We start from the raw sequence: 56756 nt of genomic DNA on the forward strand, positions 1-56756 counted from the left end.
CTTGAGCGGTGGCGATAGTGGACTTGTACGTTCTAGGAATTGGTCACAAATCCATGAAGATTCAGTGCTTTCGCTAGTTCCACTCGATCATCCAGTTCCACGTCAATTCCCGCGACGTCTTGGCTGACTTCATGTCCCCGCCCGGCCACGAGAATCGCGTCGTTGGCTTCGGCCAAACTCACAGCGAACTCTACGGCTTTGGCGCGTGGCGCGATGTTGTGAAGCTGCACCTGCGGACGCTCGGAATCGAGAACTTGCTGTGCTCCGGCGGCAACCTGGGCGCGGATCGGAGCCGGGTCTTCGCTGTGCGGGTCGTCGTCGGTCACAATGACGATATCCGCGTGGCGGGCTGCCACCGCTCCCATATCCGGGCGCTTGGTCTTATCGCGCTCTCCGGTGGCGCCGAAGACGACGATCCGGCGTCCCTGCTCCCCCGGACGGATGGAATCCAAAGCCTTTGCCAGTGCATCCGAATTATGGGCGAAATCGACTACGGCTACCGGAGATTCGGCTACGACCTGCATCCGCCCTGGAACGGCGACCGACAGCGGATCCTTGGAGTCCAAGGCCTGCTGCAGGGCTTCGAGGTCCGCACCGCCGGCCAGCACCATCAAGGCCGCCAGTGCTCCGTTGGCGACGTTGAACATGCCTGGAAGCAGGGTCCGGGTCCGCAGCTGGCGTCCATCCCGGTGCACCAGGGTGAAACTGTGGCCCAATCCGCAGTGCGCCAGTTCGGCAACCCTCCAGTGCGCCGAAGGGTGTTCGCCGTCGAGGCTCAGGGTCTCGGTAGGCACCAGGGCGCGCTCGGCCAGGCGCTGGCCGTATTCATCGTCTACCATGACCACTGCGCGCTCGGAGCGTTCCGCGGTGAATAGTTCGGCCTTGGTTTCGAAGTACTCGTCCATCGTGCCGTGCAGGTCCAAGTGGTCCTGGGTCAGGTTGGTGTAACCGGAAACGGCAAAGCGCAGGGCATCAACGCGGCCATAGCTCAGCGAGTGGCTGGATACCTCCATGGCCACCGACGTGACTTCCTGCTGCGCCATGCGCGAGAGCACGCCGTGCAGCTGGGTGGACTCCGGGGTGGTCAGCACGCTGGGGATGATCTGCCCGCGGGCGGACATCTCAATCGTGCCGATCAGGCCGGTTTCTTCACCCAGCGCATCCAGGATCGCGCGGATCATGAAGGTTGTGGTGGTCTTGCCGTTGGTGCCGGTGACAGCGAACAGCTTCGGGCTGCGCTGGTCGGTTCCGTAGACGCTCTGCGCGATCACGGCTGCGGATTTGCGTACATCTGCAACGACGGCCACCGGGATCGAGAGGTCATCGCTGAGGAATTCGAGTCCTGCAGTATCGGTGATCAGTGCGACAGCACCGTTGCCGATGGCGGTTTCCACGAATTCGGCACCGTGGCGCTTGGCGCCGGAAATACCCAGGAAGACGTCACCGCTCTGTACGATCTGCGGGTTGAGGCTGACGCCGAGGATTTGCGGAGCGGCATTGAGCAGCGCTCCAGTTCGCACCGCGCCAGCTGTGCCGCAGAGCTGGTCGAAGCCAAGACCGGCGATGCTCTCTGGGCGTAGGTACCGTTCTAGCTCACGCGGAGTGTCGGGGTTCTGGACTACCAAGATTTCTTCTGATCCTCACCTACAAAGACGTCATACGCCTCTGACTTTGTCGTGCTCGGTGGCACATTGAATGTGTTGAGAGTATGGCTCATAACATCGGTAAACGTGTCAGCTACCGAGAAGTCTTTCCAGTTGCCCTTTGGCCTGTACATGGTTGCCACGACGACGAACTGCGGATCTTCCAAGGGAGCGACACCTGCAAAGGAATAAGTATATCCGTCATAGCCCTTGGCGCTTGCCGCCTGGCCTGTACCGGTCTTGCCGCCCACGCGGTACCCGGGAATGCGCTCCTTGTAGCCGGTACCGTCGTCAACGACCGATTCCATGAGCTTGAGCATTTCGTCAGCGGTGCTTTTCTTGACCACGCGCTTCTTTTCCGGTGCGGGGATCTTGGTGATGGTACCGTCTTCGTTGCGGTAGCCCTCAATCAGGCTTGGCGAAAGGCGAACGCCGCCGTTGGCCAAGGACTGGAAAATTGAAGCGGTGTGCAGCACGGTCTGCGAATAGCCCTGGCCGAACATGGTGGTGTACTGCTGGCGGCGGTCCCAATTATCGGGATGCGCCAATTGGCCAGCGCTAGCGCCATTCAAGCCGACGCGGATGGGCGAACCCAATCCGAAGGCACGCATGTAGTCGTAACGGGTCTGCTTGCTCATGGTATTTCCGACCATCACGGTGCCGGTGTTGTAGGAACGGGCGAAGATGCCCGAGACCGTCATGTCGTACGTTGGGTGTTCCAACGAGTCATTGATGGTTTCCTTGGTGAACGTCTTCTTATTCGGCACACGCATCTCGGTCAGCGGATCCACTCCGCCCTGGTCGATGGCCGCCGCGAAGATCGCGGCCTTGCCGGTGGAACCTGGCTCGAAAGCACGGGTGATGGAGGTGGAGCGGCGGAACTCCGGCTTGGTAGCGCCTGGATCATTCGGGTCCAATTCAGCGGAGTCGCCGATGGCGAGGATCTTGCCGGTATCCGCTTTCATGACGACCACGGAAACCCACTCAGCGTTGAACTGAGCTTGCTTCTTTTCTGCTGCACGCTGGGCAACGTAGTTGATGTCGGAGTCGATGGTCAGGATGACGTCCTGGCCATCGACTGCAGGGGTTTCTTCGACCTCGGTGACGGGAATGCGCACGCCATCGGCGCTGATCTCGAACTTGCGGCTGCCGGCCGTGCCGGCCAGGTGTTCCTCCTGGCTCAGTTCCAGGCCTTCGGCTCCCACCACGGCTGTTTGGTCTTCGGAGTTGCGCACGAACCCCAGCAGTGGTCCTGCAATTACGCCTTGCGGGTACTGGCGTTCGCTGCGCAGCAATGAGGCAAGTCGCGGAATACCGATTTCGAGGACTTCGTTGCGTACTTCCGGGGTCACGCTCTTGGCGAGCATGACGTACCCTTTGGGCTTGGCATCGCCCTGCGGGCGAACCTTCGTGGCAAGTTCCTCACGGTCCTGGTCAAGGGTATCGGCTAGTTCGTCAATGGCTTGGTCCCACGTGATGCGTTCCTGGCCATTGGTTCCATCCCGCTTCGCACGGCGAATGTTCTCACCCTGCTCGCGCTGGTCGATGACCAGATCATAGCGGTCTACTGAGACGGCGAGGGTGGTGCCATTGCGGTCTTCGATGGATCCTCGATTTGGCGCAATGTTTTCAACGCGTTCGCGGTTTTCCTGTGCAGCGTTGGCAATGGTTGCCGAGTTGATGCCCTGGACCCAGACCAGCCTGCCCAGGATCACCAGCAGCAAAACCACGGAGAGGAGCAGCACAAAGCGCATTCGCTTTTTCGCAGTGTCGATTGCCGTCGAGCTCACAAAAGAACCTAACTTTCCCTCAGCGTGGTTTTCCAGCAGCGTAGGCCACCTGTATCTAGCTTAGAAAGGGCTAACTACTCTGCTGGGGATTTGATGCTTGGTGCAGGGATCGTGCCCCCGTTAAGCTCAGCGTCATTGAACACTGGGCGGCCATCACTGGCAACTTCACGTTCAGCTTTCTCCGGCTTCACCTCTGGTTCCTTGGAACCTTCAGTGGCACCGGACTCCTTCTGTGAATCTGCTGAGGCTTTACCCACAGTGGTCTTCGGCGTGTTTGATGCGTTGGCTTCAGTTTTGCTTTCACCCTTGCGGATGCTGTCGCCCGGCAGCGGAATAGTTCCGTATTCCTGCTTGCTGTTCTTTGCCTTGACCGCCTTCTCAGCGTCTTGGGCAACCTTGCCCTCAGACAGGCTGATCAGCCCTGGAGCACCTGGCGAAACCAAACCGAGGTCCTTTGCCTTGGCGGCCAGTGCCTGTGGCGCCGCCAACGACTGGGCCTCCTTCAGCAGTGCCTGATTCTCTTGGGAAAGCGCACGCTCTTGCGAACGCAAGTTCACGATGTCGTACTGCCGCTGAGCTACAGAAGTATTGAGCAGCACCAGCGTAACAATCACGCTGAATGCCAAGACAACGAGCACCGCAGACATGGTGAACATGGAGCGCTTGCTGGTTTCGTTCATCTTAGGAACCAACGAAAGAGTTACGCGCTGACGCGAATCGCCTTTAGGCAGGTTGCTAGCTGGGACGGGCTCGGGTCGCATTGCACGCGCAGTATTACCGTCGACAACAGGCTGGTTGTTCACGGCTGCGGTCTTCTGCACGCGGCGCTGGGCTCGTTGGCTCATGCTAGCTCCTCTTCAACACTCGTTCCACAGCTCGCAAGCGGGCTGAGGCTGCACGTGAATTTTCTGCTATTTCGTGGTCGCTTGGCTTCTCGGTGCCCTTGGTGAGCACCTTGTATTCAGCTTTGTGTTCGTCCAGCTCCACCGGGAATCCCGGAGGGGCCGACGAGGTAGATCCATGGACGAAGTGCCGCTTGGTGATTTTGTCTTCCAAGGAGTGGTAACTCATCACGACGACTCTTCCGCCGACGTTCAAAGCTCCCATTGCCGCCGGGATCGCACGTTCCAAGACGTCAAGTTCCTCATTCACTGCAATACGCAATGCTTGGAAGGTCCTCTTGGCCGGGTGTCCATGGTTTCGAGCAGCCGCCGCGGGCACAACGCTGCGGATCACTTCAACTAGTTCAGCAGTGGTAGTGATGCGGCTCTTGGCGCGTGCCTCGACGATTGCCGTCGAGATGCGTCCAGCAAACTTCTCTTCGCCCCACTGTCGAATAATTCGAAGCAGTTCGTCGCGTTCCAAGTCGTTGACCAGGTCCTCGGCAGTTGGGCCAACAGAGGTGTCCATGCGCATATCCAGCGGTGCATCATACGAATAGGCGAAACCCCGTTCACGCTCATCGAGCTGCAGCGAGGAAACGCCAAGGTCGAACAGAACGCCGTCGACCCCCGGGAACCCAAGATCTTCCACGACATCCGCAATTTCGTCATACACCGCGTGCACGAGGTCGATGCGGTCCTGGAACGGGGCGAGTCGTGCACCGGCAAGTTCGTGAGCCTGCTCGTCACGGTCTAGACCGATCAGGTGCAAGTTGTCGAACCGCTTGAGGATGGCTTCGGAGTGCCCACCCATCCCGAGGGTGCAGTCAACCACAATTGCCCGACGGCCTTCAGCATTGGCTCGCTCAATACCTGGAGCTAGCAAATTAACGCATCGGTCCAGAAGTACTGGAACGTGGCGTTCGGATGCTGGTCGCTGGGAATCCTGATTTGGCACTGCGCCCCCTTTCGCTTTCGATCTGCTGTTGAGATCAGATCCCCCTCCAACCAAGTGGCGATCCAACCTTCTGGCTCCGGGGAAGTGAAGCCAGACGATTTTCTACCCCAAGGTGGCTGGAGATCTCATCTCAACAAACGTGGTGTTTTGTCGGTGTAGGGCACAAAGCCCTAATCTTCGTCAGTATCGGAGAACACGTCTTCTTGTTCATCCAAGTACTGCTGCCATGCGGTCGAATCCCAGATTTCAATACGGTTGCCCGCACCGATAACTGTGACCTCCCGATCAAGGCCTCCATAAGTGCGCAGCACTTGCGGAATCGTTACGCGCCCCTGCTTATCTGGAACTTCATCCGAGGCCCCTGAGAGGAACACACGCGCATAGTCGCGTGCTCGCCGGGAGGTCAAGGATGCCTGCGCCAGCTGCTCGTGCTGCTTCTCAAATTCCCGCTGGCTGAAAACGTATATGCAACGCTCTTGGCCGCGAGTGAGAACCAGCCCATAGGACAGCTCATCTCGATATTTAGCTGGAAGAATCAACCGACCTTTTTCATCAAGACGCGGTGTGTAAGTTCCAAGGAACATGCACACCACCTTTCCCGTGAAGTGGCCAGAAGCCCCATTCTTCTCTACTTGCCTCCACTTTACTCCACAACCCTCCACTGTCAATGCAATTTCAGTGGTTTCGCGAGGGTCTGGACTTAAAAAACACCTGAATCTAGCGGATGCTCAGCCTATGTTCAGGTGGAGGGATGGGAATCGTCCAGCTGCATGATCCAGTATTTTTCAGAGATTCCACACGCAAATCCGCGGAATATTGCTATTTTTAGGCGCGGTGGTGGGAAGTGGAGGAACCTGGGGAGGGAAGTGGGGGCCTGCCTGACCGGCGAGATGGACGTGAACCTTGGAATCTGCAGAGAATTCAAGATCACTTGTAAAGTCGCGCGGCCTTCAGATAGGCGCACCGAATATCCAGGACATCCAACTTCCCGAATTGAATGAAACCCATGCGCCCCGGCATGAGGTGCACGGTGACCGTAGGGATGTGAGAAGCGGGGCTTAAACAGAAAAGAGGTGCAACCCTAGGGGTCACACCTCAATATCAATGCAGATCAGCTATCGGACTGATCACGCTTTCGCTGGTTCCATTTTTCTTCCAGGCCGGAAAGGAACTGCGAATTGTTCTTGGCTGCAGATTTTGATCCCGTTCCGTTGGACGGACCAATTTTTCCAGTAGCCGATTTAGTCAGGGCAAGCAGTACACCCGCGAACATCACCGCAAAGCCGAGAACGCCTACGATGATGATGTGCTGCGAGATTCCAAAGATGAGTCCCGCTAGGCCGACGATTACCAGCAAGATACCCAGAGCAATATTGCGGGTCGACAAACGTCCCGTGCCCGATGGGCCTTTCATGCTCGAAGCGAAGCGACGGTCTTCATGCAGCTGCTTTTCCAACTGCTCCAACAAACGCTGCTCGTGTTCCGATAGCGGCATCGTCTTCTCCTTCCAAAGGCAATCTCGACGGTCGTCCACCGTCTTCAAGTTCAACGTCGGGTCGAAGGGAAAAGTTCCCTGGATTCGATCGAACTTAATTCAAGGATAGTCTCTTTTGCACCCGCCCTGCTAGTTGATCTTCCCCACTGTCCAGATATCCATACGTTCTACACAGAATGTGTTTATTCCTTGGGGCGCAGAAAACGTGCTGGGGTCACGATGGACTGCGGGAATCTCTGTCCGATCTGGTCAGCGATGCGTTCCGCTTCTCGGGCTTTCTCTTCGCGGGGGTCCAAGCTAAATTGCAGACCCAACTCGTAATCTTGCAACCGTTCAGCTTTCACCCCGATCAGCCGGACCGGTTGCGGCATAGGGGTCAATTTTCGCAGAAGGGCCAGCGCGGACTCGCTAATTTTCGTTGAAGAATCTGTCGCAGCTGCGAGCGCCTTCGAACGCGTAATTCCAGAAAAGTCCTTGTACTTGATCTTGAGCCCAACACCGTTGGCTGATTTGCCGTGCTGCCGCAGCCGTTGACCGACCTTATGGCTCAGCCGCAAAAGTTCGCCCTCAAGCACCTGGGGATCGGTGATATCCACCGCAAAGGTATGTTCCGATGAAATGCTCTTCTCATCCCGGCTAACCTCCACCGGACGGTTATCGATCCCCCGCGAGAGCAAATAAAGGGCGCGGCCGTGTTCCCCCAACCGGCTAATCAATCTTGCTTCTGGCTCGCCAGCGAGTTGCCCCACGGTCTCAATCCCCAAGGAGTGAAGCTGACTAGCGGTTCGTTTTCCCACGCCCCACATTTTCGACACGGGTAATTCGTGCAGGAATTCTTCGGTTCGCTCGGGCGCAACTACCGCCATGCCGTCAGGCTTGGCGTACGTCGAAGCGAGTTTCGCAACGAATTTATTCCTTGCAATGCCCACGCTGGCCGGCAGTCCCATTTCTTTGCGTATATATTCGCGGATCTGCTGAGCGATCTGCACTGGCCCGCCAAGCATGCGCATGCTTCCAGTAACGTCTAGGAACGCTTCGTCGACACTGACTTGCTCAACCAGAGGCGTCAATGTGCGGAAGTACGCCATGATCTGGGCCGAGGCTTGCGTGTACTTGTGATGGCTCGGCTCGATCACGGTAGCTTGCGGTAGCAGCGGGATGGCTTGGCTCATCGGCATGGCCGAATGGATCCCGCGAGCTCGGCAGTCATAAGACGCAGAGAGCACCACGCTCCGGCCTGAACGGTGGCCTACAATAACTGGCTTGCCTACTAGGTCAGGGCGGTCCCGCAGTTCCACTGAAACAAAGAAGGCGTCCATATCGACATGGAGGATTGCACGATCCACCATTTCAATTCCTCTCCCCTCGTTCGGCTGCACCACCAGCTTACTCGAATGTATATTCGGATTCCGTTCCCACCCCGCGTACTTTGGGTGCCTTCTTCGCCGGGCGGGAATCACCGGTAGAGTTGTTGCTAACCACTAGTTGTTTACCCGTAGAAATGATTTTGCATGTCGATGCCTGATTCTGTGCCGGACCTCAACACTGAAGCCCAGAGCTTGAGCCGTACCTACACTTCTGACGTTGCTCAGTTATTGGAAGAATTCCTGGCTGCGAAAAGCGTTGAAGTTGGTCAGATTACTAGCAGCGCCGTCGAAATCGTCAATGCGATCACGTCACTGACCCGTGGCGGCAAGCGGCTTCGCGCCCTGTTCGCTTTCTGGGGTTACCTCGGTGCAGGTGGTCGGCCCGATGAACGCGACATCGTCCAACTCGGGGTGGCCTTGGAACTCTTCCAAGGAGCCGCGCTGATTCATGACGACATCATCGACAATTCCGATACACGACGCGGTCAGCCGAGCGTTCACAAGCGCTTCGAGGCCCAGCACCGAGAACTTGGGCTTGCGGGGAGCGCAACGAGCTACGGCATGGCCAGCGCAATCCTTACCGGCGACCTATGCCTGTCGTTGAGCGAGGAAGTCTTCTCAGGTATTGCTTCCCTCAACGCTCGGGCGCGTACCATCTTCAATCAGATGCGCACCCAGGTGATGGCCGGGCAGTATCTTGATGTTCTAGAAGAGTCTGCGGGCCCCGCCTACGATCCGAAGGAAGCGGTCAAGCGAGCTCGCACTATCGTGCGCTTCAAGTCAGCCAAATACTCCACTGAAAACCCATTCTTGCTTGGCGGCGCGTTGGCCGGCGCCAGCGAGGCTCTTATGGAGCGCTACTCCGCATTCGCGCTTCCGCTGGGTGAGGCATTCCAGCTACGTGACGATGTTCTGGGCGTGTTTGGCGATCCAGCAGTCACAGGGAAGCCGACCGGCGGCGATTTGCAAGAAGGCAAGCGCACGGAATTGATTGCCCACGCCCTCTTGCTATCAACTTCTGACGAACAGGACTTCATTCAGAGTCGCCTCGGCGCAGTGGATCTCAGCGAAGAAGAAGTGTTGAGACTAAGCGGTATTCTGCGCGATAGCGGCGCCCTGGCGGCCACCGAGCAGAGCATTAGTGAGTTGACCACCCAATCAGATCTCGCCCTGAACGCATTGCACGTCACGCCCCTCGCCTTAGCGGGAATGCAGCAGCTCAGTGATGCAGTGACAAAGAGAAGTAAATAGCGATTCGTTACTAAGACATAACGAAAGGTCTCAACCATCCATGCGATATGGAATACGGTTGAGACCTTTTGTTATTACTGAGGCTAGTTCGTCCGGGCCATTACCAGCCCATGGCCTGCGCCCGCCGACGGATTTCAGTTTTACGTCCGGTGCGCAGAGCATTCATTGGAGTGCCGGGCAGCGATTCATCCTCGGTGAACAGCCAAATAACCGATTCCTCATCGGAGAAGCCGGCATCCAAGAGTACCGAAAGAGTGCCCTTCAGGCTTTCCACCACTACTCCGTCTTGGAGAAAATCTGCAGGGATCGAACGGACATTGCGAGCGCCAATTCTCAACGAAACAATGGCACGCTCATCCAGCAGTCGGTGCACGCGGCGAATATCTACATCTAATTCTTCAGCCACATCGGGCAGGGTCAGCCACTGGCCGACGAGATCTACGGTTTCCTTCACCCCTTAAGGTTCCCACAAATTCCTGATCCGCGCAGAAATTTGGATGAAACTCACCTCAGCAGTTCCCATGAGTCACAGGAGTAGTGTAAATTTTCTTGTATCACTTTGATAACAATTGCATCACAGTCAACATGGGGTACCACTTCCCCTCTGTTACCTGCGGAGCAAAGCCCGTTATTTTCACCGTATAAATGAGGATTGACTCCATGCCCCACGAATCCAAACATGCTTCCAAGCATGCGTTAGGCGTTGTAGCAGGCGCGGCCATTCCCGCTGCGGTCATTGGCAGCCTCGCCTTAGCTCCCGCAGCGCAGGCAGCACCGATGACTGTTCCCAACACCTCAGGAAGCTTTGCCAAGTCGGTAACTCCGGAGACCATCAAGGTCGCTGAAGACCAGATCAAGGCCCACCTGATCGCTTCGCGAGTATCTACGCTGGGATTACCAGCTAAACGAGATGTTTCCGAAATCAAGATCCCGGCAGGTGCGTCCCTATGGAGCATCGCTCGGGAATATGACACAACCGTGTCAGAGCTGAAGAAGCTCAATAATCTTAAGAATGATTCAATCGTCGCCGGCAAGACACTCAAGGTCTCCGGTCATGCTTCGAAAAACAGCCCCAAGGGCAAGTCTTCGAGCTCGTCATCTTCAAGTACCGCCACTTACACCGTCAAGAACGGTGACACCCTCAGCGGCATTGCGAGCAAGCACGACATGAGCTTGTCTGATCTGTTGAAGAAGAATGACATCTCTGCAAGCAAGGTAATCTTCCCCGGCAATAAGCTGAAGGTCAAGGGTTCGGCGTCGAGCTCCAGCAATACGACGCAGACGAAGAAAACTTCTTCTTCGTCGGGTTCTTCAACCTACACTGTGAAGAACGGTGACACCCTCGGAAGCATCGCCATCAAGCACAATATGAGCTTGTCTTCGCTCCTTAGCAAGAACGATATCTCGGCCAGCAAGGTGATCTTCCCTGGCGACAAGATCAAGGTCAAGGGTTCTTCGTCCTCTGGCTCTTCGTCGAAGTCCTCCCAGAAGAAGTCCTCCTCCTCCGGTTCTTCAAGCTACACCGTCAAGTCCGGTGACACGCTCAGCGGCATTGCGGCCAAGCACGGCATGAGCTTGTCCGATCTGTTGAAGACCAATGACATCTCTGCCAGCAAGCCGATCTTCCCAGGCAGCAAGATCAAGGTCTCGGGTGGCACGTCGTCTTCGAGCTCCTCGCCGAAGAGCACTGCTGCGCCCAAGGCCAAGGCCAAGACGTCGACCTACTCCGTGAAGTCCGGCGATACTCTCAGTGGCATCGCGACCAGCCACGACATGAAGCTGGCCACCTTGCTGGATTTGAACCCCGAGTACAGCTCGAGCACGCCATTGAAGATCGGCGCCAAGCTGAAGGTTTCGGGCTCCTCGGTTGCACCGTCGGGTCAGGTCAAGAAGCAGAAGATCGGCAATAGCTTCGCTGGTCGTACCTACGCAGATCACGTTGTGCGAGATGCTAACTCGAACAAGGACTACCTTGACTCGATCAGTGTCCCGAGCCGCGGCGAGATGCAGGACCTGATCCGTTCCACTGCAAAGAGCATGGGCGTTGACCCGGCTCTGGCGTTGGCTCACGCGTACCAGGAGTCTGGCTTCAACATGCGTGCGGTCTCCCCTGCTAACGCCGTTGGCGCCATGCAGGTACTGCCAAGCACCGGTGACTGGATCGCATCGGTCATTGGCCAGGACCTGAACGTCCTGAACCCACGGGATAACGTTGTCGCTGGTGTCGCAGTAATTGCCTACAATTTGGACAACACCGACAACCTGGACAACGCAATCGCATCGTACTACCAGGGCCTGGCCGGTGTTCGTAACAACGGCATGTACGAAGACACCAAGCATTATGTAGCCAGCATCAAGGCTCACATGAAGAATTACCGCTAAATAGCCAAAAGGAGAGGCGCTTCCAACACGGTGTGTTGGAAGTGCCTCTTTTTTTGTTGCAGCTGATCAGGCTGCTCCTAGCCTGTACGGTGGTCAAGATCCAATGGCATGTCGATTACCACCTTGGTCCCGCCCTTCTCGCTCTGTACCCAACGGATTTCACCCGATAGTTCGCTGGTAACCAGAGTGCGGACAATTTGCAGCCCAAGTCCCTCGCGGCGTGGCTCTTCTGGCAACCCGTGGCCGTCATCTTCAATGACAACCCGTAGCCAATCCTTGCTATCGGCACCCTTGTAGCGTTCGGCAACCAGCGCGACTTCACCGTTGCGATGCGCTAGTCCATGTTCCACGGCATTAGTCACCAGCTCATTGATCACCAGTGACAACGGTGTCGCCAAATCAGCGTCAAGCATGCCGAATTCGCCTTCACGACGCGTGGATACCCTTTGCTCCGGAGAAGCGATTTCCACGATCAGACGGAACTGGCGATCCATCAGATCATCAAATTTGACGGTTTCGTTCAGGCCCTTGGACAGGAAGTCGTGGACCGAAGCGATAGTGGAGACTCGTCGCATTGCCTGCTCCAGGCCCTGCTTGCCGTCCTCTGAGCTCATCCTGCGCGATTGCATGCGCAACAGCGCCGCGACAGTCTGCAAGTTGTTCTTCACGCGATGATGGATTTCACGGATCGTAGCGTCCTTGGTGACCAGTTCTTTTTCGCGACGGCGCAGTTCGGACACATCGCGGCACAGCACCAGTGCGCCCCAGCGCTTTGATTCGTTGCGCAGCGGAATGGCACGCAGGGAGAGGGTGACTCCGCGATGTTCCACCTCGGTACGCCATGGCATCTTGCCCTGGAGCACCAGCGGAAGAGTTTCGTCGACTACACGACGGTCGCTGACCAGTGCCATCGTCAGATCAGCCAGTGGCTGGCCCTGGAGGACATCAGCTGCGCCTAATCGGCGGAAAGCTGAAACAGCGTTCGGGCTGGCGAATTCGACGGCTCCATCAACGTTGAGCCGGATGAAACCATCACCGACGCGCGGCGCGCCACGGCGGGAGCCGGTAGGGCTGGCGAAGTCCGGCCACAGCCCTTGGGTACCCATCTGCAACAGGTCATCAGCGCTTTGCCGGTAGACCAATTCCAGATTGCTGGGTGTGCGGGACTGGTTCGGATCGAAGTGGGAAGTGATGACCGCAACCGGTTGGTTCTGGCGCACTAGCGGAATCGCCTGCACCGTGGTCAACCCCATGATGATATCTTTGCCGGCTTGTTCGGCCGAGCGTTGCACTTGCTTGGTTTCCCAAGCGCGGTCCACCATGATGCGCAGATCCTTGCGGATCCGTTCTCCCACGAAGTCGCTATGGAAGGCGGTATGCGAGGTGGAAGGGCGCACGTGTGCCAAAGCCGTATAGGAACCGTCCCCGGTGGGGAACCAGAGCACCAGGTCTGCGAATGCTAGATCCGAGACCAGTTGCCAGTCCCCCACCAGGAGGTGGAGCCAATCCTCATCACCGGGCGCTAGTGCAGCACGTTGACGTAATTCTTCGGTGATGAGGGCCATTGGCGGTATTTACCTTCGGACGATGGAACGCAAGAGGCGAAGTGCCACGGAAAGTGAAGCCATGTCGTCTCGTTCCAGGCTGTTCACTTCCGCGAACATAGTCTTCGCACGATCAAGGTTAGCCGCGTTTGCCTCTTCCCATGCAGCAACACGCTCTGCCGGGTCAGCAATATCGCCGTGGGCATCCAGGATGTTGCCGGTCAGGTCGATGATCGTGGTGTACAGGTCATCGCGCATTGCGGCACGAGCCAGCGCCTGCCAACGATCCGAGCGAGGAAGGTTGGTGATGCGATTCAGCAGGCTGTCCACATCGAACAAGTCGTAGAGCACGTAGTATGTTTCTGCAACCTTGACCGGAGCGGTCCCGGTGCGGTGCACATATTCTGCCACGTCCAGCAGCGCGTAGGATTCGAACTGAGTCGCCCACATGCTGGCACGACGCTCCGGGATCCCCTGGTCCATGGCCTCTTCACGCCACTCCTGGAATCTCTGGAGGTCAGTGCCCCGAACCAAGGTTGGCAGGGCCTCACGCAGTTCGGTAACCGTCGCTTCGTAGCGTTTGACCGCTTCGGTGACCAGCAGTTCCTGATCGACGCGGTTGATGAACCAGCGGGTGGCACGGTCCAGCAGGCGGCGCATGTCGTGGTGCTGGCGGCCCCAGTGTTCCAGATCGGTTCCGGCAGGCTGTGCATTGATCGCATCGAACTGGCGGTCGAATCCGTAGATCTCACGCAGCGCGCAGAAGACCTTGGCAATCTGGACTTCGCTGGCACTGGTTTCTTCCATGGCACGGAAGACGTAGGTGATGCCGCCCATGTTCACGATGTCGTTGGCGATCACGGTCGCGATGATTTCTCGGCGCAACGGATGGCTTTCGAGCTGATCCCCGAAACGCTCTACCAACTTGGTTGGGAAGTAGCGGCGCAGGGTCCGGGTGAAGTACGGATCATCGGCGAGATCGGATTCGGTCAGCGCGTTCGCCAGCTGGATCTTCGCGTATGCGGCCAGCACCGAGAGCTCTGGGGTGGTCATCGCCTCGCCAGCGGCGCGGCGCTCTTCCAGCTGATCCGCGTTTGGCAAGAACTCCAAGCCACGGTTCAAGTCAGCATGGGCTTCCAGCCACTGCATCAGGCGCTCGTACGCTGGTGTCCAGGTCAGTGCCGCATGCTTCTCATTGAGCAACAACACGTTCTGTTCGAAGTTGGTCGTCAGCACCAGATCACCGATGTTATCGGTCATCGAGAGCAGGAACTCCGTGCGTTCAGCCTCGGTGAGATTGCCCGCCTTGATCTGGCGGTCCACGAAGATCTTGATGTTCACTTCGCGGTCAGAAGTGTCCACGCCAGCAGAGTTGTCAATGGCATCGGTGTTCAGCAGGACGCCCTTGCGGGCTGCCTCAATACGGCCCAGCTGGGTCATGCCCAAGTTGCCGCCTTCGCCAACAACTTTCACGCGCAGATCTGCGCCGTCGACGCGGATGGCGTCGTTGGCTCGGTCGCCGACCTGGCCGTGGGTTTCAGCCGCTGACTTCACGTAGGTACCAATACCGCCGTTGTAGAGCAGGTCCACTGGCGCTGAGAGGATGGCCTTGAGCAGTTCGTTAGGGCTCAGCTTGGTGGTGCCGGCGTCCAATCCCAGGACCTCGCGGACCTCGGCGCTAACCGGCACGGACTTGAGGCTGCGCGAGTACACGCCGCCTCCGGCCGAGAGCAGCTCCTTGTTGTAGTCTGCCCAGCTGGAGCGTGGCAGATCATACAGGCGCTGGCGCTCGTCAAAGGCGACCTGGGGATTCGGGTTCGGATCCAGGAAGATATCACGGTGGTCGAAGGCCGCCACCAGCTTCACGGTGGGGGTACGGCGCAAACCGTTGCCGAACACGTCTCCGGACATATCGCCCACGCCGACGGCGGTGAATTCGTCCTTCTGGGTGTCGATGCCCAACTCGAAGAAGTGGCGCTTCACCGATTCCCAGGCGCCGCGTGCGGTGATGCCCATGCCCTTGTGGTCGTAGCCCACCGAGCCGCCCGAAGCAAAGGCATCGCCCAGCCAGTGGCCCTTGTCGGCCGAGATCGAGTTGGCGATATCGGAGAAGCTCGCGGTGCCCTTGTCGGCAGCGACCACCAGGTAGGAATCATCGCCATCGCGACGAACCACGTTGGCAGGGGCTTCGATGTGCTCACCGTTTTCGTCGGTAACCATGTTGTCGGTCAGCTCCAGCAGGGTGCGGATGAAGACCTTGTACGCGCCCTTGCCTTCTTCCATCCATGCACCGCGGTCGAGAGCTGGATTGGGAAGCTGCTTGGCGTAGAAACCGCCCTTGGCACCAGTTGGCACGATGACGGAGTTCTTGACCATCTGGGCCTTGACCAGACCTAGCACTTCCGTACGGAAATCTTCTCGGCGATCGGACCAGCGCAGGCCACCGCGGGCCACGGCGCCGAAGCGGAAGTGGGTACCCTCAACACGCGGCGAGTAGACCCACAGTTCGTGCTTCGGACGCGGGAATGGCGCGAAATCGATCTCTTCCGGGGCCAGCTTGAATGCCAGTGCCTTGTGGGTGGTGAAGTAGTTGGTGCGTTTGGTCGCTTCGATCACCTTCACGAAACGGCGCAGCAAGGTGTCGGCATCCAACGTTGGCACGGATTCCAGCGCTTCGGCGACCTTTGCGTGCGCCTTCTGCCGAGCAGCTTCCGAAGCCACGGAGCTCAGCTGCGGGTCGAAGGTGGCCTGGAACAGCTCCACAATGGCGTGGGTGACTGACGGGTTGCCAACCAGGGTGCTGGCGATGAAGCCAGTGGAGTTCGGAACCCCGAGCTGCAGCAGGTAGTGGGCGTAGGCACGAAGCATCGAGACTTCCTCCCACGTGAGTCCCTCGTGCAGCACCAGTGCGTTAAGGCTGTCGGATTCGGCGAGGTTGCGGACCACTGCGCAGTAGGCCTCAGCCAGCTTGGCTTCCACGGCCTGGAAGTTGATCTCCTCATCGATCTTCAGGCCCATGTCGTAGATGTAGCGTTCGCCGATTCCTTCTGGATTCAGCTCGTAGGGGCGTTCATCGACGACTTCCAGACCCAGATGCTGCAGAACTGGCAGTATGCGCGAGAGCAGCAGCGGCTTGGTCACATAGATCTTCATGCGCTTGGAAACAGCAGAATCCTCATCCTGCTTCTCGTCATCGTAGAAGGAGACAACCGGGCCATCGACTTCCGGACTGCTCAACTCGGTGAGCAGGTCAATATCCTTCAGCGCATCTTCGATTTCGAACTGCACCTTGTAGGAAGCCGGGAAAGCTTCGGCCCAAGCATTGGACAGCGTGTTGGCATCGCCCAGTTCCAGGCGCGCGCGGGCGGTGTCAACGATGGCGTCAGACCAGGAGCGCACGGCCTTGGCAATACGATCCTCCAGTGCCTTGCGGTCAACCACGGGGGCCAGTCCGTGGCGTTGCAGGCGCAGCCGGTAGAACAAGCGAACGAGCGCGCCGGCACCCAGCTGCGCTTCATATTCAACGGATTCTGCGTTGAAGCTGCGCTGCAGCTCCTGCTCCACCCGCAGGCGCACTGCGGTGGAGAAACGATCACGTGGCAGGAACACCATGGCAGTGACGAAGCGGCCGTAGTCGTCCTTGCGAAGGAAGACCGAGGTGCGGCGGCGTTCCTGCAGGCGCAGGATACCGAGGGCAATCTTGGTCAACTCGTCGACAGAGATCTGGAACATATCATCGCGTGGGTAGCTTTCCAGAATGGTGGTGATGTCCTTGCCCGAGTGGGAATCAGGCGCGAAGCCGGTGCGCTTCAGCACCGCTTCAACCTTTTCGCGTACCAGCGGGACGGTCTTCACGCTCGAGGTGTAAACACTGGAGGAGAAGAGGCCGATGAAACGGCGTTCGCCGTTGACTTCGCCATTGGCATCGAAGCTCTTGACTCCGACATAGTCCAGGTACACGCCACGGTGAACGGTGGAACGGGAGTTCGCCTTGGTCACGATCAGCGCACGCTTGTCGCGAGCGGTGATGCGGCCGCGCTTGGTCAGGTGCTGTGGACCTTGGTCCGCCAGATCGCGCATCAGTCCCAAGCCGCTGCCTGGGCGGGCGACCAGGACGTCTTCGCCGTTGATGGTTTCCAGCGAGTAGTCGCGGTAGCCCAGGAACGTGAACTTTCCGTCAGCTAACCAGTCCAGCAGCTCCGATGCCTGCTGCACCTCGGCGATTTCCTCAGCCTTCGGAGTCTGCGGAAGGCTCTGCGCAATATCCTTGGCCCGGTCCAGCATGGCCGGCCAGTCCTTCACTGCAACACGCACATCTGCCAGAACGCTATAGAGGCGCTCAACAAATTCCTTGGCCTGCTCATCGCTGAGCTCGCGAGCGAGCTCGACTGAAATCCACGATTCGATGCGGGTTTCTGCACCGGCCGAAATCAGGGTGCTCAAATCCGAGAGCGCAGCGGTGTCACCGCTGGCAACATGCTGCAGACCAGCATGGCTGATCTTTGAAATTTCGCCGGTCTCGGTCTTGCGGGAGACAACGAACGTCGGATGCACTACCAGCTGAATTGGTGAATTCAGCTGCACTAGTGCGGCAGTTACCGAATCAACAAGGAATGGCATGTCATCGGTGACGATGTGGACCACTGAAATTCCGTTGTTGCGGGTAATGGCGACATTAGCGTTTTCAGCATCACGCTGATACCCGATTTCCAGATGTGCTGCCACGCGAGCTTCGAGTTCGTCTGGCCGGTAGGCCGCCACGTCTTCGGTCGCAATTTGGCCATAGTACTCGCTCACCAATTTCGAGGTGAGTGTCTCATCCATGAATGATTCTGACATGCTGGATTCCGACGAGTTCAAAAGAACGCCTCCAAGAACAAAGTTCGATCAACCCGCGCCTTTGCGGATCTCTAGTTTTACCCACATTACTCGGTTTTCACCTCTGGGGTTCAAGCTTCGGAGTGAAATCGACGACTATTCCATTTCTTGGGTGAATCCGTGGAATTTATGCCGGCCAAAGACCGTATTTCCATACGCAATAGGCACCGAGGTGCGATTTCGAGCAATGGGCTTCCTCCCAGCACTGCCGCGTTGCACGCGGCGCTGTCCTCGGGCAGATACCCTGCGATTTGGTGCGTCGGCCCAAACCGGTCCCACGCTTCAATCAACCTGCGCTTCGGGCTGCGCCCGGTACTGCTGGCTCCCACGCGGTTGAAGACGATTTTCGGATTCAGCCCGGGCAGTGCATCCTCCAATTCGTCGATGGCGCGAAGTGCACGCGGAATTCCCAAGCTGTCGGCACGCACGATCATGAAAAGCTCATCGGAGCACTGGAGCATCTCGACGGTGACAGCGTTTCGCTGTGGTGCTTGGGTATCGAAACTGAGCTGTTCGTCCAATTCAATGTACGGAGCCAAATCCAATACGACCAGGTCGTAGTGAACTTTGAGCAGCATGGCCGCTCGCCGCAGCGCCGAGGCCCGGACCTCGGGCCACCGGCTAGCACGCGGGATTCCGGTCGCCACGCGCATGGTCGCCTCCCCGACCTGGACCAAGGAACATGCAGCGTTGAGTCGGGCAACATCCATCGAGCCGGCGCCGATGGCACGGCACAACTGCGCGATGGATGCCGATTCGTCCATGAGCCCCAATTGAATGGCGATGCTGGCGGCGTAGGTATCTGCGTCCAGAAGCACCACGGTTTTTCCTGCTGCCGCCGTTTCCACCGCATAATTCAGCGCGACGGTACTGCGCCCGGGAGATCCAGGGGCGCTCCAGAAGCTGACGATTCTTCCGTTCCGGCCCGTAGAGTCGTCCTCCGGTTCGGGAACCGCGAGCGTTCCGTCGGTTCCAGAATGATTCAATGACTGAACTACGCCCCTGATGCGTCCTTCCAGCTCGGCCATGCCGGAATCCGCAGGCAGATGAAGGACATCAGGCAATGGCTTCCAGTCTTCGGGCCGGTCAAAGAACAGGACAACCGCTGTCTGGCGCATCAGCAACGCATCAAGTTGTTCCATGGGCGGCACCAGCTGGGCGTCGGCAACGATCAGCACATCAGCCATTCCGGTATCGCAAGCGGCAATGGCTTCGGCTATGCCGGAGCAGACGCGGGTGACCATCAGTTCCCCGCGGTACCCTTCGATTTGCCGGACGATTTTCTCCTGGTCGCCGAGCACTACGACCGAAATACTCATTGTTCGGTCCCGGCCGGGTTGTAGACGACGATAATTCTCGATTCGTTTGCCAGCGCTTGAAGCAGCGGTTCAAGCTGATTCGGTTCCACCAGCAGTTCCAGGTTGGTGCCTTGGGTTCCCACCAGTCCCCCGCCGCTTTCAACGCGTGCGGCGACTTCGACCATGGAGGAGAGCTTTTCCGGGACTCCGTAGGTGCTGCCGCTGGTTTCGCGTTTGGCAATCCATACGTCAACAAAGCTACCGGGGGTAATCGACGAAGAAAGGTCTGCCGGAAGATCGACATTGACCGGCCTGCGCGATCCCACTTCACTGTGCATTATCGAGGTGACTGGAATCAGCTGCCCTTCGCTGATAAAGGTGTTCGCTCGGGCGTCCTGGCCGAGCTGCGCATCTGTGTGCAGGTAGTTCTCGAGAGTTTCGCCAAGCTGGACTTCTTGAGTTTTCATGTTCTCGCTGGTCAGCTTTTCTCCGAGGGTGATATTGGTGCTGGCGACATACACCGTGGACGTCTGATGCAATTCGCCGACCAGGTACACGGTTCCCGCGACCGAAGCGACTACGAGCACCGCGCCGAGAGCCAGGCGTGGGTCCTTCCAACTAGGCCGTCGCACACGCGAGGCCGAGGTTGTCCGCGCGTCCTGGGCGATCTGTTCTGTGATCAAGGCTTTGACCTTCCGCCAGCATAGGTGCTTATGGATGGTGAGCCTACGACAACTTGGTCCTGCTGGAAAGACCTTGCGTGCACTTGTGGATCACGAAAGAGTGATCGCTTCGACCCATCCGATAGCATCCAGTGGAATCAGCAGTTGCGTTGAGGCCTGCTGGGCTCTGGCGAATTCATCGCGAGGATGCACCAGAATAATCAAAAAATCCTTGGCTACCTGAGTCAGAGTTCCTTCAGCCATGGAGCTGCCCGCACGGCCAAAAACATGGCATCGTGCGCGGTCCCGGAGCAATCCCCGCAGAACCGAGGAAAACTTCACCGAGCGGCCCGGCGCCCGCCGTTCCACCGCAGGTGCGCGCCTCGGCGGAAGGGCAAAGGATTCAATCGCTCCACTGCGGATCACCCATTGGGCCTGCTCTGTTTCCAGGCAGATGTAATCGGTCGCGCAAGGGCCGAGCTTCGCGCGGAGTTCGCTTCCCCCGGCCAGCCGGAGGCTCAATTCGTGTCCGTAGAACCGCATCAGAGTAGGCAGCAGTTCGGCAGTTGCCCGTTCAACCCTGATGTTTTCGGCAATTTCTTCACGCAGCTGCGCCCGGCTCTGTTCTGCTAGCTGAGCCTCCAAGTCGTCGAAGAGTGAATCCCACCGCATGCGCCCACTGTACGAGAATAAACATTTTTGCGTAACCCTATTCACAAAACGATCTCTAAGTGTCACTATGAACATCAAACAACATCAAATGACATCAAAATTCATTCAAGGAAGTGATTCGGGTGTCTCGCCAACGGCAAATATTCGTGCTGCTGCTCTTTTCGGCAGCGTCATTGGTCATTATCTATGTGGGAATCCAGTGGATATCTGATTACTTCCGGCCCCCAGTCGATGGGCTCGCCACAGCGGACCACATAAGGCTTCTCGTCAGCCTTTCGTTCCTGGCGTTACTTACGCTGTACTTGCTGCGCGTGGCCTTGGCCCAGATGATCCGCTGGGCGTTCACCCACCGCAAGCCGAAGCTAGCGCGGTTCTTCGAACGAATCGCCCCCGCACTGAGCAGAAGAATTCTAGGCTCAATGCTTGGAACCTCGATTGCCCTCTCTTCAGTCGCTGCAGCCTACGCGGGTGAACCACTGGCAGTTTCCCTGGCACAGGTCCCGGCGGAAAACGCCAGCCAAGAACTAGCCAGCTATGCAGGCCCGCAGCAAAACTCCGTACCGAGCCCGCAATGGTTCCCCGAATCCATGAGCGTTCCCCTGAGCCCACTGGTATCCCCCGGGGCCAGGAATCCAGGCCAACGTTCGGTGCAACGCACAGAAGTTGTCGTCGCTGAAGGGCAGAATCTGTGGACCATAGCGGCAGAACATCTAGGTGCCCAGGCCACCGTGGAAGAAATTTCTGCCTATTGGCCAAAGATCTATCAACGCAACAAGAAGTCCATCGGCACCGACCCGGACCTGCTGCGAGTTGGAACGGTACTTGAACTACCGCCAGCCGGCTAAGCGCATTCAAGAACTTCCCCACGCCCAACTAGGAGTCATCATGAGCACCATCGCCATCAGCCCCCGTAGCGCCAACACCGGCTACTATCAACCGGACATCTACGCAGCCAACCTCCCAGACCCGAACCCGGCTGGCGCCACCTCGGCCGCCGAGCCTTGCCAGGCTCCGGCTCACCTGCGTCGGGCAATGGACAATATCTTCCATCGCTCTGCTGTCTACCGCAGCGAGCACCGGGCCATCGTTGAGATTTCGCATGCAGTAGCCCGCGCGGTCTTCGAAATCGTGGCTGGGTACCGCACCGTGAATCAGCTGGCATTCGTGATGGAGCCCTCTTGCATTGCCAAGCTCCGGCGCCGGGCCCTCCTGGAGACCCAGTGCTACACGCTCGAGCCGCTGCCGGGCACGGCACACGGGCAGATCATCTCATTGCACCTGGACCGGTGCATATCAGGTTCTTGGGAATGCACCGTCATCTTGGGCTTTAAATACCGCGTCCGTGCCGTGGCTCTGAAAATTGAGCCCTGGCACGGACGGTGGCAGGTGACCGATGTGGAGCTAATCTAGCTGCGCTTGGCCTTCTTGTTCTTCTTCTTGCTCGACGTTGCCTGGGCGCGAGTGGTGCTGGCTTCGCCATCTTCATCCGGGCCGGTGAACTGCAGGTTCTTCGGCTTCGCCGATTCGTCAACCACTGGCGCGGCAGCTGCTTCAGCTCCGGTGGGGATCTCCAAGTTGAAGAGGGTTCCGATGCTTTCCTCGCGGATGCCTTCCATCATGGTCTGGAACATGGTGTAGCCTTCACGCTGATATTCCACCAGCGGGTCGCGCTGGGCCATGGCACGCAGTCCGATTCCTTCCTTGAGGTAATCCATCTCGTACAGGTGCTCCTGCCACTTGCGACCGATGGTCGAGAGCACTACACGGCGCTCCAGATCGCGCATGGTGGAAGAACCAACAAGCTTTTCCCGCTCTTCGTACTGGTACTGGGCATCCGAGAGGATTTCGCGTTCCAGGAACTGCGCGGAGAGGTGCCCCACTCCGCCGGCCTCTTCGAGAACTTCATCGATGGTGATGCCGATCGGGTACAGCTGCTTGAGGTTGGTCCACAACGACTTGAGCTCCCAATCGTCCGGGTCGCCGACCTGGGTCGCTTCCAGGACCATTGCCTTGACGACATCTTCCAGGAAGTGGCCGACCTTTTCTTCGAGGTCGTCGCCTTCCAGGATGGAACGGCGGTCAGCGTAGATCGCTTCACGCTGGCGGTTCATCACGTCATCGTATTTCAGCACATTCTTGCGCTGCTCGGCGTTGACGCCTTCCACCTGTGCCTGGGCGGACTCAATGGCGCGCGAAACCATCTTGGATTCCAGCGCCACGTCATCTGGCATCGACGGGTTGTTCATGATGCGCTCGGCCATCCCGGAGTTGAACCGGCGCATCAGGTCATCGGTCATCGACAGGTAGAAACGCGATTCGCCCGGGTCGCCCTGGCGGCCGGAGCGACCACGCAGCTGGTTATCGATGCGGCGTGATTCGTGCCGTTCGGTGCCCAGCACGTACAGGCCGCCGAGCGCCGCAACTTCCTTCGATTCGTTGGCGACGGTTTCCTTCGCCTTGTCAAAGACTTCGTCCCAGACCGTGTTGTACTCTTCCGGGTTGTTCTCCGCATCCAGGCCACGGCGCTCCATCTCGGCCACGGCCAGGAACTCAGCGTTGCCGCCGAGCATGATGTCGGTACCGCGGCCGGCCATGTTGGTAGAAACGGTCACCGCGTTCTTGCGGCCGGCCATCGCGACCACGGCAGCTTCGCGAGCGTGCTGCTTGGCGTTGAGCACCTCGTGGCGGATGCCCTTCTTGGAGAGCAGCCGGGAGAGGTATTCGCTCTTTTCCACGCTGGTGGTGCCCACCAGGATCGGCTGTCCCGTCGCATGGCGCTCGGCAATGTCCTCAACCACAGCATTGAACTTGGCGACTTCATTCTTGTAGATGTAGTCCGACTGGTCCATGCGGATTGCTGGCTTATTGGTGGGAATCTCCACCACGCCCAGCTTGTAGGTACCCATGAATTCCGCGGCCTCGGTCTGCGCCGTACCGGTCATGCCCGAGATCTTGGCGTACATGCGGAAGTAGTTCTGCAAGGTCACGGTGGCCAGAGTCTGGTTCTCGGCCTTGATCTCAACGTTTTCCTTGGCCTCGATGGCCTGGTGCATGCCCTCGGAGTAGCGGCGGCCAGCCAGTGCACGGCCGGTATGCTCGTCAACGATCATGACTTCGCCGTTGACAACGACGTAGTCCTTGTCCTTCTTGAACAGTTCCTTGGCCTTAATGGCGCTGTTCAGGAAGCCGATCAGCGGGGTGTTGTTCGCTTCGTAGAGGTTATCGATGCCCAGGTAGTCCTCGACCTTTTCGATGCCCGACTCCAGCACGCCGATGGTGCGCTTCTTTTCGTCGACCTCGTAATCGTCTTCACGCTTCAGTCGCGAGACGATCTTGGAGAATTCGGTGTACCAGCGGTTCACATCTCCCGAAGCCTGTCCGGAAATGATCAGCGGGGTACGCGCCTCATCGATCAGGATCGAGTCGACCTCATCGACGATGACGAAGTTGTGTCCGCGCTGGACCAGCTCGTCCTTGCTCCACGCCATGTTGTCGCGCAGGTAGTCGAATCCGAACTCGTTGTTCGTGCCGTAGGTGATATCGGCTTCATACTGCTTGCGCCGCTCGGCAGGCTTCTGGCTGGAGAGAATGCAGCCGCAGGTCAGACCGAGGAAGCGGAAGACGCGACCCATCAGATCCGACTGGTACTGGGCGAGGAAGTCGTTGGTTGTCACCACGTGCACGCCGTCACCGGTCAACGCGTTCAGGTAAGCCGGTGCGGTAGCGACCAGGGTCTTGCCTTCACCGGTACGCATTTCAGCGATGTTTCCCAGATGCAGGGCAGCACCGCCCATGAGCTGGACATCGAAGTGGCGCATGCCAAGGACCCGGTCCGAGGCTTCGCGGACCACCGCAAAAGCTTCTGGGAGCAAGTCATCCAACGTCTCACCGTTAGCCAAACGTTCGCGGAACTTGTCGGTTTCACCCTTGAGCTCTTCGTCCGAAAGTTCGCGAATTTCGACTTCCAACGTATTGATCGTGTCGGCGTACTTACGAAGAGTCTTCAGAATCTTCTTGTCGCCGGTACGCAAAATACGTTCTAGCAATGATGCCACGTGGTAGCTCCCAATATCTCAAGCACAGTAATTTCTGGCGTCTTCAGTCTACGTGAGGAAAACAGCACATCTGGCTATTTCAATCCCATTTGCGCTGTTCTTATAGCGAACAGCGATTTGATCAACAGGCCCTTCACAGCCCGATTTCCACTCGTTCAAGTTCCAGCCAGCGCGCCATGCGATCCAGCTCGGCTCGCAATCCAGCCTCGACACTGGCGTCGACACCCTGCTCGTAATGCACCTGCTTTGCGTGCAGCACCGACCTGGCCCGGTCAGCTTTCAGATCCACTCGGCCCACGAACTCTTCGCCGAAAAGCATCGGGAAAACGTAGTAGCCGTAGCGGCGCTGATTTTCCGGCACGTAGATTTCGATGCGGTATTCGAACCCGAAGAACTTCTCCAGCCGGCGGCGATTGAAAACCATCGAATCAAAAGGTGACAGCAAACGCAGGTCAGGATCGATCCTGCGCGGAATCTCGGTGCCGGCCTGCAAATAGCAAGGCTCGGCAATGCCGGCAACCTGTACTTCTTCGATGAGACCAGCACGTGCCTGCTGGGCGAGCTCTTCTTTCGCCGCGCGCACCGGAAGACGGAAATACTCTGCGACGCAGTGAGCGGTGGCGATGCCAAGGGCATCCATGGCCCGGACAACCAGCCGGGCGAGGGCCTCGTGCCGCTGCGCCGCATCGAGTTCCTGTTGCGTGCCCACCACATCCGCGGCTAGTGCGTAACGGCGTTCAAACTGGGAGTTGCGTCCCAGCGTCAAGATCCTGGCTTGGGCGAAAAGGGACTCGGTGACGAACTTGGTGTCATTCCAATTCCACCCCCAATGCTTTTTCTCCCCGACCGGGGCGACGTCCAAAGCCTGGCTGATTTGCCGGGCGCTGGAGCCTGGATTATTGGACAGGTATTCAAGGACGCGATCCGAGAGGTCATGCTGTTCGGCGGAGAACCCATCTGATTTATCGATCCAGGTTCGGCGCTGCCATACCCGCAGGTCTTGAATGAGTTCGGAGCTGACCACCGAGGCCTCATGGGCCCAATATTCGGTGATAGGGCTGAGCGGTTTGGCCAGAAGCTGGTCCAGCACCTTGGTGTCATAGGCGCCGAGCCGGGCGAACATCGGCATGTAATGGGCCCTGCGAACGACGTTCACCGAGTCAATCTGCAATTGCGCGATACTGCCGATAGCGCTGACGATTCTCCGCGCGGTGACGGGTTGTTCTTTCCTGCCCTTGGACAGGCCTTGGGCGGCCAACGCGATTCTTCGTGCCTGCTTGAGGCTGAGAATGCGTTGGCCGCCCACGCTAGTTGTGGTTCCGATGACTAGCCTTCTGTTGCCAAGGCTTTGTCACGGTAGCCGCGAGTTTCCCTGGTGGCTTCTTCATTGGAGTTCAGTGATGGATCCAAGGAGATGACACCGTACTGGTACTGGGTGCGGCCATAGACCACGGCGTGCTCGCCGGTGGCTTCATCGATGAAAAGGTAGAACGGATGGCCGACCAGTTCCATGCGGTCCACTGCGTCATCAACGCTCATCACTTCTGCAGGGAAGGACTTGCGGCGGATGACCACTGGCGAGTACTCGGCGTTGGCCTCGACTTCGGCAGCTTCCGCGGCTTTCTGGGCTTCGATGGTTTCTTCAACCAACGACTTGCCGCTCGATGCGGTAGGCAGGCCGCCAGTTGCCTGGTGGACAGCCAGCGGGGTGTGGTTGCCGCGATGCACCTTGCGCTTGTCGCGGGCCTTGCGCAGGCGTTCAAGCAGTTTTGCGAACGCGATGTCGAAAGCCGCGAACTTGTCAGCGCCGCGAGCCTCGGCTCGAATTGCTGGGCCACGGCCAACAACGGTCAATTCAACGGACAGTGCAGTGCTCTGATCACGAGCGTGTGCTTCTTTGAGGACCTTGACGTCGATGCGCTGTATTTTGGTGGCCAGCTGGTCAACCTTGGTGATTTTCTCGTCAACATACTCACGGAAACGATCCGAAATGGTGATGTTGCGTCCGCTGTAGTTCAGCTCCATGGTGTCCTCCAATAGGGAGTCGGGTGACACAACAGTCCGAAAGTTCCATCCTTTCGGACTGAAGATGGGCTTTTAGCTGCATCTGTGATGCATCCCATACTTCACCTTATGCCACCGTGGCCAAGATTCAAGTATCCGGGCTCACAATTTCCGATCGCGGTAAGCGTAATTACTGTTCAGGTGCATTATTTGGCGGTCTCGTCAAAGCCAGTACCACCGCGCTGGTGACGTCATATCCTGCCTCATGGCAGGCCATGGCCGCGTGCCGCAACGTCGAACCGGTGGTTAGGACGTCGTCGACCAGGATGACCGGCTGGCCATTAGCGCTGGCACGCTCGGCAACGAAATGGGTTCGGCCGCCGCGCCGGTCTGAACCGCTCTTGGTTTTTTGCGCCCCGCCCAAGGCGGAACCGAGGCGGTAGTGCAGCAGCGTGCGGCACTCTAGATCTGCCGACAGCAGCCCGCGAGCGAAGCCGTGGTCGAGCATCGTCTTCACCGGAGAGTAGCCACGCTGCGCTGTTGCCTTGAGCGAACTGGGCACCGGCACCACCAGGGTAGGAAGATTCGCGCGCTGCGGGATGCATCCGGCGTTCAGCGCGGCAGCAAGATAAGGGGCGAAGAGCGAGACGAGGAAGTAGCGCTGCTTGTTCTTGAATGCCAGCAAAGCCCGAGCCAGCTCCTTGCCGTAAGCGCCGCAGGAACTAACGGCAAGCTGCTGGCCGAGCGCGGGAAGCTCGACATAGAGATGATGCGTGTCCGGCAGGGGCGGCAGGCTCAGTTGGCGTTGGATTTCACTGCGGCATTCGGGGCAAAGCCGAAAATCTGCCCGGGCGCAGACCGCGCAACAGGCCGGAAGCAGGAAGTTCGCGATTTCCCTGGTGCCGAATCCCAGCCAGCGCATGGGCCTGCTGCGGGACAGCTCATCGAAGTACCGCAGCCACTCTTCGGGAATTTCCATACGGCCAGACTGGCCGATGAACCGCGTCGATCGGTCTGGTCGCCAACGAGCTGTGGAGCAAGGTCCTGCTTAGCCGGGATAGGCGACGTCCTGGGCAAAATCCTCAAGCTCGTGCCAGGAATTGCCCACGCGGGTATACAGCTTCTCGTTGGTCTCGGCATACACTTCGCGGCGGCTGCCGACACCGGTAGCGATGCCGACCATGCCCAACAGCAGCTGCAGGTGCTCGCTGCCGCCTTCGAAGGTGATCTGGGCCGCTTCAACAGCTTGGTCATCACCGAGCTCGGCAACAATAATGGATCTGTCCGAATCCCATAGCGCGGTATTCACCGGAACTTCTGGATAGATCTTCATTGGCGAATCCGTGAGTCCGCGGGGCACACCTTCAGCATCGCGGATCACGCCGGCGACGTAAACCGACGTGGTCTTGCCGATGGTTGCCACGATCAGCGCCCGCGCGCCGTCGCGGGAAATCCGCAAGGAATCGATCTGGGCATCTTCCAGCCAGGCCACATCGATTGGACGGGCTTCACCCTTCATTTCGGTGTCGGCAGGGACCGCCCTGATCGGGGTAGCTGCCCCGTTATCCGCGGTCCAGGTCCAGCCGGCCAGATCCATGGACGGCTGGATGAGCTCCTCGCCCTCCAGCGAAAGGCGCAGGCTGCCCTTGTCGTCAATCCCCCACAGCTGGGTGCGGCGGCCGTTGAGGAAGGCATAGCGATTGCCGACCGGAGACATGGCCGGGTCCCGTGGGTTGTATCCGGAAATATCCGGGACGCCGCCCACCGGAATGACCGAGAGTCCCTTGACGTAGACCAAGTACTGGTCCGAAATGCCGATCAGCGTATCCTGCGTGCTGGGGTTGGACGTAGCCGGCTCGAAGTTAGTGTCTTCGGTCGAAAGGTTGACTTCGTTTTCCTCCCGCAGCAGCTTTACCGAGTCCACCGGAGCTAGGCTGGTCAGCGTGGCTTCCATCTGCTGCTTCATCAGCAAGATGCTCCGGTCGGTAGCATCTGCGAAGGTATTGGAGTTCAAATCGATGGTCGCTTCGCCATCGCGCACCGGCACCGCTGAACGCACCAGTCCGCTGGCCGTCGAGAAAGCGGAGACGACAGCATTTTGCAGGTACGGGGCTGGTCCTGCCAACAAGGCTTCCACCATCGACGTGGTGGTGCCCGAACCCGAGGTGAACCACCGTATGTCGGGAACCAAATAGGCGAAGCTCGCATCGTAGAAGTACAGGGTCTGCGCGGCAAAGATCTTGGTGAACGTCGAGGCTTCGAGCATCGTGCCGTCCGGGGCTTTGGTAATGCGCCATTCGTCGTCTACCTTGGCGACTTCGATATCCACTGCACGGGTCGAGTGATCCGGGTAGTCGGTGCGCACGCCATGCGCGTCGACTTCACCGGTGATTTCGAGCTGGATGGTGTACTTGTTCGCATCGGCCCCGTTGACCACATTGAAGGCATCGTAGATCAGCGTCTGCGTATCACCGCGCCAGGTGTTGCTCAGCTGCGCGTCCATGAATTCGCGGGAGACAGCATAATCTTCGGATACCGAACGCCCAGCCTCGACGAACCCCTCGACGATGGCCCTGGCATCAGCACCTGCTGCCGGTCCATCGGCCGCATAGCTGTAGCTTTCAGCCCCGCTAGTGTCGGTTCCGGCTTCAATCTGCTGGACGGTGGAAGTTCTAGGAATCGAGGCGCAGCCAGAGATCGCAAGCGCAGCAGCAAGGATGATCGCGAGGCTGGAAAAGAATTTCTTCCGCATCAGCTCTCCCCTTCCTTCTTCTGCTCGTTGCTGCCGAGGTTCGGATTGGTGACATCGTCATCTGGCGAATCCGCATCCAAATCCGGATCAAGAACCAGCGGCGTGTATCCGATCTTTGGCACTTCACCGGTCAGCGGGAAGCTGTCTCCCAAAATCACCGTAGCCAGGCTTTCAGGAACTGGCGGTTCCAGTGGAAGCGGCGACGAAGCGATCTCCAGGTCCTCGCTGCGTGGCAAGGTCAGGCGGAAGACCGAGCCGACCCCCGGCTTGCCCCACGCTTCCAATCGGCCATCGTGCAACCTGGTGTCCTCCATCGAGATCGACAAGCCCAGGCCGGAACCTCCGGTGGTCCGTGCACGGGCCGGATCAGCGCGCCAGAATCGGTCGAAGACGTGGTTGCACGCCTCTTCGGACATGCCGATGCCGTAGTCGCGCACGGTGATCGCCACCGCGCTCTGGTTGGCGCCGATGGTGATATCGATTGGCTTGCTTTCACCGTGCTCCACCGCGTTGAGCACCAGATTGCGGATCACACGCTCGACGCGGCGCGGATCCACTTCTGCGACGCAACCGTCGCTGGGCGCGTTCAGGCGGATGAGCGAACCGTATTCATCAGCCACCGGGGTGGCGGTATCGATAACCTTGCGGGCTATGACGTTCAAGTCCGTTGACTCACGGTCAAGCACCGCGACGCCGGCATCGAAGCGGGACACTTCCAGCAGGTCATTGAGCAGGTGCTGGAAACGCTCGATCTGGTTGTACATCAGTTCGGCGGACCGCGCGGTAAGCGGATCGAAGTCCTCGCGGGCATCGTGGATCACTTCGGCAGCCATGCGCACGGTGGTCAGCGGGGTGCGCAATTCGTGCGAGACATCGGAAACGAAGCGTTGCTGCATGGCCGAGAGATTATTCAATGCGGTGATCTGCTCTTGCAATGAATGGGCCATGTGGTTGAAGGCCGTCCCCAATCGGGCCACCTCGTCCTTGCCGGCGACCTTCATTCGGCGGTCGAGGTCACCGGAAGCAATCCTCTCCGAAACATACGCGGCATCGGCCACCGGGCGGACCACGGTACGGGCGACCGACCACGCAACGAAGCCAACCACTGCCAGCAGAATCAGCCCGGTGAAAGCCATCGCACGATTGATGAATTCGAGGGTATCCTGCACGCTGGACAGGTCGTAGACCAGATACAGTCCGTACTCGCGTCCAGGCGGAATCAGTACCTTGGTGCCGACAATGAGACCGGGCTTGGTTGCGGTATCGGCACCCAGCTCGATGGAACGCCAATAGATGCCTTGCTCCCCTGCAACCCGCTCCGCGAGATCGCCAGGGATCACGCGGGTGGTCAGGGAACCGGAAGCCATTGGCCCAACATAAAGGCTTTGGTCACCGGCAATGGGCATCAGCACGAAATCGCGGACTACGGTTGCGCCATCGCCTTCCAGGGAAGCCAAGGTCGAATTCACCAGGGCCTGGGTGGAGGCGCGATCGGTGGTGGAAGCCGATTCGAGAATGGAGCGGGCCTGGACCAGGCCGCGTTCCGATTCCTTGGATATCTGGTTCACGCGCTCTTCGAAAAGCGTGGAGGCGATCTGGTTGGAAAGGAAGGCGCCGGCGGCAACCAAAGCCAGCGCAGTGAAAAGCAGCGTCGAAATGACGGTGCGGAACAGCAGGTGGCGTTGCCAACGCAGCTTGGCGGTGTGCCAGGGACGCTTGATCCACTGCTCGATTTTGCTCCACCGGGCGGGTTTGGACTGCGACTGGGCATGCACATCGACCGGAACCAACTCTGCACCGGTCGACGTGTGCGAACTCAACTTGCCGAACCAGCCTTGTATCCGACACCGCGAACGGTCTCGATAATCTGCGGCTTCTCCGGGTCAATTTCAATCTTCGAGCGCAGGCGCTGCACGTGCACGTTGACCAAGCGGGTATCTGCAGCGTGCCGGTAGCCCCAGACGGCTTCCAGCAGCTGCTCGCGGCTGAAGACCTGCCATGGCTTGCGGGCCATGGTGACCAGGAGGTCGAATTCCAGCGGGGTCAGCGACACGACATCGGTTCCGCGGGTCACTCGGTGCCCGGCCACGTCGATGGTCACTTCGCCAACTTGCAAAGTCTCCGCGGCGTGGGTTTCGCTTGGACGCAAACGGGCTCGCACGCGGGCCACCAGCTCGGCTGGCTTGAAAGGCTTGGGCACGTAGTCATCGGCACCGGATTCCAGCCCGCGGACAACGTCGGCAGTGTCCGACTTGGCGGTGAGCATCACGACGGGAACGTCGGATTCCGCGCGGATCTGCTTGCATACCTCGATGCCGTCAATGCCAGGCAGCATCAGGTCAAGGAGCACCAGGTCGGGGTTCGCTTCACGGAATGCTTCCAGAGCACCGGAACCGTCGTAGCAGAATGAGGCATCGAAGCCGTCATTTTGCAGGACAATGCCAATCATTTCCGACAACGCTTCGTCATCGTCAACGACTAAAATCCGTGCCTTCATCCCATGTCCCCCTGAAACCGTAGGTTTGAGGTTTCAGCCAACTGGCCAAACCGGGTAGATCCGCTACCCCACTATTCCTAAGATACATGATCAACCGCCCTTTTCGGGCTGTGACCGGCAGGAATCAGGCAGTTAGCTACGCATCGACGCGTGTCTGCTCCAACGCTTGGGCATAACTGGCCAGCCGTCGCAGGTTCTCGATGGCCTGCGCCGAGCTGCTGCGCGAGAAGTCTCCACGCGGCATCAGGGTTAGTGCACCTAGCTGCCCCAAGCCCAAGCCCAGCTGACGCCAAGGACGAAGAATGGAGTTCACCCCTTCTACAACACCTGGTGCCCGGGTTCCGGGGGCGAGCACCTGCAAGAAGACGCGGCCCCCGCCTTCGACAAGTCCCGCTACCCGCTCCCACTTGCGGTGCGTCAAGCCTCCAGGGTCGATGACCAGCGCGCCGGCACCGGCTTGGTGCAGCAGATCCACCCGTTCAATCCAGTGTTCATCCTGGGTAGGCAGATTCAGCAGCGAGGTGACCCGTTGGCCTTCGGCCTCGCCAGCGAGCACCTTGAAGAACTGCGCATAGGCGCTTCGCACTTCGGCGCGTGGGATCGAGCGCAGGGTCCGGTATCCGCTGGCGGTACTGATTGTGCCGTCGAGCGCGTCGCCCAGCAGCGGCTCATCAATCTGGATAGTGAAGTCCGCCAGCGAGGTAATGCGGGCCAGTCGGTCCAGATGCTCGCGTGCTCCGTGGGCGTAGGACTCGATGATGTCGCGGCGCGCCCCATGATCGCTGATCACCCGCTCCCCGTTCGACAGGTACAGGCTGGCGGCCAAGGTCCACGGACCGAGCAAGGTGAGCTTGAGGCGCTGGGCAGGTTTCGCTTCCGCGCCGAGTACATCAGCTAGCAGATTCTCGTCACTGCGCAGGATGCTGCGGGCACGACGGGCATCGATACCGTCCTTGGCACCGATCCTCCAGCCGTGCGGCTGCAGATCGAAGCCGAGGTCTGCCAGCAAGGTGGCGCTGCGCCCTACCGCATCGGCGCCGACGCCACGATCCGGCAGCTGCGGGAAGACCGCGAGGTTGGGTTCTCCCAATTCCCCGCGCACCACTTCGTGGATGGCCGACGGGTCGCTGCCCGGGAACTGGCAGAAAGCGGTGGCGTGAACATCGCGGCGTTCAGCGGCCTCGTGTTCCTGCTCAGTCATTGTTGTGCGAGTCAGAAATGTTCTGGTGGTGGCGGATGACTTCAGAGATCACGAAATTCAGGAATTTTTCGGCGAATTCTGGATCAAGATGCGCTTCGTGGGCCAGGGCGCGCAGGCGCTCGATCTGCGCCTTCTCGCGGCTAGGGTCGCTCGGCGGCAACTGGTGCTCGGCCTTCAGGACCCCTACGCGCTGGGTCGCCTTGAAGCGTTCAGCCAACAGGAAAACCAGCTGCGCATCGAAGTTGTCGATGCTGCCGCGGATGGCGTACAGCTCTTCGAGGACTTCATTCTGGACCTCGCCCTGCAACGAGCTGGCGTGCGGGTCGAATGACTGGGTGGTCTCAGTGTTCTTCGGCTCGTTCATGATCACCAGTTTACGGGTTCGCATGACGGATTACCCACAAGGTGACATGCCCCGGACACGGTGCCTGACCGTGCCCGGGGCATGCCCGTTGTTCCTTGATTGCCAGCTGCTCAGGAGGCGTTCAGCTGTTCAATCAGTTTGCGTCGCTGCGCCTGTTCGCGCGGGTCCGGAACCGGAAGCGAGGCGATCAGGCGCTGGGTGTATTCATGCTGCGGGTTGGCCAGAACCTTGGAGCCCAAGCCTTCTTCCAGCAAGGTGCCCCGGAACAGGACGCCCACCCAGGTAGCCAGCTGGTCCACCACTGCCAGATCATGCGAGACGAACAGGGCTGCGAAGCCCAGTTCGGTCTGCAATTCGCGGAACAGCTCCAGCACCTTGGCCTGCACCGAAACGTCCAGTGCGCTGGTTGGCTCATCGGCAATCAGCAGCTTCGGCTCCAAGGCCAGTGCGCGGGCCAGCGACGCGCGCTGGCGCTGGCCGCCGGAGAGTTCGTGCGGGTAGCGGTTGGCAAAACCGGCTGGAAGCTGCACGGCCTCAAGCAGTTCGGCCACCTTGTTGCGGGTCTGCAGCGGGTTCAGATCACGGTGCACGGCCAGTGGCTCGGCCACGCATTCGCCTACGGTCAAGTGCGGATTGAAGCTTGCCGCTGGATCCTGGAACACGAAGCCGATCTGCTCACGCAGCGGCTTGAAGGTGCGTTCCTTGAAGTGGGCCATCTCGTAGCCCAGCACCTTCAGCGAGCCACCGGTGATGCGGTTCAATCCCGCGATGCTGCGTCCGATGGTGGTTTTCCCCGAACCGGACTCGCCCACCAGTCCGTAGACCTCGCCGGCGTGGATCTTCAGATCCACCTCATCGACCGCGGTGAAGCCCGGGGCCCCGAGGCGTCCCGGGAAATGCACCTTCAGGCCCTTGGCTTCCACCAGCAATTCAGCATCCTGGTTCGGACGTTCGACTAGTCCCTCCGAGGCGCTTTCGCGCCCCAGGTGCGGCACGGCAGCCAGCAGGGACTTGGTGTAGTCCTCTTGCGGTGCTTCGAAGAGCTGGATCGATGGTGCTTGCTCAACGATCTGCCCCTGGTTCATCACGATCACGCGGTCGGCGATATCGGCCACCACCCCCATATTGTGGGTGATGATGACGATGGCGGTACCCAGCTGATCACGCAGGTCGCGCAGCAGCTGGAGAATTTCAGCCTGCACCGTGACATCCAATGCGGTGGTTGGCTCATCTGCCACAATCAGTTCCGGCTTCAGGGCCAGCGCCGCGGCGATGACCACGCGCTGCTTCTGGCCACCGGAGAACTGGTGCGGGTAGTAGTCCACGCGCTGCTCTGGATCCGGGATGCCGACCTGGCGCATTGCCTCGATGGCGCGCGTCCTGGCCTCCTTCTTGGAAATCCTGTTGTGCGCGCGGATGCCCTCCATGATCTGCCACCCCACGGTGTACACCGGGTTCAGTGCCGTGGATGGTTCCTGGAAGACCATGGCCACATCCCGGCCGCGAGCCGCGCGCAGCTCGCGGCCGCGCAGGGTGAGCATGTTCTTGCCTTTGAGGTAGACCCCGCCGTGCGAGGCACCGTTCTCGGCCAGGATGCCCAGAGCAGTGCGTGCCGTGACGGACTTGCCGGATCCGGATTCGCCCACGATGGCCAGGATCTCGCCGGCCCTGACTTGCAAATCAACGCCGCGCACTGCCGGCACTGCGCCGGCGTCCGTGACGAAATCAATGTTCAGGTCTTCGATGCGCAAGACAGCGGGTGTGCCGACGTTGGCCTCGGAGTCGAGGAGAGGACTGTTGGTCATTTGTTTGCTCCTACCTGTCCGGACTGGGTGATGCGCTTGGCCTTCTTGCGGCTGAAGCGGCGCAGGCGCGGGTCATTGAGGTCATTCATGGACTCGCCAACCAGGGTCAAGCCCATCACGGTGAGCACGATGGCCAAGCCCGGGAACAGGCCGGTCCACCAGATTCCGCTAGTGGCATCTGACATCGCTCGGTTCAGGTCGTAGCCCCATTCCGAAGCACTGGTCGGTTCGATGCCGAAGCCCAGGAAGCCCAGGCCCGCCAGGGTCAGCAATGCCTCGGTGGCATTCAGCGTGAAGATCAGCGGCAAGGTGCGGGTGGCGTTGCGCAGCAGGTGCGCGAACATCACTCGCCATGGGCTGGCGCCGATCACCTGTGCGGATTCTACGAAGGGTTCCGCCTTCAGCCGCATCACTTCGGCGCGGACCACGCGGAAGTACTGCGGGATGAATACCACGGTGATGGAGATGGCCGCTGCCATCACGCCGCCGAAGAGCGAAGACTGGCCCTGGGAAATCACGATGGACATCACGATGGCCAGCAGCAGGGATGGGAACGCGTAGATCGCATCGGCCAACACCACGGCGATGCGGTCGAACCAGCCGCCGAGGTAGCCGGAGATCAAGCCCAGCAATACGCCCAGGAACAGGGACATGACCACGGCCGCCAGGATCACCCAGATGGCCGTCTGCGCACCGAAGAGGGTCCGCGAGAACACGTCATAGCCGGTGGCGGTGGTGCCCCAGATGAATTTGCTGTCCGGAGCCGCCTGGCGCGGGAAGTCCCCGGATGCATCCGAGGACTGCGCGAAATCGAAAGGCGCAATCAGCGGCGCGAACAGGGCGGTAACGATGAACAGGCCGGAGAGCGCCAGACCGGCAACCAGCATGCCCCGCTGCAGGCCCGAGGACATGCGCAGGTGGGAGATGACCGGGAGCCGGTCCAGCCAGGACTTGTTCGAAGCCGGCAAGGTAGCTGTACTCATGATTAGTACCTGACTCTCGGGTCGATCAAGGCGGCCAGCACGTCAACGATGAAGTTGGTGACGGCGACGATAATGGCCAGCAGCACCACGATGCCCTGCACAGCCACGAAGTCGCGGGCGGTGAGGTATTCGGCGAGCTTGAAGCCCAATCCCGACCATTCGAAGGTGGTCTCGGTCAGCACTGCTCCACCGAGCAGCATGGCAATCTGCAGGCCCATGACAGTGATAATCGGAATCAGCGCCGGACGGTAGGCGTGCTTGGTGGTGAGGCGGAATTCGCTGACACCGCGCGAACGGCCGGCTTCCACGTATTCGCGGCCCAGCGTGCCAATTGCGTTGGTGCGCACCAGGCGCAGGAACACGCCGCCGGTGAGCAGGCCCAGTGCCAGGGCTGGCAGGATCGCATGCTCGGTGACATTCCAGAAGGCAGCGCTATTGCCGCTGCGCAGCGCATCGAGCCAGTAGATGCCCGATGGGCTCTGCAGGCCGGTCAGTTCAAGCTCGGTCTGCCAGTCGGCACGGCCGCTGATCGGCAGCCAGCCTAGCCATACGCCGAAGACCAGCTTGAGCAGCAAGCCGGCGAAGAACACCGGGGTGGCGTAGGAGAGGATTGCAAGGATGCGCAACACGGCATCCGGGTAGCGGTCGCGGAACTTCGCGGCAACCAGGCCCAGCGGGATGCCGACCAGCAGTGCGACGAGGACCGCGTTGATGGCCAGTTCCAAAGTTGCTGCGCCGTAGGTGGCCAGCACCTCGGTGACCGCCCGGTTATCGCTCATGGTGCGGCCCAGGTCGCCGGTGAAGATCTGGCCCAGGTACTCGAAGTACTGGATCAGGATCGGCCGGTCGTATCCGGCTTCATGGATGCGCTGGGCCAGCTGGTCCGGGGTGAGCCGTCCGCCCAAGGCTGCGGTGATCGGGTCTCCGGTCACGCGCATCAGGAAGAACACCACTGTGATGAGGATGAAGACAGTGGGAATGATCAGCAAGAATCGGGTAATCAAGTAACGGAGGAATCCTCCGCCTTTTTGCTTTGCTGGTTTGGGTGTTGCTAGCGGGCTTGCTTCTTGGCCCGGTGGCGACGTGATAGTCATCGTCTGTCCTTATGGTTCAGGATGCGTGGCAATGCGCCGCCTTGAGCGGTCAATGACGGCGCATGCCAAGGGGATCCACCGCGCGCGCCAAGGGTTGGCGCGTGGCAGATCCCCTCAGGTTTGGTGTCTGCGAGGCGAGAGCCGAATTACTTGCTCAGCACACCGAGACGGAACTTGAACGATGCGTCCAAGGTCTTGTCAACGTCCTTGACGTCCTTGCCTGCAATGGCCACCTGGGCACCCTGCAGCAGTGGAAGCGTGGACAAGTCCTCAGCCACCATCGTCTGCAGTTCTTCGATGGCCTTGGTGCGCTCCGCAGCGTCGACCATTCCTCGCTGATCGGAGATCAGCTTGTCAACCTCGGGGTTGTCGTAGTTGTTCGAAAGGAAGTTCTCCTTGGCAAAGAACGGCGACAGGTAGTTGTCGGCATCCGAGTAGTCCGGGAACCAGCCCAGCTGGTAGGCCGGGTAATCCGTGACGCGCTGCTTCTGGTAGGTCACCCATTCGGTGGACTTCAAATCCACTTCGAACAGGCCATCGGCCTCCAGCTGCTTTTCAACCAGTGCGTATTCGTCACCGGAGTTCGGGCCATAGTGATCCGGGTTGTACTGCAGCGCGAGCTTGACCGGGGTCTTCACTCCGGCATCTTCCAGAACCTTCTTGGCCTTGGCTGCATCCGGCTTGCCGTCGGTGCCGTACATGTCCTTCAGCGGCTCGGTGGCGCCGGTGAAGCCTTGCGGCACGTACGAGTAAGCCGGGGTGTAGGTGTCCTTATAGACGTTCTTCGCGATGGCTTCGCGGTCCACAAGGTGCGCCGCTGCCTGGCGTACGGCCAGTGACTTCGCTTCATCAGCATCATCGGTCTTGGCACCGTATGGCATGGAATCGAAGTTGAAGACGATGTAGCGCAGCTCGCCACCCGGTCCCTTGTGGACCGCCAGATTCTCATCCTTGCCCAAGTCTTCGATGTCGGTTGGGGTCAGCGAACGCCATGCGACGTCGATCTTGCCTTCTTGGACTTCGAGCTTCAGGTTATTGGCGTCCGCGTAGTACTTGATCGCTGCCTTGTCGTTGGCTGCAGGGCCCAGAACGCCCTGGTAGGACTCGTTAGCGCTGAAGGAGATCAGGTTGTTCTTGTTGTACGAATCAATAACGTATTGGCCTCCGAAGGCCTTGGCCTCAACGATCTTCTGGTCGTCCATGACTGCGTCTGCGGGGAAGACTTCGTCATCGACGATCGGGCCGACCGGGGAAGTCAGCACCTGCGGGAAGGTCTGGTCATTGCCGACCTTCAGCTTGAAGACTACGGTAGTGGCGTCAGGCGCCTCGATGGACTCAACGTTGCCCAGCAGCGAGGATGGGCCGTTAGGGTCCGCGATCTTCAGCTGGCGGTCGAAGGTGAACTTGACGTCCTTGGAATCAAGGTCGTGGTCATTGGCCCACTTCAAGCCCGGCTTCAGCTTGACCGTGTATTCAGTCGGGGTGGTGAACTCTGCGGACTCGGCAAGGCTCATCGATGGGTCCGGGCTGCCCGGCTCGGAGTTGAGCAGGAATGGGTAGATCTGGTTCATGACCATGAACGAACCGTTGTCGTAAGATCCAGCAGGGTCCAGGGAGGTCACTTTGTCGGTGGTGCCCAGGGTGATTGGAGCGCTGGCATCGCCGCTGCCGCCCTCTTCATTGCCACTGTCTGCAGCTTGGGTGCAGCCGGTCAGAGCCAGGGCAGAGATACCCACAACGGCTGCTGCGAGTCGCAGCCCGTTCTTCTTGCGAGTCATGAGTCATCCTTCGTCTAGGTACATGCATGGGCTGTGATGATTAACACATGCTTCACATAGCCTAAGTGATGCAGGGCACAAAATACGAATGGAACCGGCGGAAATTGGCAAAAACGTGGTCTCGACGCCCACTTTTTGTGCTTCAGCCCATAGCCTTTCTAACTCAATGGTGAGATGGGTTGGGATTCCTTCCGGCTCGTTGGCCAGGTGGCATAAGCTAGATGTCAATGATGACTCGTAGAGACGCGGCAATCGCGTTGGATATCCCAGTAGAAATGGCCAAGCGCCACGGCATTCCTTCCAAAATGAGCGAAGCAGAATTCCGTGAGCTGAACACCAATCCACCAGCTTGGTTGGAGCAGTCGCGCGCCAACCGCACCGGCAAACGCCCCGTGTGGATTCATCTGGTCTGCGAAGTCTGCGGCTTCAGCGAATACGAACGCCCCAAGAAGTGGTGGCCTGCCTTCGATTTCGTTCACTGCCACACCCACTCCCCGGCGCAGCTTCCAAAGCTGGAAAAGGGCAAGACCCGGGTGGAGTACCAAGATATTTCCGCTCATATGTTCGGCATTGTCGATGAAGGCTAAAAGCTGAATACAACACAATGGCGAAGGGTGCCGGACCGATATTGGTCCGGCACCCTTCGCTGTCGCGCAAGCTCGTGCTCTTCACTCGGTTCATCCCCCTGGGCGTCCTTTCCGCCACGGGAATGCATGCAGCGGGCAACCGGACAGAGTCCAGCATCATCCAGTGCAGGTTCCATGCACCGGCCGTCGGCTGGATCTTGCGAAGGCCTTGAGTACTGCTGCCCGAGCCCCTCGGGCATCTAGCTCGTGGAGGCCTTCCGGATTGGTACGAATTGGTTCTGCCGACTGGAATGATCCGTTGTTCTGGACGATGCGCCCCTATCCGCCCAGCTACCGCTGGTGAGCATTCTCGAGAACATCGCAGCGAGCGCATTGGAAGCCAGGGCATCCGGTGGCGCAACAGGGTCGGCAGCCCAATTCAATAGCGAAACCTAGAGGGTCGAACCAATGCAGTGAGCCAGCAAGCCCCAAGCGGCCCTTGAAGACAGGCCGAATCCCACACACCACCGGTAATCGCCGGCAATGCCGGGCGAATACGTGCCGGACGCCCACGGCCGAAGCGGATGGCCGCCGAGCTCCGTTGCAACCAGCCGTTCGTCTAACTTGAATCACGACGCGAAGAAACCCTTGGTCCAGTTCATTATCTTGAACTGGACCAAGGGTTTCTTTGGATGGCTAATTAATTGACCATGCTGGAGTCCCATTCGCTGGAACGAGCAGAATCGATGGTCGCTTGGCCCAGCACGCGGCTGTCCTGGTAGACGACCATGGTCTGGCCCGGCGCGACTCCACGCATGCCTTCGGGAAGGTTGACAACCAACTCGTCGCGGCCTTCTTCCGAGCGCTCCATGTGGGCTACCGCGGCGACCGGATCGCCGTGCGCGCGCACCTGCACCATGCAGTCGAACTTGTCTCCGCTGAAAACTTCAGCGATCGGCAGGCCAGCCCAGGAAATGCGGATGCCGCGCAGCTGGTCCACAGCCAGCAGGGCCTCTGGACCGACGATGACCTTGTTGTCCTTCGGACGGATTTCCAAGACGAAGCGCGGTTTGCCGTCGGCGGCCGGACGACCCAGTCGAAGACCCTTGCGCTGGCCAACCGTGAAGGCTTGGGCGCCTTCGTGCTCACCGAGCTGGTTGCCCTCGTGGTCAACGATCTCGCCTGGTTTCATCTCGATGCGTTCAGCCAGCCAACCGCGGGTATCGCCATCGGGAATGAAGCAGATGTCATAGCTATCTGGCTTGTTCGCCACGGTCAGTCCGCGCGCTGCGGCTTCGGCGCGAACTTCCGCCTTGGAGGGAGTCTCGGCTAGCGGGAACATGCAGTGTTCCAGCTGTTCGTGGGTCAGCACGCCCAAAACGTAGGACTGGTCCTTGGCCCAGTCTGCGGCTCGGTGCAGCTCCGGGTTGCCCTCGGAATCGCGCAGCACCTTGGCGTAGTGCCCGGTGCATACCGCGTCGAAGCCCAGGGCCAATGCCTTTTCCAGCAAGGCAGCGAACTTGATCTTCTCATTGCATCGCATGCAGGGATTCGGGGTGCGGCCAGCTTCGTATTCATCCACGAAGTCCTGCACCACGTCTTCTGCGAAGCGGTCCGAGAAGTCCCAGACGTAGTATGGGATGCCCAGCTTGTCGCAGGCACGCCATGCATCATTGGAGTCTTCCAAGGTGCAGCAACCGCGCGAACCGGTGCGAAGGGTCCCCGGCATGCGAGACAGGGCCAGGTGCACGCCGACCACATCATGGCCGGCTTCAACTGCGCGGGCCGCGGCTACCGCCGAGTCCACGCCTCCGGACATCGCTGCTAGTACTTTCATCGTGTAAAACCTGTTCCTGCCGTGTGGATGCTGCTTTCATCGGCTGCCATGCCAGCCTTCTTTGCCTGAGCATACGCTTGGGGCAAAGCCTCTAATAATGCGTCAACGTCGGCGCGTGTGGATGTATGCCCCAATGTGAAGCGTTGCACACTGCGCGAGGTGCGCGCATCGCGTCCCATAGCCAGCAAAACATGCGAAGGCTGCGGAACACCAGCGGTGCACGCCGAACCGGTGGATGATGCGATGCCAACCATGTCCAAGCCGAATAGCAAGGAGTCCCCCTCGCATTCCGGGAAGGTGAAGTGCAGATTGCCCGGGAGGCGCTGGCCCTCATTGCCCTGATCCCGTGGTCCGTTCAGCACCGCTTCCGGAATCAAGCCGGTGATCTTCTCAATCGCATATTCACGCAGTTCGCTCAGCCGCGCAGCTTCCTGCCGCAATCCAGAACGCACCGCGGTAGCCGCGGCGGCAAAGCCGGCCGCGTGGGCAGCATTCAAAGTCCCCGATCGCAGCTTGCGTTCGTGTCCACCGCCGTGCTGGACCGGGGTGAGCACAATATCGCGGCGAACCAGTAGCCCGCCGATGCCTACCGGGCCACCGATCTTATGCGCGCTAATCGCCATGGTGGCCAGATTCGAGGAGCCGAAGTCGACCGCGAGCGCACCAAAGGCCTGCACCGCATCCGAATGCACCGGGACCCCGTACTTGCCAGCTAGGGCAGCAAATTCACGGATCGGCTGAACGGTGCCGACTTCATTGTTGGCCCACATCAAGGTGGCCAAAGCGATCTGCTCGTGCTGCTCTTCAAATAGCTTTTCGGCCGCCTGCAGATCAACGACACCGTCTTCATCCACGGCGAGCCACAGCAAGGTGGCATTCTCATGGTCCTGCAGCCAGGTAGCCGTATCCAGGACCGCGTGGTGCTCAATGCCGGTGAGCACGATGGCACGCGCCTGCTCATTGGCCGCCACGCGGTTCCAGAACAGTCCCTTCAGCGCCAAGTTATCCGATTCAGTCCCACCAGATGTGAAGATCAATTCGCTGGAGTGCGCCCCGGCGGCCATGGCGATAGCTTGGCGGGCATCATCCACCGCACGGTTGGCGCGACGTCCGGCCCCATGCAAAGAAGACGGGTTTCCGGTGCGGGAATACTGTTCGGTGATGGCAGCCAGAGCTGCTGGATTCAGATCGGTGGTTGCCGCGTGATCCAGGTATACGGCGGAAGTTTTCATAACACTTCAATGGTACGGGGTGGGGCGCCCTAGTTTGAATGGCCGATCCGTGTGAATTGGCCAACCTCAATGGCCTCCAGCGCCGGATTGTTCAAGACCGCCTCAATCAATGAAGCAGGACCACCCAGGATGGTGCAATCATCAAACGGTTCTGTCGACAGCATCCAGGAATGGTCCGCCGCAAACGCCAGCGCCGGGCGCTGGCGTTGGGCGCCGTCGGCAGTTCTGGCCCATTCGGGCTGCGCCAGGAACTCCGCGTCCGCTTCGAACAGGTGGTAGTTCCGGTATCCGCCACCCAGGTCGAACGGTTCTGCCTGGATGATCTCGGGACCAAAGGCAGGTTTCTGCGCCTCGGCGAGCGCCAACTCGTACACCCGCTGGTTCTCGTCATCGCTCAATGCAGGATCCGGCTCGCGCTCAATCTGTATGCGTTCCCCGCCCGCGATAAATGCGTAACCGGCCCACAAGCCCACCACGAACTTCTGGTCTTTGGCAGAAACCCGGACCATTTCGGCGGCTAGTGCTTGCCATTGCGATTCCGGGAGCTGGTCCAGCGGCAGGTCGGTATCTACCCAGGCGTCTTCGGTCGCAGGATTGCCTTGCGCGTCCAGTCCGGCCACGGTTTCAAAAAGATCCGCGGCGGTGATGATGTGCTTGCGGCTCTGTGCCACCGTCTCCCAGCGCACCAACTGGTCATCTTCATCCAGTGCTGGGTGAAGGATGCGGACGTAGCGTTCGTAGCCATGCGGGATCTGGGCTACTACCGTGCTGGGGTCGGCTGATGCACAAGCTGCGGCGATCCATTGCCCGTGGGCTGCGGAGAGGTGTGAAAACTGCATGGTCCAAGCCTAGCGAGAGCAGCGGGCGGATTCCTCCTCCGAACCGTGGTCGGTGGTATGAATAGAGGAACAACTGATGACGTGTCGATTCCAGCTAAGGGAGCCTTCCTGCATGTTCAAGCCTGATTTCTTGGTTCCAGTCCATGATTTCTCCCAGCGCTCCCTGGATTTCTCACAGCGGATCGCGGTGATGGCAGTGATCAACCGCACTCCGGATTCTTTCTACGATGCCGGGTCGACCTTTGGCTTGGATGATGCTGTGGCCGCTGCCATGCGTGCGGTCGAGGCAGGTGCTGACTGGGTGGATATCGGCGGAGTCCCCTTCTCTCCGGGCCCGGAGCTCCCGTGGCAGGAGGAAGCAGAGCGAATTGTGCCGGTTATCCATCAAGTGCGTAGCCGCAGTTCGGTGATTATTTCTGCAGACACTTTCCATCCACAGGTGGCGCAGGCTGCCATTGATGCCGGCGCTGATGTCATCAATGACACCACAGGCTTTTCCTATCCCGGTTTGGCCCGGGTGGTAGCCAAGAACAACGTGCATGTGGTGATCACCCATTCGCTAGCCAAGCCCCGCACCGTTTACCCGCGCCCTAGCTACGACGATGTGGTGGCCGAGATCCGCCAGTATCTGCTGGAGAAAATCCAGATTGCGTTGGACGCTGGTGTTTCTCCGGCAAAGATCATTGTTGATCCAGGGCACGACCTGAACAAGAACACCCGCCACACTCTGGATTTGACCGCTGGGTTCCAGGCCTTTGCCGATTTGGGCTATCCGGCCTTGGCAGCGGTCTCGAACAAGGACTTCATCGGTGAAACCTTGAACTTGCCGAAGGCTGAGCGCATGGTTGGTTCTATGGTGGCAGCAACGATCTGTGCCATGAACGGTGCCCGCATATTGCGGATGCACAATATTCCTGAATCGGTGCAGACAGTACGCCTGCTCGAAGCAGCACAAGGGTGGCGGGAGCCTGCCTACCAGATACACAACATGGGGGATGTCAATCCTCCTGCTCACCCAGAACCCGAAGTCAGCAAGTAAGGATTTTCCCAGATGCGTGCCCTGCTTCCCCAACCAGCAGATCAGGTTGATGACCAGTTCCTGCTTGAGCGCTATTCCAGCGAGCATCGCCCATTCGTGCGTTTCAACTTCGTCAGCAGCATCGACGGAAGTGCCCAGGTTGATGGGCTCTCCAAAGCATTGGGCTCTCCTGGCGATCAGAGGGTTTTCGCACTCTTGCGCCGGCTTGCCGACGTGATCATGGTGGGTGCTGGAACGGTTCGTGCCGAGGGCTACGAAGGCCAGCTCCTGTCCGCGGAGGACATGGCGTGGCGTATCGAACATGGCCTGCCGCCACAGCCCGTGCTGGCGCTCATCTCACGAGGATTGCATCTGGAGCCAACGGCCCCGGTGTTTGCCCAATCCCCGGTTCCGGTTCTGCTTTTCACCAGCGTTCAGGTCACCGACGAACAGCGTCGGTCCTTTGGACCCAATGCCACTCTCGTGCAGGTTTCCGAAACCGAGGGCGGGTGTGATCCGACCGAAATCATCGCATATCTGCATTCCAAGGGATACGGCTTCATCCACGCTGAAGGCGGTCCTCACGTTTTTGGGCAGTTCGCCTCGGCTGGCGCGGTGGATTCGGTTTGCATCAGCTACTCTCCTGTCCTTGTGGCAGGTGATGGCATGAGAATAGCGGTTCACGATCGTCAGGGGTTCCACGCCTTCGAGCTGCATTCCTTGTTTGAAGAGGACAGCATGCTCTTCTGCGACTATCGACTTAGGAAATCAGCTGGATCCCCGCGGGAATAACAGCTAGCTCAAAGGACCCGGCCCCCATGCATTCCCCGTCAGCATAGCTGTCCCGGGATGTCTCGATGCGGGCCCGCGTGAGGTTTGCGCTGACCTTCCATGGATGCGGCGCTCCGGTGAGGATCCTTGCCAGATACGGAAGGACCCGCAGAATATTTGGTCCGCGTACGATAGCCAATTCCGCGGTACCGTCGGTGAAATCAGCATGCGGGAAGAGCTTGATGCCGCCACCAAGGGACTTGATATTCGCGACGCTGGCGGCCAGGACGCTTCCGCTGAATCGCAGCCCGTCGGCCCTCACCCCACTGGGGCATCCGCGCAGCTGGGGAAGGCACAGGATCAAACCGGCGATATACCGCAGTGCTCCCAGCTGCCGCGGCAACGCGTTGGCTTTCGCGTTGACGGTGGCTTCAAATCCCCAGGACACGGCACCCAGTGCATAGCGCGGTGTTCTGCCGGCCTGGTCAAACCGCAGCTCCAGCACGTCAATGGGCATAGTTGCTCCCGGCTGCTTGCAAAACGCAATCACCTTGGCCAAGGATTCTTCTGCATTCGCGTCCCCTGTCATGCGCCAGAAGTCGTTGCCGCTGCCTGCGGGGATGACACCGATGGGAATCGAAGTTCCCGCAACGTGCTGGATGCAGTGGTGGATCAGCCCATCACCGCCAATGATGACGATCGCCCGCGAAGCTCTGAGCTGGTCCCCCACCAGTTCCACGCTCGTCCTTGAAGTATCAACTAGCCCATGTTCCAGCCCGAGCTTGCCAAGCGCGTGGGCAAGCTGCTGGGCAAGGCGCATCCCCCGGCCTCGGCCTGAGGCGGGGTGGAAGATGATGCGGATTTCTGCGGTGCGACCAAACGAGCTCATGACCATAGAGATTACCCAGCAACTTGACGCTTCTACAAAGAATTTGCTGGGTTGGATTCGCTAAACTGGGGAACACTGGCCATCCGGTCTTTTTCACCGAGAGGATTCCTCCGTTCAATGAGTACACCAAGCCCATACGAAATTCTTGGTGTCGCGCCTACTGCGAGCATGGAAGATATCAAGGTCGCTTACCGAAGGGCCGCTCGCGCGACCCATCCCGATCTCGGTGGCAGCGAAGAAAAGTTCAAAGAAGTACAGCGCGCTTTCCAGCAGCTCAGCGAGATGGCGTCTCCGCTGGGTTATGAGCAGACCTTCCAGTCTCCGGGCAACGCTCCACGCGCCGGGTTCAGCGCCCGTCCTTTTGACGAGCGCCTGCGCAAGAGCCCTCAGCAGCCCAAGGCGCAGTTGCCCACCGAATATGTTCCACCGTTCTCGGATACGTCTCCTACATTGCTGGACAGAAAAGTCTGTGAGCAGCGCGTTCATGGAGAACCCCGAAAACGCGGTCTGTTCTCCAACCGTGCACGGCTGATCCGCGAGGCGCAGACCATCAACCTGCTTTCCAAGAACGTCCTGAATATCTTGCCAGCTGCCCGTTTGGTCAACGGCCTGCGTTCGCCCGCGTCGGGGCACTACGATCATGTGCTGATTGCCGGTTACCGCATGGCGGTGATCAATACGATGACTCTGCCCGATGGCTACTATTCATTTGATGGCAATGTCTTGCGCCACGGCAATAAGCTGACGCAGCCTCCGCAGTTCTCCATCTCCGGTTTGCAACGGCAATTCATGCAGATGAACGTAGTTGCGTTCACCTTGGTGCTTTCTGCCAACGGCAATCACCACGAACCGGTCATTGAGTACCGGCGCAATGCCGATCCAACACTTGCATCGACTCCGAATGTGCTCAATGCAGCGGGATTGATTCGCGAGTTGAAACTCTTCTTGGGCTCTGGCCCATCGCCGAATGTCGTCGATCGCCTAGCCCTGGCGCAGTTACGTGAAGCGATGTACTAAGGTCAATGGCCTATTTCTTGTTGGTGAGAGCTTAAACTGGTTGAGTGTTTCGTATCGTTTTCAATGCCCCAGAGATCCCGGGTAATTCCGGCAACGCTATCCGACTAGCCGCCATCACCGGCGCAGAACTGCATTTGGTCAAGCCATTAGGCTTCAACTTCGAGGATGCCAACCTGCGTCGCGCAGGATTGGACTACCACGACCTGGCTTACGTCACGGTGCATGAAAATCTTGACGCAGCCTTTGAAGCACTGGGAGAAGGCCGGGTCTTTGCCTTCACATCCGAAGGAACTACTGTCTATTCGGATATCAGCTACGAGGCCAGCGACATCCTGCTCTTCGGCCGTGAATCGGTTGGCTTGAGCGCAGAAGACAAGAAGCATCCGCGCATCAACGACCTGGTCCGCTTGCCGATGCTTCCAGGCCGCCGATCGATGAATCTGGCCAATACCGCTTCGGTGGTAGCCTTCGAAGCTTGGCGCCAGCACGGCTTCGCTGGCGCATAAAGTACCAGCCAGCCCGCGCCACGCATACAGCTTTACCTAATCTTTATAAAGTAGGCTCGAGTCTGTACCCGCAGTTTTCGGGTATTGAACTGTGCCGACTACATTTCGGGAGAATCCAAGACAATGAACGGTAGCCATTCTCAGCACCGCGACGAGCCCCAGGACGAGAACCTGGGTCTAGATCTGGTGAGCCAAGTGGCCAGCAGTTCACGTGCAGCCAAGAAAAAGCCTAAGCGCTGGATCTTCGCTGTCACGGGACTTGCCATCATCGTTGTCCTAGCGGTGGTCATTTTCTCCCTGCTCAATGGAGGCACCAAGGCGTCCAAAGCATCCAAGGCCGATGATGCAGTCACCGAGACCGTCGAATTGAAGAGCGGAGGCCAAGCGGTGCTCAGCTCGTCGAAGTCCGAAAGCGCTGTGGGTGTCGAGCTCTCCGAGCTGCCTGCCCTGGACGGTTCGGAACAGTACGTTGCATGGGCCGTGCATGAGTCCGGCAGCGTCTCCGTGATCGTTTCCAGCACCGGTGAAGATGCCGCGGCTGGGCTGTCTCCAGCTGAAGACGTGATTGCCCTCCACATCACCATTGAGGGATCCAAGATCCCTGACGCTCCATCTGAAGATGCTGAAGCATCGGTCGACCTGCCACTGGCTCAAGACAAGGCAACGGAAGACGAGAGCTAGCAGCTCACCTCTGGCCAGCCAAAAAGTTCGGGGCGAAGATCAATTCTTGATCTTCGCCCCGAACTTTTTCCGGTCTGCTTTGCCTGGATACTCAGAACCCGGCTATCGTGTCGCGGGCGTTCACGGCAACTGCGTGGAATGCTTCGGCAAGCTTGCCCTTTCCCAGCTGGCCACGCTCGGCGTTTTCCTCGCACTGCTGCAAAACGTAGTTTTCCATGGCGGCAACATCCGGGTGCTGGGTGAAGTGCGAACGCAAGGCGTCCATCTTCTTCTCGAAGAATTCGGTGATGTCCACATAGGCGTTCTCGCGTTCCTGCGGAGCCCCGCACAACCAGAGCCAAGGCACCTTGTAGGCTTCCAGTCCTTCGCCATGCAGCAGCTCCGGGTAGGAGAACGGATTCTCCACCGCCGGGTAGATCGCACGGGTGACCGCTTCACCGCAGGCCAGATGGTCTGGGTGCGAGGCCTGTATCCGATCCCACTTGCGCTCCGGGTGCATTGCAATCACGATGGTTGGCTTCACCTGGCGCATCAGCCGGACCACCTTGCGCATGACATCGTGGTTGGCTTCCAGGAAGCCATCGCGTTCGCCAAGGAAGTGGACCGTTTTCACACCCACCTTGGCGGCGGCCTGTTTCTGCTCTTCGTGGCGCAGCTTAGCCGTTTCCTCAGGATCCCGGTCATCAAAACCGCCGGCGTCGCCGTCAGTCATGATGCAATACTGAACCTCTGCCCCCGCCGCGGTCAGGGCCGCTACCGTCCCGGCTGCCCCAAAGTCCAGATCATCGGGATGGGCGCCGAAGGCCAGGACCCGTTGGGCGCCTGCACCAATGAATTGCGCTGTATCGATCATGCCTTGCGACGTCGAATCTCTTCGGCGGCCTGCGGCAGGACCTTGGCCAGGTCACCAACGATACCCAGGTCTGCGATCTCGAACACCGGGGCGTCGACATCCTTGTTGATCGCGATGATGAACTTGCTGGTCTGCATTCCGGCCTTCTGCTGTATCGCTCCCGAGATGCCGGCAGAGATGTACAGCTGCGGTGCGACGGTGGCACCGGTCTGGCCGATCTGCGCATCGTGCGAGATCCAGCCGGCATCGGTAGCTGCACGAGAAGCGCCCACGGCAGCTCCCAGGGCATCGGCAAGGTCTTCAACCGGGCCAAAGTCTCCGTTGACACCACGACCACCAGCAACCACGACGCGCGCTTCGGTCAGGGCAGGTCGATCACTTGCGACTTTCGCCTCCGCCGCAGCAATCCGGACCTTGGCATCGTTGGAGTTCTCCAAAGCCAATTCCTCAACTGCCAAGGCGGTGCTGGAGGCCGCTGGCGCGTCTTCGATGCTGTTCGGCTTCAAGGTGGCAAACAGGGTGCCGTTGGTTGCCCTGGCCTGAACGCTGTAGCTTCCTGCCAGTTCATCCTTGGTAGCTACAAGATCCCCGCTGATGCCAATGACGTCGGTGATAATCGCACCGTTGCGGCGCACAGCCAAACGGGCACCGAGCTCACGGCTGAAATTGTCATTAGCAAGCAAGACCAATTTGGCGGCAGTAGCCTGCACGGCTGCGTCAAGCACGGAAATTTCGTGCTGGCCGAAAACTGGGGCATCGCCGGAAGCGGTGAATAGCTTCACCACGCCATAGGAAGCGAGAACCTGCTGGGCTTCGTCGCTGACTTGGTTGGCAACGGCCACGGCCGGGTTCTCGAAACCAGAGACCAGGGTCAGCAGTTCGCGCTGGCCTTTGGAGGGAGCCGCGGAAAGCTCAGTGAAAAATACTAGTGCTGAAGGCATGTTCAATATTCCTTAGATCAGCTTCTGTTCGGCCAAGAAATCAACCAAGGCGATACCTGCCTGGCCGCTGTCGTTGATGACCGTTCCGGCTTGGCGCGCAGGGCGGGCTTCAGCTGCGATAACTTCGGTGTTCGAGCCGAGGGCGCCGACCGCGGCTGCATCCAGGCCGATAGCGGCCAGGTCCAGCTCGGTGACAGTCTTCTTCTTGGCAGCCATGATTGCCTTGAAATTCGGGTAGCGCGGCTCGTTGGCCTGGTCGGTGACCGAGAGCACTGCCGGCAGGTTCGCCTTCAGGGTCAAAGTGCGGTCCAGGTGATCGCGCTTAATGGCCAGTTCACGCTGTGCGGCATCGAACTCAACGGCCAGCGCGTGAGTCAGCTGCGCAAAGCCCAGCCGTTCTGCGAGCTGGGCTGGAACAACCGAGGTTTCAGCGTCGGTCGAGGACATCCCGGTAATAACCAGGTCCACGTTGCCGGCATGCTCAACCAGCGCCGCAAGCGCTTTCGACGTGGCGATGGTGTCGGAACCGGCCAAGGCGTCATCGTTCAGATGCAGCCCTGAGCTGGCACCCATCTGCAGGGCCTTCTTGACGGAGTTGCCCGATCCCTTGCCGCCCATGGTCGCGGCGATGACTTCATGCCCGGCGGCGAATCCGCCGTTGGCTTCCACGATGGAAACAGCAGCTTCCACGGCGTATTCGTCAAGTTCGGAGAGTACTGATTCTGCACGGTCAAGGCGCAGCGTTCCCGAATCGATATGACGGTCAAATTGAACATCTGGGACGTGTTTGACCAGGACCACTATTTTCAGTGGAGTGGTGCTTTCCTCGCTCATTCGCGCCTTCCTACGAGCTTCGATGCCCGCACCGGTGCGGGGCACCGGGGCAGGCTAATTCCTTCAGTGTCTATCGTATCGACACAATGCAGTTCACTGGGTGTTTATCGCTCTCAGATCAACAAGTGACGCGGGCTAGTCGATCACCAGCCCGCGTTACTTGTTTCACAGCGTCATCATGACGATTTGTTTAGTTATTTGACAGCGCTCCGACAGTTGCTGTTGCGGTCTGTTCCTTGCCATTGCGAAGGTAGCTGATTTCCACTTCTCCCCCGGCTGGAATCTCGCGGATGGCCGCGGTCACGGTCTGCGAGTCCTGGACTGCACGGCCGTTGACGCCGGTGATCACGTCACCGGACTTCAGACCGGCCTTATCAGCTGCCGAGTCAGGGCTAATTTCAACAACGCGGGCACCCACCGAGAACGCCGAAGCGTTCTGCTGGTTCGATCCAGCTGCGCCCTGCGGGGTCACCGTGGCTCCGAGCAGACCGTGGGTAGCCACGCCGTTATCGATCAGTTCCTGGGCAACACGCTTTGCGTAGTCGATAGGGATCGCGAAGCCAACGCCAATCGATCCGCCTTCTTCACTGTTGCCTGCCGAGGCAATAGCAACGTTGACACCAATGATTTCACCATTGGCGTTGACCAATGCGCCGCCGGAATTGCCGTGGTTGATCGCCGCGTCAGTCTGGATGACGTTTACGTAGATCGAACCGCTTGAACGCTGCTGCTCTTGTTCCTGTCCCGGGAATTGGAAGTTGAATTGGTTGCCATCCCCGCCCTCGCTCTGGTCGCTTTCCTTCGGAACGGCCGAAGAAGCGATGGAGATGGTGCGGTTCAAGGTGGAAATGATGCCGTCGGTGACGGTGCCGCTTAGACCCAGCGGTGCGCCGATGGCGACAGCGGTATCCCCGACATTCAGCTCGGCCGAGGAACCCACGGCGGCAGGCACCAGGCCGTCGGCCTGGATATTGATGACTGCCAGGTCCGATAGAGGATCTGTGCCTACCACGGTGGCACTATGCACCGAACCGTCGTTCATCTGGACCGAAATTTTGGGATTGGCAACTTCGCCACCCAGGGTAACCACGTGGGTGTTGGTCAGAATATTGCCCTTGTCGTCCATGACGATGCCCGATCCGGAACCGCCAGAACCGTTGCCGGAAACCTCGATGGTCACCACGCTTGGGCTTGCCTTGGCGGCAGCGGCGGTGACTTCGGTGACCTTGTCCGGGTTGTTGATCACCACGCCCTCACGCGGCGAACTGCTCACCGAGGAAGACCCCGCGTCGTCATTCATCAGGTAGGTCGTGCCAGCGGCAGTGACGCCACCTACCAAGGCCGCGGCAATCATTCCGGCGATGAGCGTGCTGCCAGAGAAGGACTTCTTGTCCTTGGAAGGCTTCTCGGGCGGGATCGGGTAATTCGCAGGCTCGTTGGACGGAGGGCCGTAAGGGGAACCGTAGGGAGAGCCGTTCTGGACTTGCTGGGCGTCGGAATGCTGTCCGTGGGAGTGGGCCGCGTTCTGCGTTCTGTCAACGGACGGCGCGGGGTAAACGCTGGTTGGATTCTCGCTGGCGCTTGGAGCCTGATTCACTCGCGGGTAGCGCACCGTAGGTTCGGCCGAAGCAATTGGGTCGTTATTGGTGTCGTTAATTGGCTCTGCTGAATCGCCCGCATCGTTCCCACGTGGCTCATTCGGTGTCTGGCTCATGGCTTGCCTCTTTCGAACTGTCGAATCTCTTGAGTTCTATTATCCAACTCTGGTCTGTGGCATCGAATTGTGGTGTCTGAGCACCGGCTGTGAGTTAACTATTCTGCCAGCTGAATGTCGTAGACGTTGTTCATTAGGGCAAATAGAATCAATCATAAGTGTGAACCCAATCTCGGGGATCACCAGATCGGGATTCTCCCGATTTTAGATTGACTGATGCATTTCAGGTGGGGAACAAGACATGCGTATGAAAGCTCGACGGCTGATTGCTGGAGCAATATTGGCAACGGTAGCCTCTTTCGGCTTATCGGCACCTGCGATGGCTGAATCGCCTGTAACGATTCCACCTGGCGACTTCGTCGTCGATTCTTCAGGCGTGCTCGGCTCCGACGAAACGCGTTTGGAATCCGAAATTAAGGAACTTCGCAGCAATACCGGACTAAACCTGTTTGCGATATTCGTCGACGAGTTCTCCAACCCAGACCAGGCAGATCAATGGGCCGCCGAAGTTGCCAACCAAAAGGGTTTGGGCAGCGCTGACTCCATCCTGGTGGTGGCAACCGAGACCCGCCAAGCATATTTTGCTGGCGCCGAAGGCGGTCCGATTGCCAAAGCCGATACTGAAATCTACAGCAGCCAAATCAGCCCGGCACTCAGTGAGAAAAACTGGGCCGGTGCAGTCGAGGGGGCCATCGCTGGCATGCGCAGCGTTGAAGGTGGAGGCAGCCCAGATGGTTCATCCTCTGGCGGTGGTTTCCTAACCGTCGTACTGGCCATTGGTGCCGTTGCTGTGGTTGGGTTCCTTTTCCTTTCACGGCGCAGCAAGAAGAAGACCGCGCAACTCGGCCAGAGCCAAGGCCAACACCCAGGACAGTACGGCGCCCCTGCTCCGCAGCAGCAACTGGTCCCCCTGGACAAGCTCCGTTTGCAGGCAGACCAATTGCTGGTGGCTGCAGATGACTCGATCCGTTCTTCGCAGCAAGAATTGGGCTTCGCCGAAGCACAATACGGCAAGCAGGCTGTCCAGGTCTATGTGGAGGATATTGAACAAGCCAAGAACCACCTGACTGAATCTTTCCGCCTGCAGCAGCAGTTGGATGACGATATCCCCGATACCGAGCAAGATCAGCGTTCATGGTTGAATGAAATCATCGACCGTTGCAAGAAGGTCAACAGTTCCCTGCAGGCCCATGCTGACGAGTTCAAGCAATTGCGCCAGCTGGAGCAGAATGCCGAGGATCGCATTACTGAGGTATCGGCGAACCAGGAACCGCTCAACCAGAGGCTGTCGGCCCGCGTGGCAGACTTGGAACGCCTTGCCGGCCAATATGACGCCAGCGCAGTATCGCAGATCAAGGACAACGCCGACCAGGCCGCCGAGCGCCTGACCTTTGCTTCTTCCGCCTTGAAGCAGGCATCAGAGAAACTGGCCACTGACCGATCCAATGCCGCGATCTTGATCCAGAATGCGGAAGAAGCCCACGACCAGGCCGATGTGCTGCTCAAGGCCATCAACAAGGCTGGCGAAGCCTTGGGGCAGGCCCAGCAAGACTTGAAGTCCGCAATCGCGCTGGCCGAACGCGACCTGGCTCAAGCGAACGCCTTCGTTGGCAACGGAGCAAATCCCCGCCTTTCCAGCGCCGCGGCCGGTGTCGAAAGCACTCTGGCGAATACCAAGCAAGCACTGAGCAGCGGCAAATACAACCCGCTGGCTTTGATCACCCAGCTCGATGAGTCCGTTCGCCCGCTTTCAGAAGCTCTTTCAAGTACGCGTAACCAGGCTCAGCAGGAACAATCAGCCCGTGCACAACTGGATTCGTTGCTGCACACCGCAGCGTCGCGCATCAGCGGTACCGACGATTACATCCGTGCCCGTCGCGGCGGCGTCCGCTCTTCAGCTCGAACCCGCCTTGCTGAGGCGCAGCGCACCTTCGATGAGGCGCGCTCGCTTTCTGGCAGCGATCCGCTGCGTGCTGTAGGTTCCGCACAGCGTGCCATTCAGCTAGCTGACCAAGCTGCGCAGATGGCCGAAAGCGACGTCAGCGGATTCGACGGCTTCGGCGACTCGCGCGGTTACGGGAACTACGGCCGTGGCCGCGGGGGCGGGATGTTTGATGGCATCGGTGGCGCGATGCTCGGAGGCATCCTGATCAATACCATCCTCGGCGGCGGAGGCCATGGCGGTCATTCCGATGGCGGCGACGGTGGAGGTTTCTTTGGCGGGGGCGGCTTCGGTGGCTTCGGCGGCGGCGGAGGCGGCTTTGGAGGAGGTGACTTCGGAGGCGGAGGAGGCGGCAACTTCTAGCTTGCCGGACCAGTTTCACCAGAAGGTTTCAAGTTCATAGTGTTTTCTTGACGGACAGAAAGGTCCAACCATGATCAAGCAGTCAATCTTCGGACGCATTTCCCAGTTGGCCAAGGCCAATATCAATGCAATGCTCGACTCAGCTGAAGATCCCCAGAAAATGATGGATCAGATGGTGCGCGACTACAACGACAATATTGCTGAAGCAGAGCAGGCGATTGCCCAGACCATCGGCAACTTGCGCATGCTGGAAGACGACTTCCGCGAAGACGAGCAGGCAGCTTCCGAGTGGGGCAACAAGGCTCTGGCAGCATCCAACAAGGCAGAAGAGTTCCGTGTTGCAGGCAATGCCGATGATGCCTCGAAGTTCGACAACTTGGCTAAGGTCGCCATCCAGCGCCAGATGCAGGCCGAGTCCGAGATGAAGACCGCCGAGCCGACGATCGCTTCGCAACGCGAGATCGTGGACAAGCTCAAAAGCGGCTTGAACATGATGAAGGAAAAGCGTACCGAACTGGCAAGCAAGCGCGACGAGCTGGTCGCCCGTTCCAAGTCGGCACACGCTCAAAACCAGGTCAATGAAGCCATCAAGTCCGTGAACATCATGGATCCGTCCAGCGAAATTGGTCGCTTCGAAGAAAAGGTTCGTCGCGAAGAAGCCCGCGTTCGCGGTGCTGCAGAATTGCAGGCATCAAGCCTGGACTCCCAGTTCGAGTCTCTGGAAGATCTGGGTGAGCAGACCGAGGTGGAAGCCCGTCTGGCCGCTCTGAAGGCCAAACAAACCGATGCTTTGGAGAGCTAAACTTTCTGCTCTCTGAACTGTGTCAATTGGCTGGCAGTGCGAAAGCATTGCCAGCCAACTTCTTTAATGCTTAAACCAAAAGCGGAGACCCTTCCGGATCTCCGCTTCCACTTTCGTGGCGGGGAGAGGATTTGAACCTCTGACCTCCGGGTTATGAGCCCGGCGAGCTACCGAACTGCTCCACCCCGCGTCGGTAAATACAACATTACCAATCAGTGAATGACTTGGCCAATCCTGGGATAGTGCATTGCGTCACCAAGAGACCCCTGGCTCATGAAGCGGGGAAATCGCCCCACTCCCCACGGCATCTCCACAGGGTCAAGGGAAAGCTTTTCGGGACCATCCGGCGGGCTCGAAACAAAATCAACGCCATGGGTCCGCTGCCTGTCCGCCTCGGCCCAGTGAATGCGGACATATTAGTTGCTCCCCCATCGGGAAGTCGATCATGTGCCTACTGGCGCTTGGCCACGCTCACCCGTTGGCGCCGTCCTGAGAAATCCAATTAAACCAAAAACGGAGACCCTTCCGGATCTCCGTTTCCACTTTCGTGGCGGGGAGAGGATTTGAACCTCTGACCTCCGGGTTATGAGCCCGGCG

General features: G+C 59.1%; 46 protein-coding genes and 1 tRNA gene. 12 read left to right on the plus strand and 35 right to left on the minus strand.

Annotated features, from left to right (window positions below):
• Positions 1–32 precede the first annotated feature (32 nt).
• The 7 genes from EDF61_RS12480 to dinB form a co-directional block, all read right to left on the minus strand.
• Positions 33–1625 carry a UDP-N-acetylmuramoyl-L-alanyl-D-glutamate--2,6-diaminopimelate ligase gene (locus EDF61_RS12480; RefSeq protein ID WP_105656805.1) on the minus strand — a complete coding sequence of 531 codons (1593 nt, stop codon included), beginning with the start codon at positions 1623–1625 and terminating at the stop codon, positions 33–35.
• Entirely contained in the window at positions 1619–3433 is a 1815-nt protein-coding gene (locus EDF61_RS12485; protein ID WP_286134108.1) for a peptidoglycan D,D-transpeptidase FtsI family protein, read from the minus strand. Before EDF61_RS12485 ends, EDF61_RS12480 begins: the two co-directional genes overlap by 7 nt.
• Before the next feature lie 74 nt (positions 3434–3507).
• Positions 3508–4278, minus strand: coding sequence for a cell division protein FtsL (gene ftsL / locus EDF61_RS12490; protein WP_105656806.1), 771 nt, complete (start codon positions 4276–4278; stop codon positions 3508–3510).
• A gap of 1 nt (position 4279) precedes the next feature.
• Positions 4280–5272 (minus strand): 16S rRNA (cytosine(1402)-N(4))-methyltransferase RsmH, encoded by a 993-nt coding sequence (gene rsmH / locus EDF61_RS12495; protein WP_181148802.1) that lies wholly within the window; start codon positions 5270–5272, stop codon positions 4280–4282.
• A 170-nt stretch (positions 5273–5442) separates the two neighbouring features.
• Positions 5443–5856, minus strand: a complete 414-nt coding sequence (gene mraZ / locus EDF61_RS12500; protein WP_038990697.1) for a division/cell wall cluster transcriptional repressor MraZ — start codon at positions 5854–5856, stop codon at positions 5443–5445.
• Positions 5857–6383: 527 nt separating this feature from the next.
• Positions 6384–6767 (minus strand): SCO2097 family morphological protein, encoded by a 384-nt coding sequence (locus tag EDF61_RS12505; RefSeq protein ID WP_105656808.1) that lies wholly within the window; start codon positions 6765–6767, stop codon positions 6384–6386.
• A 182-nt stretch (positions 6768–6949) separates the two neighbouring features.
• Positions 6950–8116 (minus strand): DNA polymerase IV, encoded by a 1167-nt coding sequence (gene dinB / locus EDF61_RS12510; protein WP_133834285.1) that lies wholly within the window; start codon positions 8114–8116, stop codon positions 6950–6952.
• A 162-nt stretch (positions 8117–8278) separates the two neighbouring features.
• Here dinB and EDF61_RS12515 point away from each other — a divergent pair, with 162 nt between their 5' ends.
• Positions 8279–9385, plus strand: a complete 1107-nt coding sequence (locus EDF61_RS12515; protein ID WP_105656810.1) for a polyprenyl synthetase family protein — start codon at positions 8279–8281, stop codon at positions 9383–9385.
• A gap of 100 nt (positions 9386–9485) precedes the next feature.
• Here EDF61_RS12515 and EDF61_RS12520 read toward each other — a convergent pair whose 3' ends face one another.
• The gene (locus EDF61_RS12520; RefSeq protein WP_105656811.1) at positions 9486–9839 is read right to left on the minus strand and encodes an Rv2175c family DNA-binding protein; all 354 of its coding nucleotides are present in this window, start codon (positions 9837–9839) and stop codon (positions 9486–9488) included.
• Between the two features lie 206 nt (positions 9840–10045).
• Between EDF61_RS12520 and EDF61_RS12525 the strand changes: the two genes are divergently transcribed.
• Positions 10046–11767 carry a lytic transglycosylase domain-containing protein gene (locus EDF61_RS12525; protein ID WP_166650794.1) on the plus strand — a complete coding sequence of 574 codons (1722 nt, stop codon included), beginning with the start codon at positions 10046–10048 and terminating at the stop codon, positions 11765–11767.
• 77 nt (positions 11768–11844) lie between these two features.
• On the opposite strand, the gene EDF61_RS12530 is transcribed toward EDF61_RS12525, so the two are convergent.
• From EDF61_RS12530 to EDF61_RS12550, 5 genes are all read right to left on the minus strand, one after another.
• Entirely contained in the window at positions 11845–13332 is a 1488-nt protein-coding gene (locus EDF61_RS12530; protein WP_105656813.1) for a sensor histidine kinase, read from the minus strand.
• Positions 13333–13341: 9 nt separating this feature from the next.
• Positions 13342–18135, minus strand: a complete 4794-nt coding sequence (locus EDF61_RS12535) for an NAD-glutamate dehydrogenase (protein WP_133834286.1) — start codon at positions 18133–18135, stop codon at positions 13342–13344.
• A 125-nt stretch (positions 18136–18260) separates the two neighbouring features.
• Positions 18261–19508, minus strand: coding sequence for a CpaE/TadZ family protein (locus tag EDF61_RS12540; RefSeq protein ID WP_133834287.1), 1248 nt, complete (start codon positions 19506–19508; stop codon positions 18261–18263).
• Positions 19505–20170: a CpaB family protein gene (locus EDF61_RS12545; protein ID WP_166650796.1), complete on the minus strand. Its 666-nt coding sequence runs from the start codon at positions 20168–20170 to the stop codon at positions 19505–19507. Before EDF61_RS12545 ends, EDF61_RS12540 begins: the two co-directional genes overlap by 4 nt.
• Positions 20171–20260: 90 nt before the next feature.
• Positions 20261–20887, minus strand: a complete 627-nt coding sequence (locus EDF61_RS12550) for a hypothetical protein (RefSeq protein WP_133834288.1) — start codon at positions 20885–20887, stop codon at positions 20261–20263.
• Positions 20888–20943: 56 nt separating this feature from the next.
• Between EDF61_RS12550 and EDF61_RS12555 the strand changes: the two genes are divergently transcribed.
• The gene (locus tag EDF61_RS12555) at positions 20944–21666 is read left to right on the plus strand and encodes a hypothetical protein (protein ID WP_133834289.1); all 723 of its coding nucleotides are present in this window, start codon (positions 20944–20946) and stop codon (positions 21664–21666) included.
• A 40-nt stretch (positions 21667–21706) separates the two neighbouring features.
• Entirely contained in the window at positions 21707–22231 is a 525-nt protein-coding gene (locus tag EDF61_RS12560; RefSeq protein ID WP_105656818.1) for an Rv3235 family protein, read from the plus strand.
• On the opposite strand, the gene secA is transcribed toward EDF61_RS12560, so the two are convergent.
• From secA to EDF61_RS12625, 13 genes are all read right to left on the minus strand, one after another.
• Positions 22228–24876: a preprotein translocase subunit SecA gene (gene secA / locus EDF61_RS12565; RefSeq protein WP_105661490.1), complete on the minus strand. Its 2649-nt coding sequence runs from the start codon at positions 24874–24876 to the stop codon at positions 22228–22230. The two genes, EDF61_RS12560 and secA, sit on opposite strands and share 4 nt — an antisense overlap.
• Before the next feature lie 133 nt (positions 24877–25009).
• Complete coding sequence (locus EDF61_RS12570) at positions 25010–26182, minus strand: winged helix-turn-helix domain-containing protein (RefSeq protein WP_166650797.1); 1173 nt, start codon at positions 26180–26182, stop codon at positions 25010–25012.
• Between the two features lie 20 nt (positions 26183–26202).
• The gene (hpf, locus tag EDF61_RS12575) at positions 26203–26901 is read right to left on the minus strand and encodes a ribosome hibernation-promoting factor, HPF/YfiA family (RefSeq protein ID WP_105656863.1); all 699 of its coding nucleotides are present in this window, start codon (positions 26899–26901) and stop codon (positions 26203–26205) included.
• A gap of 169 nt (positions 26902–27070) precedes the next feature.
• Positions 27071–27859: a ComF family protein gene (locus EDF61_RS12580; protein WP_105661492.1), complete on the minus strand. Its 789-nt coding sequence runs from the start codon at positions 27857–27859 to the stop codon at positions 27071–27073.
• A 69-nt stretch (positions 27860–27928) separates the two neighbouring features.
• Positions 27929–29632 carry an LpqB family beta-propeller domain-containing protein gene (locus tag EDF61_RS12585; RefSeq protein WP_133834291.1) on the minus strand — a complete coding sequence of 568 codons (1704 nt, stop codon included), beginning with the start codon at positions 29630–29632 and terminating at the stop codon, positions 27929–27931.
• Complete coding sequence (mtrB, locus tag EDF61_RS12590; RefSeq protein WP_105656823.1) at positions 29632–31452, minus strand: MtrAB system histidine kinase MtrB; 1821 nt, start codon at positions 31450–31452, stop codon at positions 29632–29634. The genes EDF61_RS12585 and mtrB overlap by 1 nt, the downstream gene beginning before the upstream one ends.
• Positions 31449–32129 carry an MtrAB system response regulator MtrA gene (gene mtrA / locus EDF61_RS12595; RefSeq protein ID WP_105656824.1) on the minus strand — a complete coding sequence of 227 codons (681 nt, stop codon included), beginning with the start codon at positions 32127–32129 and terminating at the stop codon, positions 31449–31451. Before mtrA ends, mtrB begins: the two co-directional genes overlap by 4 nt.
• 136 nt (positions 32130–32265) lie before the next feature.
• Entirely contained in the window at positions 32266–33330 is a 1065-nt protein-coding gene (locus EDF61_RS12600; RefSeq protein WP_105656825.1) for a uroporphyrinogen decarboxylase/cobalamine-independent methonine synthase family protein, read from the minus strand.
• Positions 33323–33694, minus strand: a complete 372-nt coding sequence (locus EDF61_RS12605; RefSeq protein WP_105656864.1) for a chorismate mutase — start codon at positions 33692–33694, stop codon at positions 33323–33325. The genes EDF61_RS12600 and EDF61_RS12605 overlap by 8 nt, the downstream gene beginning before the upstream one ends.
• 110 nt (positions 33695–33804) lie before the next feature.
• The gene (locus tag EDF61_RS12610) at positions 33805–35499 is read right to left on the minus strand and encodes a dipeptide ABC transporter ATP-binding protein (protein WP_105656826.1); all 1695 of its coding nucleotides are present in this window, start codon (positions 35497–35499) and stop codon (positions 33805–33807) included.
• Complete coding sequence (locus tag EDF61_RS12615) at positions 35496–36482, minus strand: ABC transporter permease (RefSeq protein WP_105656827.1); 987 nt, start codon at positions 36480–36482, stop codon at positions 35496–35498. The genes EDF61_RS12610 and EDF61_RS12615 overlap by 4 nt, the downstream gene beginning before the upstream one ends.
• 2 nt (positions 36483–36484) lie before the next feature.
• Positions 36485–37576, minus strand: a complete 1092-nt coding sequence (locus tag EDF61_RS12620; RefSeq protein WP_105656828.1) for an ABC transporter permease — start codon at positions 37574–37576, stop codon at positions 36485–36487.
• A 146-nt stretch (positions 37577–37722) separates the two neighbouring features.
• A complete protein-coding gene (locus tag EDF61_RS12625; RefSeq protein ID WP_133834292.1) occupies positions 37723–39354 on the minus strand; it encodes an ABC transporter substrate-binding protein in 1632 nt (543 codons plus the stop codon).
• Between the two features lie 227 nt (positions 39355–39581).
• Here EDF61_RS12625 and EDF61_RS12630 point away from each other — a divergent pair, with 227 nt between their 5' ends.
• Entirely contained in the window at positions 39582–39941 is a 360-nt protein-coding gene (locus tag EDF61_RS12630; protein WP_105656830.1) for a hypothetical protein, read from the plus strand.
• 679 nt (positions 39942–40620) lie between these two features.
• Here EDF61_RS12630 and mnmA read toward each other — a convergent pair.
• The 3 genes from mnmA to EDF61_RS12645 are packed head-to-tail and all read right to left on the minus strand — an operon-like array spanning position 40621 to position 43828.
• Positions 40621–41757, minus strand: coding sequence for a tRNA 2-thiouridine(34) synthase MnmA (gene mnmA, locus EDF61_RS12635; protein ID WP_105656831.1), 1137 nt, complete (start codon positions 41755–41757; stop codon positions 40621–40623).
• Complete coding sequence (locus tag EDF61_RS12640; protein ID WP_105656832.1) at positions 41754–42989, minus strand: cysteine desulfurase family protein; 1236 nt, start codon at positions 42987–42989, stop codon at positions 41754–41756. The genes mnmA and EDF61_RS12640 overlap by 4 nt, the downstream gene beginning before the upstream one ends.
• Positions 42990–43018: 29 nt before the next feature.
• The gene (locus tag EDF61_RS12645) at positions 43019–43828 is read right to left on the minus strand and encodes a hypothetical protein (RefSeq protein ID WP_105656833.1); all 810 of its coding nucleotides are present in this window, start codon (positions 43826–43828) and stop codon (positions 43019–43021) included.
• A gap of 112 nt (positions 43829–43940) precedes the next feature.
• Between EDF61_RS12645 and folP the strand changes: the two genes are divergently transcribed.
• Both folP and EDF61_RS12655 read left to right on the plus strand, forming a co-directional pair.
• The gene (gene folP, locus EDF61_RS12650; protein ID WP_105656834.1) at positions 43941–44867 is read left to right on the plus strand and encodes a dihydropteroate synthase; all 927 of its coding nucleotides are present in this window, start codon (positions 43941–43943) and stop codon (positions 44865–44867) included.
• 12 nt (positions 44868–44879) lie between these two features.
• Positions 44880–45638, plus strand: a complete 759-nt coding sequence (locus EDF61_RS12655) for a pyrimidine reductase family protein (RefSeq protein ID WP_105661497.1) — start codon at positions 44880–44882, stop codon at positions 45636–45638.
• Here the strand turns inward: EDF61_RS12655 and EDF61_RS12660 are convergent.
• Entirely contained in the window at positions 45607–46506 is a 900-nt protein-coding gene (locus EDF61_RS12660; protein ID WP_166650798.1) for a diacylglycerol/lipid kinase family protein, read from the minus strand. The genes EDF61_RS12655 and EDF61_RS12660 overlap by 32 nt on opposite strands.
• A 117-nt stretch (positions 46507–46623) precedes the next feature.
• Here EDF61_RS12660 and EDF61_RS12665 point away from each other — a divergent pair, with 117 nt between their 5' ends.
• The 3 genes from EDF61_RS12665 to EDF61_RS12675 all read left to right on the plus strand — a co-directional run bounded on the left by EDF61_RS12665 (position 46624) and on the right by EDF61_RS12675 (position 48710).
• On the plus strand, positions 46624–47523 hold the full coding sequence (locus EDF61_RS12665) for a J domain-containing protein (protein WP_105656837.1): 900 nt from the start codon (positions 46624–46626) through the stop codon (positions 47521–47523).
• A gap of 44 nt (positions 47524–47567) precedes the next feature.
• Complete coding sequence (locus EDF61_RS12670; protein ID WP_105656838.1) at positions 47568–48029, plus strand: tRNA (cytidine(34)-2'-O)-methyltransferase; 462 nt, start codon at positions 47568–47570, stop codon at positions 48027–48029.
• 123 nt (positions 48030–48152) lie between these two features.
• Positions 48153–48710: an anti-sigma factor domain-containing protein gene (locus tag EDF61_RS12675; protein ID WP_105656839.1), complete on the plus strand. Its 558-nt coding sequence runs from the start codon at positions 48153–48155 to the stop codon at positions 48708–48710.
• Positions 48711–48801: 91 nt separating this feature from the next.
• Here the strand turns inward: EDF61_RS12675 and EDF61_RS12680 are convergent, their stop codons facing one another.
• From EDF61_RS12680 to EDF61_RS12695, 4 genes are all read right to left on the minus strand, one after another.
• Complete coding sequence (locus EDF61_RS12680) at positions 48802–49563, minus strand: PIG-L deacetylase family protein (protein ID WP_105661499.1); 762 nt, start codon at positions 49561–49563, stop codon at positions 48802–48804.
• Positions 49560–50504, minus strand: a complete 945-nt coding sequence (locus EDF61_RS12685) for an electron transfer flavoprotein subunit alpha/FixB family protein (protein ID WP_133834293.1) — start codon at positions 50502–50504, stop codon at positions 49560–49562. Before EDF61_RS12685 ends, EDF61_RS12680 begins: the two co-directional genes overlap by 4 nt.
• Before the next feature lie 12 nt (positions 50505–50516).
• Positions 50517–51338 carry an electron transfer flavoprotein subunit beta/FixA family protein gene (locus EDF61_RS12690; protein WP_181149011.1) on the minus strand — a complete coding sequence of 274 codons (822 nt, stop codon included), beginning with the start codon at positions 51336–51338 and terminating at the stop codon, positions 50517–50519.
• Positions 51339–51528: 190 nt separating this feature from the next.
• Positions 51529–53052, minus strand: coding sequence for a S1C family serine protease (locus EDF61_RS12695; RefSeq protein WP_133834294.1), 1524 nt, complete (start codon positions 53050–53052; stop codon positions 51529–51531).
• A gap of 319 nt (positions 53053–53371) precedes the next feature.
• Here EDF61_RS12695 and EDF61_RS18945 point away from each other — a divergent pair, with 319 nt between their 5' ends.
• The gene (locus EDF61_RS18945) at positions 53372–55357 is read left to right on the plus strand and encodes a TPM domain-containing protein (RefSeq protein WP_181148806.1); all 1986 of its coding nucleotides are present in this window, start codon (positions 53372–53374) and stop codon (positions 55355–55357) included.
• Between the two features lie 70 nt (positions 55358–55427).
• Complete coding sequence (locus EDF61_RS12705) at positions 55428–56159, plus strand: PspA/IM30 family protein (RefSeq protein WP_105656844.1); 732 nt, start codon at positions 55428–55430, stop codon at positions 56157–56159.
• Positions 56160–56275: 116 nt separating this feature from the next.
• Here the strand turns inward: EDF61_RS12705 and EDF61_RS12710 are convergent.
• A tRNA-Met gene (locus EDF61_RS12710) sits at positions 56276–56349 on the minus strand.
• Positions 56350–56756: the final 407 nt, after the last annotated feature.

The organism is Arthrobacter sp. JUb115, from assembly GCF_004365035.1.
GTDB lineage: Bacteria > Actinomycetota > Actinomycetes > Actinomycetales > Micrococcaceae > Glutamicibacter.

Coding starts and splice junctions, on each gene's coding strand:
- hpf (WP_105656863.1), bottom strand. CDS start 26,901: ATGGAGCTGAACTACAGCGGACGCAACATCACCATTTCGGATCGTTTC.
- EDF61_RS12625 (WP_133834292.1), bottom strand. CDS start 39,354: ATGACTCGCAAGAAGAACGGGCTGCGACTCGCAGCAGCCGTTGTGGGT.
- folP (WP_105656834.1), top strand. CDS start 43,941: ATGTTCAAGCCTGATTTCTTGGTTCCAGTCCATGATTTCTCCCAGCGC.
- EDF61_RS12525 (WP_166650794.1), top strand. CDS start 10,046: ATGCCCCACGAATCCAAACATGCTTCCAAGCATGCGTTAGGCGTTGTA.
- EDF61_RS12585 (WP_133834291.1), bottom strand. CDS start 29,632: ATGCGGAAGAAATTCTTTTCCAGCCTCGCGATCATCCTTGCTGCTGCG.
- EDF61_RS12560 (WP_105656818.1), top strand. CDS start 21,707: ATGAGCACCATCGCCATCAGCCCCCGTAGCGCCAACACCGGCTACTAT.
- mtrA (WP_105656824.1), bottom strand. CDS start 32,129: ATGAAGGCACGGATTTTAGTCGTTGACGATGACGAAGCGTTGTCGGAA.
- EDF61_RS12665 (WP_105656837.1), top strand. CDS start 46,624: ATGAGTACACCAAGCCCATACGAAATTCTTGGTGTCGCGCCTACTGCG.
- EDF61_RS12600 (WP_105656825.1), bottom strand. CDS start 33,330: ATGACTGAGCAGGAACACGAGGCCGCTGAACGCCGCGATGTTCACGCC.
- EDF61_RS12615 (WP_105656827.1), bottom strand. CDS start 36,482: ATGAGTACAGCTACCTTGCCGGCTTCGAACAAGTCCTGGCTGGACCGG.
- EDF61_RS12580 (WP_105661492.1), bottom strand. CDS start 27,859: ATGGAAATTCCCGAAGAGTGGCTGCGGTACTTCGATGAGCTGTCCCGC.
- EDF61_RS12680 (WP_105661499.1), bottom strand. CDS start 49,563: ATGATCGATACAGCGCAATTCATTGGTGCAGGCGCCCAACGGGTCCTG.
- EDF61_RS12530 (WP_105656813.1), bottom strand. CDS start 13,332: ATGGCCCTCATCACCGAAGAATTACGTCAACGTGCTGCACTAGCGCCC.
- EDF61_RS12685 (WP_133834293.1), bottom strand. CDS start 50,504: ATGCCTTCAGCACTAGTATTTTTCACTGAGCTTTCCGCGGCTCCCTCC.
- EDF61_RS18945 (WP_181148806.1), top strand. CDS start 53,372: ATGGCTGAATCGCCTGTAACGATTCCACCTGGCGACTTCGTCGTCGAT.
- EDF61_RS12675 (WP_105656839.1), top strand. CDS start 48,153: ATGAACGGTAGCCATTCTCAGCACCGCGACGAGCCCCAGGACGAGAAC.
- mnmA (WP_105656831.1), bottom strand. CDS start 41,757: ATGAAAGTACTAGCAGCGATGTCCGGAGGCGTGGACTCGGCGGTAGCC.
- EDF61_RS12705 (WP_105656844.1), top strand. CDS start 55,428: ATGATCAAGCAGTCAATCTTCGGACGCATTTCCCAGTTGGCCAAGGCC.
- EDF61_RS12540 (WP_133834287.1), bottom strand. CDS start 19,508: ATGAGTATTTCGGTCGTAGTGCTCGGCGACCAGGAGAAAATCGTCCGG.
- EDF61_RS12655 (WP_105661497.1), top strand. CDS start 44,880: ATGCGTGCCCTGCTTCCCCAACCAGCAGATCAGGTTGATGACCAGTTC.
- EDF61_RS12630 (WP_105656830.1), top strand. CDS start 39,582: ATGATGACTCGTAGAGACGCGGCAATCGCGTTGGATATCCCAGTAGAA.
- dinB (WP_133834285.1), bottom strand. CDS start 8,116: ATGGTGGATCGTGCAATCCTCCATGTCGATATGGACGCCTTCTTTGTT.
- EDF61_RS12515 (WP_105656810.1), top strand. CDS start 8,279: ATGTCGATGCCTGATTCTGTGCCGGACCTCAACACTGAAGCCCAGAGC.
- EDF61_RS12690 (WP_181149011.1), bottom strand. CDS start 51,338: ATGAGCGAGGAAAGCACCACTCCACTGAAAATAGTGGTCCTGGTCAAA.
- EDF61_RS12620 (WP_105656828.1), bottom strand. CDS start 37,576: ATGACTATCACGTCGCCACCGGGCCAAGAAGCAAGCCCGCTAGCAACA.
- EDF61_RS12660 (WP_166650798.1), bottom strand. CDS start 46,506: ATGAGCTCGTTTGGTCGCACCGCAGAAATCCGCATCATCTTCCACCCC.
- EDF61_RS12640 (WP_105656832.1), bottom strand. CDS start 42,989: ATGAAAACTTCCGCCGTATACCTGGATCACGCGGCAACCACCGATCTG.
- mraZ (WP_038990697.1), bottom strand. CDS start 5,856: ATGTTCCTTGGAACTTACACACCGCGTCTTGATGAAAAAGGTCGGTTG.
- EDF61_RS12645 (WP_105656833.1), bottom strand. CDS start 43,828: ATGCAGTTTTCACACCTCTCCGCAGCCCACGGGCAATGGATCGCCGCA.
- EDF61_RS12610 (WP_105656826.1), bottom strand. CDS start 35,499: ATGACCAACAGTCCTCTCCTCGACTCCGAGGCCAACGTCGGCACACCC.
- EDF61_RS12505 (WP_105656808.1), bottom strand. CDS start 6,767: ATGCCGCTATCGGAACACGAGCAGCGTTTGTTGGAGCAGTTGGAAAAG.
- EDF61_RS12605 (WP_105656864.1), bottom strand. CDS start 33,694: ATGAACGAGCCGAAGAACACTGAGACCACCCAGTCATTCGACCCGCAC.
- EDF61_RS12695 (WP_133834294.1), bottom strand. CDS start 53,052: ATGAGCCAGACACCGAATGAGCCACGTGGGAACGATGCGGGCGATTCA.
- EDF61_RS12535 (WP_133834286.1), bottom strand. CDS start 18,135: ATGGATGAGACACTCACCTCGAAATTGGTGAGCGAGTACTATGGCCAA.
- ftsL (WP_105656806.1), bottom strand. CDS start 4,278: ATGAGCCAACGAGCCCAGCGCCGCGTGCAGAAGACCGCAGCCGTGAAC.